General features: G+C 57.4%; 54 protein-coding genes, 1 tRNA gene and 2 pseudogenes (1 of these 57 running past the window's edge). 33 read left to right on the top strand and 24 right to left on the bottom strand.

What is annotated here, in order from left to right:
- From ASF29_RS08270 to ASF29_RS08250, 5 genes are all read right to left on the bottom strand, one after another.
- Nucleotides 1-1,334: the start of an FAD-dependent oxidoreductase gene (locus tag ASF29_RS08270; protein WP_062450215.1), read on the bottom strand. Its footprint begins 1,567 nt before the window's first position; the window shows 1,334 of its 2,901 coding nt (coding positions 1-1,334); the start codon lies at nt 1,332-1,334; its stop codon lies beyond the left edge, outside the window.
- A 16-nt stretch (nt 1,335-1,350) separates the two neighbouring features.
- Nucleotides 1,351-2,244, bottom strand: a complete 894-nt coding sequence (locus tag ASF29_RS08265) for a dihydrodipicolinate synthase family protein (RefSeq protein ID WP_062450214.1) — start codon at nt 2,242-2,244, stop codon at nt 1,351-1,353.
- 21 nt (nt 2,245-2,265) lie between these two features.
- Complete coding sequence (locus ASF29_RS08260; RefSeq protein WP_062450213.1) at nt 2,266-2,958, bottom strand: amino acid ABC transporter permease; 693 nt, start codon at nt 2,956-2,958, stop codon at nt 2,266-2,268.
- Nucleotides 2,959-3,026: 68 nt separating this feature from the next.
- The gene (locus ASF29_RS08255; RefSeq protein ID WP_062450212.1) at nt 3,027-3,851 is read right to left on the bottom strand and encodes an ABC transporter substrate-binding protein; all 825 of its coding nucleotides are present in this window, start codon (nt 3,849-3,851) and stop codon (nt 3,027-3,029) included.
- Between the two features lie 171 nt (nt 3,852-4,022).
- On the bottom strand, nt 4,023-4,664 hold the full coding sequence (locus ASF29_RS08250) for a GntR family transcriptional regulator (protein WP_062450211.1): 642 nt from the start codon (nt 4,662-4,664) through the stop codon (nt 4,023-4,025).
- Between the two features lie 121 nt (nt 4,665-4,785).
- Between ASF29_RS08250 and ASF29_RS08245 the strand changes: the two genes are divergently transcribed.
- The 8 genes from ASF29_RS08245 (at nt 4,786) to ASF29_RS08210 (ending at nt 13,360) form a co-directional block, all read left to right on the top strand.
- The gene (locus ASF29_RS08245; RefSeq protein WP_062450210.1) at nt 4,786-5,469 is read left to right on the top strand and encodes a GntR family transcriptional regulator; all 684 of its coding nucleotides are present in this window, start codon (nt 4,786-4,788) and stop codon (nt 5,467-5,469) included.
- 120 nt (nt 5,470-5,589) lie between these two features.
- Entirely contained in the window at nt 5,590-6,018 is a 429-nt protein-coding gene (locus ASF29_RS08240) for a heme-binding protein (protein ID WP_062450209.1), read from the top strand.
- Nucleotides 6,019-6,155: 137 nt separating this feature from the next.
- Nucleotides 6,156-7,142 (top strand): BMP family protein, encoded by a 987-nt coding sequence (locus ASF29_RS08235; protein WP_062450208.1) that lies wholly within the window; start codon nt 6,156-6,158, stop codon nt 7,140-7,142.
- Between the two features lie 8 nt (nt 7,143-7,150).
- Nucleotides 7,151-8,554 (top strand): amidase, encoded by a 1,404-nt coding sequence (locus ASF29_RS08230; RefSeq protein WP_062450207.1) that lies wholly within the window; start codon nt 7,151-7,153, stop codon nt 8,552-8,554.
- Entirely contained in the window at nt 8,551-10,071 is a 1,521-nt protein-coding gene (locus ASF29_RS08225; protein WP_062450206.1) for an ABC transporter ATP-binding protein, read from the top strand. The genes ASF29_RS08230 and ASF29_RS08225 overlap by 4 nt, the downstream gene beginning before the upstream one ends.
- Nucleotides 10,061-11,110, top strand: a complete 1,050-nt coding sequence (locus ASF29_RS08220; protein WP_062450205.1) for an ABC transporter permease — start codon at nt 10,061-10,063, stop codon at nt 11,108-11,110. Before ASF29_RS08225 ends, ASF29_RS08220 begins: the two co-directional genes overlap by 11 nt.
- Nucleotides 11,107-12,051: an ABC transporter permease gene (locus tag ASF29_RS08215; RefSeq protein WP_062450204.1), complete on the top strand. Its 945-nt coding sequence runs from the start codon at nt 11,107-11,109 to the stop codon at nt 12,049-12,051. The genes ASF29_RS08220 and ASF29_RS08215 overlap by 4 nt, the downstream gene beginning before the upstream one ends.
- Before the next feature lie 16 nt (nt 12,052-12,067).
- Entirely contained in the window at nt 12,068-13,360 is a 1,293-nt protein-coding gene (locus ASF29_RS08210; RefSeq protein ID WP_062450203.1) for an amidohydrolase family protein, read from the top strand.
- Between the two features lie 238 nt (nt 13,361-13,598).
- Here ASF29_RS08210 and ASF29_RS08205 read toward each other — a convergent pair whose 3' ends face one another.
- Entirely contained in the window at nt 13,599-14,525 is a 927-nt protein-coding gene (locus ASF29_RS08205) for a GNAT family N-acetyltransferase (protein WP_062450323.1), read from the bottom strand.
- Nucleotides 14,526-14,694: 169 nt separating this feature from the next.
- On the opposite strand from ASF29_RS08205, the gene argE reads away from it, so the two are divergent.
- From argE to ASF29_RS08175, 6 genes are all read left to right on the top strand, one after another.
- Nucleotides 14,695-15,819, top strand: a complete 1,125-nt coding sequence (gene argE / locus ASF29_RS08200; protein WP_062450202.1) for an acetylornithine deacetylase — start codon at nt 14,695-14,697, stop codon at nt 15,817-15,819.
- Between the two features lie 103 nt (nt 15,820-15,922).
- The gene (locus ASF29_RS08195; protein ID WP_062450201.1) at nt 15,923-16,846 is read left to right on the top strand and encodes a glyoxylate/hydroxypyruvate reductase A; all 924 of its coding nucleotides are present in this window, start codon (nt 15,923-15,925) and stop codon (nt 16,844-16,846) included.
- A 21-nt stretch (nt 16,847-16,867) separates the two neighbouring features.
- The gene (locus ASF29_RS08190) at nt 16,868-17,230 is read left to right on the top strand and encodes a cupin domain-containing protein (RefSeq protein WP_062450200.1); all 363 of its coding nucleotides are present in this window, start codon (nt 16,868-16,870) and stop codon (nt 17,228-17,230) included.
- 13 nt (nt 17,231-17,243) lie between these two features.
- Complete coding sequence (locus tag ASF29_RS08185; protein ID WP_062450199.1) at nt 17,244-18,707, top strand: aldehyde dehydrogenase family protein; 1,464 nt, start codon at nt 17,244-17,246, stop codon at nt 18,705-18,707.
- Nucleotides 18,708-18,721: 14 nt separating this feature from the next.
- A complete protein-coding gene (locus ASF29_RS08180) occupies nt 18,722-19,768 on the top strand; it encodes a tartrate dehydrogenase (protein ID WP_062450198.1) in 1,047 nt (348 codons plus the stop codon).
- A 13-nt stretch (nt 19,769-19,781) separates the two neighbouring features.
- The gene (locus ASF29_RS08175; RefSeq protein ID WP_062450197.1) at nt 19,782-21,239 is read left to right on the top strand and encodes an NAD-dependent succinate-semialdehyde dehydrogenase; all 1,458 of its coding nucleotides are present in this window, start codon (nt 19,782-19,784) and stop codon (nt 21,237-21,239) included.
- Nucleotides 21,240-21,273: 34 nt separating this feature from the next.
- Here ASF29_RS08175 and ASF29_RS08170 read toward each other — a convergent pair whose 3' ends face one another.
- Nucleotides 21,274-22,551: an FAD-binding oxidoreductase gene (locus ASF29_RS08170; RefSeq protein WP_062450196.1), complete on the bottom strand. Its 1,278-nt coding sequence runs from the start codon at nt 22,549-22,551 to the stop codon at nt 21,274-21,276.
- Between the two features lie 27 nt (nt 22,552-22,578).
- Entirely contained in the window at nt 22,579-23,247 is a 669-nt protein-coding gene (locus tag ASF29_RS08165) for a haloacid dehalogenase type II (protein WP_062450195.1), read from the bottom strand.
- Nucleotides 23,248-23,567: 320 nt separating this feature from the next.
- Between ASF29_RS08165 and ASF29_RS08160 the strand changes: the two genes are divergently transcribed.
- The 7 genes from ASF29_RS08160 (at nt 23,568) to ASF29_RS08130 (ending at nt 32,025) form a co-directional block, all read left to right on the top strand.
- Nucleotides 23,568-24,401 (top strand): GNAT family N-acetyltransferase, encoded by an 834-nt coding sequence (locus ASF29_RS08160; RefSeq protein WP_062450322.1) that lies wholly within the window; start codon nt 23,568-23,570, stop codon nt 24,399-24,401.
- 14 nt (nt 24,402-24,415) lie between these two features.
- On the top strand, nt 24,416-25,789 hold the full coding sequence (locus ASF29_RS08155; RefSeq protein ID WP_062450194.1) for an aspartate aminotransferase family protein: 1,374 nt from the start codon (nt 24,416-24,418) through the stop codon (nt 25,787-25,789).
- A gap of 242 nt (nt 25,790-26,031) precedes the next feature.
- The gene (locus ASF29_RS08150; RefSeq protein WP_062450321.1) at nt 26,032-26,748 is read left to right on the top strand and encodes an HAD-IA family hydrolase; all 717 of its coding nucleotides are present in this window, start codon (nt 26,032-26,034) and stop codon (nt 26,746-26,748) included.
- A gap of 74 nt (nt 26,749-26,822) precedes the next feature.
- Nucleotides 26,823-28,436 (top strand): ABC transporter substrate-binding protein, encoded by a 1,614-nt coding sequence (locus tag ASF29_RS08145; protein WP_062450320.1) that lies wholly within the window; start codon nt 26,823-26,825, stop codon nt 28,434-28,436.
- A gap of 129 nt (nt 28,437-28,565) precedes the next feature.
- Nucleotides 28,566-29,516 carry an ABC transporter permease gene (locus ASF29_RS08140; RefSeq protein ID WP_062450193.1) on the top strand — a complete coding sequence of 317 codons (951 nt, stop codon included), beginning with the start codon at nt 28,566-28,568 and terminating at the stop codon, nt 29,514-29,516.
- 2 nt (nt 29,517-29,518) lie between these two features.
- Complete coding sequence (locus ASF29_RS08135) at nt 29,519-30,361, top strand: ABC transporter permease (protein WP_062450192.1); 843 nt, start codon at nt 29,519-29,521, stop codon at nt 30,359-30,361.
- Nucleotides 30,361-32,025, top strand: a complete 1,665-nt coding sequence (locus tag ASF29_RS08130) for an ABC transporter ATP-binding protein (RefSeq protein ID WP_062450191.1) — start codon at nt 30,361-30,363, stop codon at nt 32,023-32,025. The genes ASF29_RS08135 and ASF29_RS08130 overlap by 1 nt, the downstream gene beginning before the upstream one ends.
- Nucleotides 32,026-32,037: 12 nt before the next feature.
- On the opposite strand, the gene ASF29_RS08125 is transcribed toward ASF29_RS08130, so the two are convergent.
- Nucleotides 32,038-32,514, bottom strand: a complete 477-nt coding sequence (locus tag ASF29_RS08125) for an Lrp/AsnC family transcriptional regulator (protein WP_062450190.1) — start codon at nt 32,512-32,514, stop codon at nt 32,038-32,040.
- A gap of 227 nt (nt 32,515-32,741) precedes the next feature.
- Between ASF29_RS08125 and ASF29_RS08120 the strand changes: the two genes are divergently transcribed.
- On the top strand, nt 32,742-34,067 hold the full coding sequence (locus tag ASF29_RS08120; RefSeq protein WP_062450189.1) for an FAD-binding oxidoreductase: 1,326 nt from the start codon (nt 32,742-32,744) through the stop codon (nt 34,065-34,067).
- A 68-nt stretch (nt 34,068-34,135) separates the two neighbouring features.
- On the opposite strand, the pseudogene ASF29_RS24875 reads toward ASF29_RS08120, so the two are convergent.
- Nucleotides 34,136-34,287: pseudogene (locus ASF29_RS24875) on the bottom strand (sugar ABC transporter permease); the annotation flags it as partial.
- On the opposite strand from ASF29_RS24875, the gene ASF29_RS08115 reads away from it, so the two are divergent.
- Both ASF29_RS08115 and ASF29_RS08110 read left to right on the top strand, forming a co-directional pair.
- Nucleotides 34,235-34,456: a hypothetical protein gene (locus ASF29_RS08115; protein ID WP_156462574.1), complete on the top strand. Its 222-nt coding sequence runs from the start codon at nt 34,235-34,237 to the stop codon at nt 34,454-34,456. The pseudogene ASF29_RS24875 and the gene ASF29_RS08115 overlap by 53 nt on opposite strands.
- Nucleotides 34,457-34,567: 111 nt before the next feature.
- Entirely contained in the window at nt 34,568-35,560 is a 993-nt protein-coding gene (locus tag ASF29_RS08110) for a type VI immunity family protein (RefSeq protein WP_082453422.1), read from the top strand.
- A gap of 223 nt (nt 35,561-35,783) precedes the next feature.
- Here the strand turns inward: ASF29_RS08110 and ASF29_RS08105 are convergent, their stop codons facing one another.
- The 4 genes from ASF29_RS08105 to ASF29_RS08090 all read right to left on the bottom strand — a co-directional run bounded on the left by ASF29_RS08105 (nt 35,784) and on the right by ASF29_RS08090 (nt 39,360).
- Nucleotides 35,784-37,049, bottom strand: coding sequence for a cysteine desulfurase-like protein (locus ASF29_RS08105; RefSeq protein WP_062450187.1), 1,266 nt, complete (start codon nt 37,047-37,049; stop codon nt 35,784-35,786).
- Nucleotides 37,050-37,077: 28 nt separating this feature from the next.
- Nucleotides 37,078-37,827 carry an amino acid ABC transporter ATP-binding protein gene (locus ASF29_RS08100; protein WP_062450186.1) on the bottom strand — a complete coding sequence of 250 codons (750 nt, stop codon included), beginning with the start codon at nt 37,825-37,827 and terminating at the stop codon, nt 37,078-37,080.
- A complete protein-coding gene (locus ASF29_RS08095; protein WP_062450185.1) occupies nt 37,827-38,498 on the bottom strand; it encodes an amino acid ABC transporter permease in 672 nt (223 codons plus the stop codon). Before ASF29_RS08095 ends, ASF29_RS08100 begins: the two co-directional genes overlap by 1 nt.
- Before the next feature lie 64 nt (nt 38,499-38,562).
- Entirely contained in the window at nt 38,563-39,360 is a 798-nt protein-coding gene (locus ASF29_RS08090) for an ABC transporter substrate-binding protein (RefSeq protein WP_062450184.1), read from the bottom strand.
- 156 nt (nt 39,361-39,516) lie between these two features.
- Between ASF29_RS08090 and ASF29_RS08085 the strand changes: the two genes are divergently transcribed.
- Complete coding sequence (locus tag ASF29_RS08085) at nt 39,517-40,209, top strand: FCD domain-containing protein (RefSeq protein WP_062450183.1); 693 nt, start codon at nt 39,517-39,519, stop codon at nt 40,207-40,209.
- Between the two features lie 109 nt (nt 40,210-40,318).
- On the opposite strand, the gene ASF29_RS08080 is transcribed toward ASF29_RS08085, so the two are convergent.
- Entirely contained in the window at nt 40,319-41,398 is a 1,080-nt protein-coding gene (locus ASF29_RS08080) for a LacI family DNA-binding transcriptional regulator (RefSeq protein WP_062450182.1), read from the bottom strand.
- 238 nt (nt 41,399-41,636) lie between these two features.
- On the opposite strand from ASF29_RS08080, the gene ASF29_RS08075 reads away from it, so the two are divergent.
- The 7 genes from ASF29_RS08075 (at nt 41,637) to ASF29_RS08045 (ending at nt 48,685) form a co-directional block, all read left to right on the top strand.
- Nucleotides 41,637-42,611 carry a substrate-binding domain-containing protein gene (locus ASF29_RS08075; protein ID WP_062450181.1) on the top strand — a complete coding sequence of 325 codons (975 nt, stop codon included), beginning with the start codon at nt 41,637-41,639 and terminating at the stop codon, nt 42,609-42,611.
- A gap of 119 nt (nt 42,612-42,730) precedes the next feature.
- Complete coding sequence (locus ASF29_RS08070) at nt 42,731-44,221, top strand: sugar ABC transporter ATP-binding protein (RefSeq protein ID WP_062450180.1); 1,491 nt, start codon at nt 42,731-42,733, stop codon at nt 44,219-44,221.
- Entirely contained in the window at nt 44,214-45,227 is a 1,014-nt protein-coding gene (locus ASF29_RS08065; RefSeq protein WP_062450179.1) for an ABC transporter permease, read from the top strand. The genes ASF29_RS08070 and ASF29_RS08065 overlap by 8 nt, the downstream gene beginning before the upstream one ends.
- The gene (locus ASF29_RS08060; protein WP_062450178.1) at nt 45,227-46,222 is read left to right on the top strand and encodes an ABC transporter permease; all 996 of its coding nucleotides are present in this window, start codon (nt 45,227-45,229) and stop codon (nt 46,220-46,222) included. The genes ASF29_RS08065 and ASF29_RS08060 overlap by 1 nt, the downstream gene beginning before the upstream one ends.
- A 1-nt stretch (nt 46,223) precedes the next feature.
- Nucleotides 46,224-47,072 (top strand): sugar phosphate isomerase/epimerase, encoded by an 849-nt coding sequence (locus ASF29_RS08055; RefSeq protein ID WP_062450177.1) that lies wholly within the window; start codon nt 46,224-46,226, stop codon nt 47,070-47,072.
- 51 nt (nt 47,073-47,123) lie between these two features.
- Nucleotides 47,124-47,807, top strand: a complete 684-nt coding sequence (locus ASF29_RS08050; protein WP_062450176.1) for a nucleoside triphosphate hydrolase — start codon at nt 47,124-47,126, stop codon at nt 47,805-47,807.
- A gap of 11 nt (nt 47,808-47,818) precedes the next feature.
- The gene (locus ASF29_RS08045; RefSeq protein ID WP_062450175.1) at nt 47,819-48,685 is read left to right on the top strand and encodes a sugar phosphate isomerase/epimerase family protein; all 867 of its coding nucleotides are present in this window, start codon (nt 47,819-47,821) and stop codon (nt 48,683-48,685) included.
- A 203-nt stretch (nt 48,686-48,888) separates the two neighbouring features.
- Here ASF29_RS08045 and ASF29_RS24870 read toward each other — a convergent pair.
- The 4 genes and pseudogenes from ASF29_RS24870 to ASF29_RS08025 all read right to left on the bottom strand — a co-directional run.
- Nucleotides 48,889-49,129 (bottom strand): annotated as a pseudogene (locus ASF29_RS24870) (arsenate reductase (glutaredoxin)); the annotation flags it as partial.
- Nucleotides 49,126-50,160 carry an ACR3 family arsenite efflux transporter gene (arsB, locus tag ASF29_RS08035; protein WP_062450173.1) on the bottom strand — a complete coding sequence of 345 codons (1,035 nt, stop codon included), beginning with the start codon at nt 50,158-50,160 and terminating at the stop codon, nt 49,126-49,128. The gene arsB and the pseudogene ASF29_RS24870, both read right to left, overlap by 4 nt.
- Before the next feature lie 2 nt (nt 50,161-50,162).
- A complete protein-coding gene (locus ASF29_RS08030) occupies nt 50,163-50,528 on the bottom strand; it encodes a metalloregulator ArsR/SmtB family transcription factor (protein ID WP_062450172.1) in 366 nt (121 codons plus the stop codon).
- Nucleotides 50,529-50,658: 130 nt separating this feature from the next.
- Nucleotides 50,659-51,594: a LysR family transcriptional regulator gene (locus ASF29_RS08025; RefSeq protein ID WP_082453421.1), complete on the bottom strand. Its 936-nt coding sequence runs from the start codon at nt 51,592-51,594 to the stop codon at nt 50,659-50,661.
- A gap of 379 nt (nt 51,595-51,973) precedes the next feature.
- Here ASF29_RS08025 and ASF29_RS08015 point away from each other — a divergent pair, with 379 nt between their 5' ends.
- Nucleotides 51,974-52,915, top strand: coding sequence for an alpha/beta hydrolase (locus tag ASF29_RS08015; RefSeq protein ID WP_200925523.1), 942 nt, complete (start codon nt 51,974-51,976; stop codon nt 52,913-52,915).
- Nucleotides 52,916-53,091: 176 nt separating this feature from the next.
- Here the strand turns inward: ASF29_RS08015 and ASF29_RS08010 are convergent, their stop codons facing one another.
- The 5 genes from ASF29_RS08010 to ASF29_RS07990 form a co-directional block, all read right to left on the bottom strand.
- The gene (locus ASF29_RS08010; RefSeq protein WP_062450168.1) at nt 53,092-54,405 is read right to left on the bottom strand and encodes an LLM class flavin-dependent oxidoreductase; all 1,314 of its coding nucleotides are present in this window, start codon (nt 54,403-54,405) and stop codon (nt 53,092-53,094) included.
- 10 nt (nt 54,406-54,415) lie between these two features.
- Nucleotides 54,416-55,138 (bottom strand): ABC transporter ATP-binding protein, encoded by a 723-nt coding sequence (locus tag ASF29_RS08005; protein WP_062450167.1) that lies wholly within the window; start codon nt 55,136-55,138, stop codon nt 54,416-54,418.
- Nucleotides 55,135-55,986, bottom strand: a complete 852-nt coding sequence (locus ASF29_RS08000; RefSeq protein ID WP_082453430.1) for an ABC transporter permease — start codon at nt 55,984-55,986, stop codon at nt 55,135-55,137. The genes ASF29_RS08005 and ASF29_RS08000 overlap by 4 nt, the downstream gene beginning before the upstream one ends.
- A gap of 11 nt (nt 55,987-55,997) precedes the next feature.
- Nucleotides 55,998-56,978, bottom strand: coding sequence for an ABC transporter substrate-binding protein (locus ASF29_RS07995; protein ID WP_244473515.1), 981 nt, complete (start codon nt 56,976-56,978; stop codon nt 55,998-56,000).
- Nucleotides 56,979-57,574: 596 nt separating this feature from the next.
- Nucleotides 57,575-57,651, bottom strand: a tRNA-Met gene (locus ASF29_RS07990).
- Nucleotides 57,652-57,671 lie beyond the last annotated feature (20 nt).

Here is a 57,671-nt window from a genome sequence, read left to right as displayed (position 1 = left end):
GGCATTGACTTCAGCCCGAGCTTTTCTGCAATCGCCAAACCGGCAAGCCTGCCTTCAGCCATCGCCAGGTGAGCACCACCGAAACGCACTGCTTCGCCGACGATGTGGATGTGATGAAGCGAACTTTCACCATCCTCAGCGCAGTTTGCTGTGAGCGTGCCATTTTCGGAAACACTGTGGGCGCAACCGAGCAGTCGCGACAACTCGTTGGAAGAGGCAAAATCGCCACCGAGCAGAACGGTATCGACCTTGATGCTCGTCTCGACACCAAAGCTCGAAAGCGTCACCGACTCTACTCGACCATTGCCGGTCATATCAGAGATTTGCGTATTCCAGGCGAGCTTGACACCCGCTCGTTCCAGCCTCGCGATTTCCTTCATGCCTTTCAGGGCAAGCACCGCATCATGCCGAAAAACGGCAAATGCTTCGGCTGGGCGGCTCCATGGTGCGCTGGCCTGTTCCGCGAGACACACGACCTCGCCGCCAGCCCTGACGATTTCGCTTGCGACTTGAAAATTGAGAGGACCGTTCCCGGCGACCAAAACGCGCTGGCCTGGAAGTGTGCCGTAGCTGCGCAGCAGAGTTTGCGCTGCACCCGCCGTCATGACACCCGGCAGTGTCCAGCCCTGAATGGCGGAAGGTCGCTCGAACGCACCCGTGCCGATGACCAGCATGGTGGGTCGGCAATAGAAAGCTCCTTCAGGGCCTAGACAGGAAATGATTGGTTTGCTGTCCTCACCGTGCGCTGCGCCCCAAACGGTCACACCCGAAAGGATGGTCACGCCGAGCGAACGTGCTTTTTCTATCAGCCTGGCACCATCTGAGGCCTGGCGATCCCCCTTCAGGGCCAGACTCGCGGACGCCGTGTTGGGCTGTTTGAAGAACTGGCCGCCGGATGTGTGTCGCTCATCAACGACAGTGACAGAGGCACCCGCTTCCGCCGCCGCAACCGCTGCGGCCAGACCACCCGGACCCGCTCCGACAACGAGCAGATCCATTTCCAACTCGGCAAGGCGAACAGGGATTGGTCTGAGGTCGGCAAGGTTATCAGAACAGATGTCCGGACGCATCTGCTGGCGATCGATGCGCATACCGTCCTTGACTGGCGTCATACAGGCCCGCTGGCTGGTGCGGTTATCAACCGTCACAAGGCAATCGTGGCAGACGCCCATACCGCAAAACAGGCCACGCTTCGCTCCGGCAGCATCCGTTGAGAAATCTGCGCGACCGAGCGCGGTGAGCGCAGCCGCGACCGAAAGGCCCGGATCGACGCGATGCGCAACGCCGTCGATATGGACGGTCAGTCTGACATCCTGAATGATCGATCCGGGCATATCTTTTGTCTCCGGTTCAGTTCTGGTGGAAACGCAGGCCGAAACGCTCGACCAAAGCCTTCATCGCGGCATCCTGTTCCACCGGCAATGGCAGGCGGGGCGGCAGTGGCGATCCTGCCGCAAATCCCATATGGTTTAGAAGCGCCTTGGAACCAGCAACATACGTCTGGCCCCCAACTGCCTGGATGATGGGAAGCCATTCGAGATAAAGCGCACGAGCTTCCTCGTATTTCTTCTCATCGGCCGCGAGCGTGAATATCCGCGACATCGCCGCTGGTGCTACGTTGGATGCAACGGCCACCCACCCCTGTGCGCCCATGACGAAAGATTCAAAGCCGAGAATGCCACCGAATGGGGTCATGTTGCTTCCAGCCAAACGAACAATGTCGCGAATGCGGGTAACTTCAAGCGTCGATTCCTTGACGTAATCGCACCCATCGATTTCGGCGATACGCGCCAAAAGCTCCGGTTTCATATCCACATTGGACGTTGCAGGGTTATTGTAGACCATGATTGGAATGGAAATCGAGCCTGCTATGGTTTGGTAATGCGTTACCAGCTCGTCATCGGTGGGTGTCGAATAGAAGGGGGGGATGATCATCACGCCATCCGCGCCCATTGCCTCGGCCTTGCAGCTCAAGCGAACGGCCTCGCGGGTATCTTCCGCGCCAGTCCCGATGAGCACCGGAACCCGTCCAGCGGCGGTTTGGATCACTGTGCGGGCAACATTGTCCCAATCCTCATCGGAGAGTGAAAGAAATTCACCTGTCGAACCGAGCGGGATCAACCCATGGACGCCCTCACGGATCTGCCAATCGGTAAAGGCGGCGAGCGCTGGCAAGTTGACCTTGCCGTCCGCATCGACGGGAGTAATCATCACGGTGAAGACACCACGAAACGTCTTTGGCATGCAGAAAGTCCTTTATGAGTATCAGCGTTTTTCCGTGAGCTGCATGGGTGCGGTAGACTGGCCGAAGCGTCTTTCGATGCGCCGCTGCACGAAGTCCCAGACAGTGGTCAGGAGAAGGTAGTAGATGGCGGCAACCGCAAAGAGTTCGAGTACCATGAACTTTTCCTGGATCAGCACCTGGGTGCGCCGCAGCAGCTCCTCCATTGAAATGACGGAAGTAACCGAGGTTGTCTTGAGCAGGCCGTTCACCGAGTTGCCAAGTGGTGGAATAATGACCTTGAAAGCCTGCGGCATAACGATGTAGCGCATGATTTGCCGGTCGGTCATGCCAAGGGCCTTTGCAGCACGCGCCTGCCCTTCAGGTACGGCTTCAATGCCGGAACGTATAATCTCCGCCAGATACGCCGCTTCATTCAAGGCGAGCCCGATCAATGCCGCCTCGACAACAGAAAACTTGATGCCGAGCTGGGGTAGTGCCGTGTAGATTACGATAAGCTGCACAAGTAGCGGCGTACCCCGGAACAGCCAGATGTAGAACCAGCCGATACATCTCATCAGCCTCAGCCTGGACCGACGCATTAGCGCGACGATAAAGCCGAGTAGCAGGCCGAACACGAGGGAGACGCATGTCAGCCAGATCGTGTTGACAACGCCTCCCAGAATAAATGGATTGACGAGGTAGTCGAAGAAGCCTGACCAGTTCCAGTACGACATCGTGGGACCTTTGTTGCTACGGAGATGCCGGACGAGCCGGCATCCATCAGAATGGTGACCCGTTCAGATCAGCGGTTGGGACCCTTTACCGAATAGTCGCCAGCAATCATCGGCAGGCCGTAGCTGTCGAAAAGCTTGCCGAGAGAGCCATCCGTCTTCATCTCTTTCAAGACGCTGGACACTGCGTCGGCAAGCGGTGCACTCTTGAAAGCAACGGCAACAGGTGCAGGATAGAGCCCACTGATGGCACGACGAAAATCGCCACGGCTATCGTATTCCTTCGCTACGCCATCGATTGAGACAACGCCCTCAACCTGACCAGCACGCAGCGCCTGAAATGCGAGGGCAAAATTGTCGAATGTCTGAATAATCAGACCCTTCTTACCAGCAGCCTTGAGTTCTGCATCAAGAGCCCGGGTCTTGGTTTCTTCAAAACCGCCGAGTTCAACACCGACCCGCAGACCATCAAGACTGTCCTTGTCCTTGACGGCAGTATTGCTTGTCGCGACTGAAACACTGATTGCCTGATCCTCATAGGGGATCATCTGCATGATGGCTGCACGTTCCTTGGTGAAGAAAATGCCTGTGTTGATCATATCCCATCGGCCAGCCTGAAGACCGGGAATCATCGCCGAAAATTCGATACGGACGTATTCCGGTTTGAGGCAAAGACGCTTGGCGATTTCCTTGCCAAGCTCGATGCGCATGCCCTTCAGCTCACCGGCGGAATCCACATACTGCAGCGGTGGCAAAGTCGGGTTGGTCGACATGGTTAGCGTCCCGGGCTTGACCAGCTCGGAATCGGCAATCTTAGGTGTGCAGTCCTGCGCGAACGCGGATGCTGCAGCGGACATCAACAATACGGATGCAATCGAGATGGTACGGAGTGACATGGGAACCCTCTGGTTTTTTCGATCTTCTTGCGGACCTGACCAATGATGCTTGCGATATCTGCATTCATCTGGTATACCAATTTCATACACAATCATTTGCCATATGCAACACCTTTCCGCTGAGGCTGCAAAAAATTGAAATGTCTGGATGATGGAATTGAACGGCGTGGATCAGTATGTCGAAAGCACGTTTTGACGCACGCGATCAAGATGCAGCACCATCGCCGCGCGAGCAGCTTCTGCGTCGCGATCAAGAAGCGCTTGCACGATTCCCTTATGATCGCTCAGGCCGGGTTTGCGTTGCGCAAGCTTACGCTGGCGCTCAAAGATCGTCGTATACCGTCGCATCTGCAACACCGTATCCGCCATGAAGGGATTGCCGCTGGCGTCTGCAATTCCCTGATGCAACGCATCATCGAAGGCCCAAACGAAATCAGGGTCTGGGTCGGGATCCGCCTCCATGGCGTCAAGCATCGCAACAAGTTCTGTGACGGTTTCAGCAGCTATACCCTTGCACGCCATTGCAGCAGCGCTTGGTTCAACGAGCATTCGCATGGCGACGCTGTTGAGGTAGTCGGCAAGGGTTACGATCCGCACAGTCAGGACGCCTTTGGCGTTGCGCACAAGAAGCCCCTGCCCCTCAAGCCGACCCAACGCATCGCGCATCGGCGAGCGCGAGACGCCGAGTCGCGCTGCGAGCCTTCGCTCCTGCACGACCGCGCCACCTGCCAGTTGCGCCGAAAGGATTTCCTTGAGCAACGCCTGATAGGTTTCATCAGCAAGACTTCTTTCGGCTGTGACCTTGGCATCCATCCTCTCGACTCCGCTGTATTTGACAACATCGCCCGGTATGAACCATGGCAGAACACAAGAAAAGCCTTTCTGGCCGTATCGCGCGAGAGTAGTGCAGTGGCGACTTGGAGACCGATACACATTGACACACGCAGACACTAATTCCGGTATCGGCAAAGCATCCAAGGAAGCTGGCCACAAGCTAGCTGCCTTGGCTTACAACGCCGTTTCAGACATGATCCGACACCGCCGTCTTGGGGGTGGACATGTCATCGTTGAAGCGCAGCTTGCGGAGATGCTTGGGGTGTCGCGCACGCCCCTGCGTGAAGCGCTACAGCGACTTGAGGGCGAAGGCCTGGTTCACAAGGGTGACGGGCGAAATTACGTGGTACGACACGTCGATATTGGCGAATACATCCAGAGCCTGAAACTGCGTCTTCTCATTGAACCACAGGCGGCAGTTCAGGCCATGTCCAGCATTCCCGGCCGCAAGCTCATAGAAGTCAGGCGTGAAATAGACGAACTGATGGGCGCCACGGCCTATCACACAGATGCACATTGGTTTTCAGATGACCACCTTCACAATCTTATCATCGACCACTGTGGCAATGAGGTAATGGCTGGCGTCTTGCGCAACCTGCGCGCTGCAACGCGGCTCTTCGAGATTGGCCAATTGAAAGACCGCCTGAAACCAGACTCTACCGAGCACCTCGTGATCATAGAAGCCTTGCAGCGAAATGATCCGGATGCCGTGTTTGAAGCAACAAAAGCGCACATTGAAAGTCTCATTGGATTTGCGCGAATGCATCTCATTACTAATGAGTGAGCCATCAACGGGCTCGCGCTCAATGCTGCATGATATCTTTTTGCGTTTGGTTCTTACGCGTGCCGACCGCCAGTCCGCGCTTCTCAAATCTAAAAACACTAAAATCAGGAATGACAGAACATGTTGACCATCAATCGACTTAGCATTGAAGATGCCCGCGTACTCATAGAAGGCGCTCGTGCCAAAGCTCACGAGATCGGCGTACCGATGTGCATCGCCATCACCGACGAGTCCGGACAGCTTATGGCATTTGAACGAATGGATGGCGGCAAGATCACAAGTACGATCATAGCGCAGGATAAAGCCTACATCGCCGCTGGAGCAAAACGGACCACAGAAAGCTATGGCGCGGCGAGCCAGCCAGGTAGCCCTGCATTTGGGATCAACTCAGCAATCGGCGGACGCTTGATGGTCGTCGGCGGCGGCTTGCCCGTGATCATCGGCGGTGAGGTCGTGGGCGCGATAGGCCTCAGCTCCGGAACGCCAGCACAAGATACTCAGTGCGCCCAAGCAGGGATTGAACACTTCATTTCGAGCGTTTCCAGCTGAAGGCGCCTGCTCAAATTTGGGGCTCTGCCGTGGAAGACCTCAGCGGTTAGCCTATTTTTTAATCTAAAATTATATTTGACTTTATTTTGTGCTAATCTTAAAAATTTCAACCAAATGGTAAAACCAGGGGAACGTTCATGAACAATAAAATCATCCTGAGCCGTCGCGGTGTGCTCGCGTCGGGACTGGCGCTCAGCGCCACCGCCTTCATACCTTCCGTGCGGGCAGCAGCGCCGATCAAAGTTGCGGGCATCCACGGATCACCTGTAGAAAATGCCTGGAATTCTGTCCTTCACAAAGCGTTGCAGGATGCGGCATCGGAAGGTGTCATTGAATATGTTTTCTCAGAAGGTGTCTCCGGGACGGACTACCCCCGGGCAATGCGCGAATATGCGGAACAGGGTGCCAAGCTGATTATCGGCGAGACGTTTCCGGTGGAAAAACAGGCGCGCGAAGTTGCAACGGATTATCCAGATACGGCCTTTGTCATGGGTTCCAGCGGCAAGGAAGCTGGCGACAATTTCGGCGTCTTCGGCACCTGGAATTTCGACGGAGCCTATCTTGCCGGAATGCTCGCCGGCAAAATGACGAAGTCGAATATCGTTGGCTCCGTGGGCGCAATGCCCATCCCGGAGGTCAACATGCTGATCAACGCCTTCGGCGAAGGCGTGAAGGCCGTCAACCCGGATGCGAAGCACATCGTTACTTTCATCGGCACTTTCTTTGATCCGCCGAAAGCCCGCGAGGCGGGGCTGGCTCAGATCGATTCCGGTGCAGACATTCTATTCGGAGAGCGGATCGGGACGGCGGATGCTGCGAAAGAACGCAAGATCAAGTCTGTCGGTTCGCTGATCGATTATACTCCGCGCTATCCGGACACGGTCTTCGCCAACGCGCTGTGGAACTTCCGTCCGATCCTCAATGCAGCCCTCGCAGACGTTGCTGCCGGAAAGGCGACCGGACGGGACTACACCGCTTACGGCCTGATGAAGGAAGGCGGCAGCGACATCGTTTATGTTAAGGGCACTGCACCGGCGGATGCGGAAGCTGCCATGGAAGCAAAGCGCGCAGAGATCAAATCCGGTGCGTTCATGGTTCCCAAAATCACGGACGAGCCAAAGTAAGCCTTGCCATGCAAGCCGATGCAACAGCGCTGTCCAAGGCAATTTCCTTTGGGCAGCTCACATCACTCGAGGCCATGCAGGCCTCGTTAGGTGCCGCCCGGACACACGAAAGTCTGGGCGCTATCGCCTACATGGACCCAGATAAAGGGCTCAAGGCTGCCGAGGCGATGGACGCGCTCCCAACCGACCAGCGTCTCGCCATGCCTTTTGCTGGCATACCCACGCTTGGCAAGGATCTTGGTGGACCCTTTGCCGGGTTCCCGATGGCGGCAGGTTCCCGTCTCATGAAGCGCCGTGGAGGATTGGTCGATTCCGATCTTGCCGAGCGCTTCCGGGCGGCGGGCTTTTGCCTTTTTGGTCTGTCCACCAGTCCAGAATTCGGCCTGTCTCTTGCCAGCGAGCCCGCCATCGGCCCGATCGCACGCAACCCCTTGGCACCGGATCTGTCTGCTGGCGGCTCTTCTGGCGGTGCTGCGGCGGCGGTCGCGGCAGGCATCGTCTCCATCGCTCACGCAACGGATGCAGGGGGCTCAATCCGCGTGCCAGCTGCCTGTTGCGGGCTTGTCGGGTTGAAACCAAGCCGTGGCGTCATGCCGGCAAGCCCACATTTTGACAATCATCTGGCCGGGATAGCAACCGAGCTTGCAGTTTGCCGGTCTGTCCGGGACACGGCTGCGGTGTTTTCAGCACTGGCTGGCGCGACACGCGGTCCGTTTCCACCCGTTTCCTTGCAGCCAAAGCACGGAACCAAGCTTCGTATCGGCGTGGTTTCCGACACCGGTTCGGACCTTCCGACCTCGGCAGAACGGTGTCTGGTGGTTGAAGACGCTGCCAAATACCTTGAAGCTGCCAGGCATGTGCTCGTCCCTGTTCCTTTTACGGCTATAGAAGCAATCGCCGCTACGAGCCGCCAATCCTTCATTGACATTGTCAGCATCAATCTTGCCGACACCATAACCCGTTTCGACCTCGATGTTTCGAAAACGGAACGCCTAACGCAAGCCGTCATCGAGCGCGGCCTGTCTCTCTCGGCGCGGGATGTCTGGCACAGCCTGAATGCCATGCTCATGGTTAGCCGTAATCTCTGGCGTCTGTTCGATGACATTGATTGCCTGCTCAGCCCCATATTGTCGTCTGCTCCCTTGCCAGTGGGCTCGTTCCCCAGCGACCATGGTGATACGGAGCTACATTTCCACCGGATGGCCGCTTTTGCGCCTTTGGCAGCGCTCGCCAACGCCTCCGGTTTTCCGGCCATAACCCTGCCGTTCGGATCGGACAGTGCCGGACTGCCGCTTCCCCTGCAGCTCATGGCGCCCATGGGCGCAGACCATGTGCTTTTGCAGCTTGCCGAACAACTGGAGCAGGATGGTCGCTGGCAGCACCATTTTCCCGTCGCAGGATTGCCCACATGACGACACCGGTTCTGGACATCATTGGCGTCAGCAAGACATTCGGCACGACACGTGCCAACGACAACATCTCGCTATCGCTCGCCAAGGGTGAGATCGTCGCCCTTCTAGGAGAAAATGGTGCGGGTAAAACGACGCTGATGAGCATTCTGTTCGGCCATTACGTGCCCGATAGTGGCCGGGTACTTGTGGATGGTCAGGAATTGCCGCAGGGCAAGCCGCGTGCTGCCATTCGTGCTGGCATCGGTATGGTGCATCAGCATTTTGCTCTGGCACCCAATCTCACCGTTCTGGAAAATGTGATGACTGGCACTGAAAGCCTTTGGTCATTGCGCTCGCGCCGAGCAGAGGCCCGGGCCAAACTACTGTCGATTTCCACCCGTTTCGGCCTCAAGGTGGACCCGGATGCACGGCTTGGCGATCTTTCAGTCGGTGAACAGCAACGCGTCGAAATTCTCAAAGCGCTGTACAATGACGCGCGTATCCTCGTTCTCGACGAGCCGACCGCCGTCTTAACACAGGCGGAGGCGCAAGGGCTTTTCACGACGCTGAAGGACATGGCCCGGCAAGGATTGTCACTGATATTCATCTCCCACAAACTGGATGAGGTCATGTCGACGGCAGATCGGATTGTGGTGCTGCGCGGCGGGCGGCATGTTGCCGAACGCAGGGTGTCTGAGACCAGCAAGGCCGAGCTTGCCGAATTGATGGTGGGACGCACCGTGACGCGACCGGTGCGTGATCCCTCCATGCCCGGAAACGTGGCGCTGGAGGCCGTGTCGATTACCGTTCGATCCGGCGGTGTAGACAGACTGAAATCAGTCGATTTCCGACTTCGCGCCGGTGAGGTGCTTGGCATTATTGGCGTCTCAGGCAATGGCCAGGCCACACTTGCTCGGTTGCTTTCCGGCACGCAAGCAAAAACCGGAGGCGATCTGCTGCTGTTCAACAAGGCGGTCGATAACCTATCGGTTGCCGATGTGGTGTCCTCGGGCATCGGTCGCATTCCGGAAGACCGGAACAAGGAAGGTGCCATTGGCGAAATGGCGATCTGGGAAAATACCATCCTGGAGAGATTGCCATCCTTTTCCAGAAGAGGAATGGTCCATCGGAAAAGCGCGATGGCCTTCGCACAAAGGATCATCGATCAGTTCGACGTTCGCGGCGGCTCTCCCGCAAGCCGTATCCGGCTTTTATCCGGCGGCAACATGCAAAAACTGATCCTCGGCCGAAACCTCATCGACAGACCACACATCCTGCTTGCAGCACAGCCCGCTCGTGGGCTGGATGAAGGTGCGGTCGCAGCTGTGCATGAACGCATTCTGGAAGCGAGACGCCGGGGCACTGCGATTTTGTTGATTTCGGAAGATCTGGACGAGGTCATGGCGCTGTCTGACCGTATTCAGGCCATCGTCGGCGGGCGCTTGTCGCCACCCATCGATGTGGAACAGGCGACGTCTGGCAAGCTTGGTCTCATGATGGCCGGAGAATGGGACAAGGAGGACGCTCATGCGATTTGAGCGCCGAGAACACAGACCGGCAGCGCTTGTGATTGCAACCCCGGTGATCGCTATCGTCGTTGCATTGGGGATTGCGGGCGTGCTGATCGCTCTTGCCGGAGCGCCTGTCCTCGAGGCCTATGGGCGCATCCTGAAAGGCGCCTTCGGCTCCAGGCTGTCAGCCACCGAAACCCTGACCCGGGCAACACCTCTCATCCTCACCGGTCTTGCCGCCGCCGTCGCATTCCGTGCCAAGCTTTGGAACATAGGGGCAGAGGGACAGCTCTATATCGGCGCGATCACTGTTGCCTGGCTCAGCTCCCATTTTGTCGGCTCAATGCCGTCCGTCGTTCAGATTCCGATTCTGCTTGTTGCAGGTGCCGTCGGCGGCATGATCCTGCTGCTCGTGCCGCTGTGGCTGAGATTGCGCTTTGCTGTGGATGAGGTGGTGACGACGCTGCTGCTCAACTTCGTCGCCGTGCTTTTCGTCTCCATGCTGATCGATACGGTGTTGAAAGATCCGATGGCATTCGGCTGGCCTCAGTCTGAATCGGTGACTGATGCCGCCATGCTTCCCAAGCTGCTTGCCCGTTCGCGTCTGCATCTGGGGCTGGTCATCTCCATCCTGCTCGCCTTGCTTCTCGCCTTCGTGCAGTCCCGCACGGTTTTTGGCATACAGTCGCGTGCAGCGGGGCTCAATCCGCAGGCTGCGGTCTTTGCCGGTGTACCGCTCGGTCGCACGCTCGTTATCGTCGCTTGCATATCCGGTGGACTGGCAGGCCTTGCAGGCGCGGTGGAGGTCATGGGCGTGAAGGGCTATGTCACGACCGACCTGTCTCCGGGCTATGGATATTCGGGAATCGTCGTTGCCATGCTGGCCAATCTCAATCCGCTTGGTGTTGTGTTGGCAGGCCTTTTCACCGCCACCATGTTTGTTGGTGCGGACGGCATGAGCCGTAGCCTTGGTATTCCAAGCTACATTGCTGATGTGATCGTGGCATTGTCGCTGCTGACGATGCTGGTTGCCGTCTTTTTCACCCAGTACAGGATCCGCCGATGAGCGCCATTGTGGACATCTTAGCTTCCGCCGGGATGTGGGCAGCGGTTCTCAGAATCGCGACGCCTTTGATCTTGGGAACGCTGGGCGCGGTTTTGAGCGAGCGCACAGGCGTGCTCAACCTCGGCATTGAAGGCATCATGACGTTCGGCGCGATGATCGGCTGGCTTTCGGTTTACAACGGTGCCCATCTCTGGACGGGCTTTCTCATGGCTGGGCTTGCCGGAGCAGCGTTCGGAATGTTGCACGCGCTGCTGACCGTTACTCTGGGCCTGTCGCAACACGTATCGGGACTGGGGGTGACGCTGTTCGCATCCAGTTTCAGCTACTACGTATTTCGCCTCATGGTTCCGGTTGGCGGCACGCCGCCGACGATCACGCCGTTCCAGCCGGTTTCCATTCCGGGTCTGAGCGATCTGCCGTTCATTGGCCCCGCCGTTTTCGCGCAGACGCCACCAACCTATGCTGCGGTCGTTATCGCGCTGCTGTTTGCCTATGTGATATTTCGCACACCGCTTGGATTGGCGATCCGAATGACCGGTGAAAACCCGCATGCAGCCGAAGCACAGGGTATCAACCCCATGGCGGTGCGCTACGGAGCCGTGATTGCAGGAAGTGCTCTGATGGGCATGGCGGGCGCCTTTCTGACCTTATCCGCATTCAACAGCTTTTTCCCTACCATGGTGCAGGGACGCGGCTGGATCTGCATTGCGCTGGTGGTCTTTGCATCCTGGCGGCCGCAACGGGCATTGATCGGTGCGCTGCTCTTTGCGTTTTTCGATGCCTTTCAGCTTCGTCTTCAGACGGTGCTTGGCGGTGCAGTTCCCTATCAGATTTTCCTGATGATCCCTTATGTTCTGTCGATCGTGGCGCTTGCAGTGATGGCACGAAGCGCCCGTGTTCCACAGGCACTCATGCAACCCTATCGGCGCGGCGAACGCTGATCAAGAAAGGCCCGTTATGTTCGATATTATCATCCGCAATGCCAATCTGCCCGATGGACGCAGCGGCTTCGACATCGGGGCAAGAGATGGCAAGATCGCAGCTATCGAAAAGCGGATAGACGCTCAAGCGGCTGAAGAGATCGATGCAAGCGGCCGACTGGTCTCTCCGCCCTTCTGCGACCCACACTTCCACATGGACGCGACGCTTTCGCTCGGCATGCCGCGCATGAATGTTTCCGGCACCTTACTGGAGGGTATTGCGCTGTGGGGTGAGTTGCGTCCGACCCTGACCAAGGAGGCCCTTGTCGAGCGCGCGTTGCGCTATTGCGATCTGGCCGTTAGTCAGGGGCTGCTATTCATCCGCAGTCATGTGGATACGTCCGATCCGCGGCTTGTGACCGCAGAGGCGCTGATCGAGGTGCGCGAGCGCGTAGCACCATATATCACATTACAGCTCGTCGCCTTTCCTCAGGATGGCTATTACCGTGCCAAAGATGGTGAGGCATCGCTGGAACGCGCACTCGACATGGGCATCGATATCGTCGGGGGAATTCCGCATTTCGAACGCACCATGGACGATGGGCGACGTTCGCTCGAAGCGCTCTGCCGCATCGCCGCCGAACGCGGCCTTCCGGTCGATATTCACTGCGACGAGACCGACGACCCGATGTCGCGACATATCGAGACGCTCGCCAGTGAGACTGTGCGATACGGCCTTCAGGGCCGTGTCGCTGGCTCCCATCTCACCTCGATGCATTCGATGGACAATTACTACGTTTCCAAGCTCATTCCACTGATGGCAGAAGCTGAGATCAATGTGATCCCCAACCCGCTGATCAACATCATGCTCCAAGGCCGCCATGATACCTACCCGAAACGCCGAGGCATGACGCGCGTGCGAGAATTGATGGCCGCCGGTCTCAACGTCTCCTTCGGTCAAGATTGCACGATGGACCCGTGGTATTCGATGGGCTCGGCAGATATGCTGGAAGTTGGGCACATGGCCATCCACGTTGCCCAGATGGGTGGCATTGAGGATAAAAAGAGAATTTTCGAAGGTCTGACCGTCAACTCCGCGAAGACCATGGGGCTTGAGGGCTATGGATTGGATGTCGGATGCCACGCTGATCTCATCATCCTGCAAGCTGCCGATGTTACGGAAGCCTTGCGCTTGAAACCGACCCGCTTGTTCGTGCTCAAAAATGGCAAGGTGATCTCCCGAAGCGCGCCGAGGATCGGAGAATTGTTTATCGACGGTCGACCATCGAGTATCGACCCTGGTCGCGATTACGTGCCGAGTAGGATATGACGCTTTGCAGCCTAAGTTGGCGTGTTTATCGCCTTGATGGGGTGCAAATCGTCGACCACTACGCGGCACACGATTTTCCAATGACATCAATTCATTGAACGCAACCCCTGCCTGTATAGCTATTGACTTGGCTAGTGATACAAAGCCCCAACACTATATTGGGCAGAACCACGTCAAAACTGACGTCCTGAAAAACGAAAGGCAACGTTGAGTGTTATTTGCAATCTAATGATTAGCTTTATCCGAAGGCTTGACTGGCAAGTGCCCAGGTCTTTGGTTTCAAATTTTTCAGATCTTCGTCCCCCTGCATCCAGCGCCCGCCCAATGACATGGTCGTGACAGTATCGAAAACGGCAAGTCCCGAGTTGGCGAGATATTCCGGAAATGCGCACCGTTCTTCTCTGGTATCGAGGCGCAGGAACTGTCCCGCATGTTCCAATACATGCGGATGCGTGACAGCAATCGCGTCCGCTTCATTGATTGCGACGACAGGGCCGATCAATGCGCCGCGTCCGAAACGACGGCAGAGCGAGAAGGCTTCGATGCGTTGCCCGCGCACCAGCACCACCCCTTTGGAAACCGGCAGCAGCGATTTGAACAGCACGTTGCGACTGGCACCGAAAGCGGTCGCATCGAGCGCAAGAATTGCTTCGACATCGCCAGGTGTCAGTGCGCGTAGCGCAGCGCCACCCGTGAGTGGGGGATTGGCGACCGGTGTCGCCTCCCCCTGGCACTGGAATACGGTCTCTTCGATTTCAAATCCCATGGACTGATAGAGCCGTTTCGCTGCGCGCGTGGCGTTCAGTCCGAACTGTCGTTTGCCCGCCTGCTGCATTACATGCAGCATCATCCAGCTTCCTGCCCCTCTCGCCTGAAGACGAGGAGGCGTGATGACCATACCAATCGTGGAAAATGTCGGCCCGAAATCGAACCACATGGCCGAGCCCGCAAGACGACCGATGGAGTCGACTGCGACGACACCATTGCCGTTTTTCAAAAGCATCTGCCAGTCTTTGGGGCGATGAGGCCAGCCAACGCCAACGGACAATGCGTGCAGCTTTTCTATATCTGCGCTGGCAATATCTTCCAGCGTCAGTTCAAAGGCCTCAAGCTGTATGGTGCCGTTATGATCCACCGCGTCCCCTGTGCAGGTTCCGTACGCCATGGGCATTCCCTGCATGTCATGAATTCGGCTTCCAGAAATACGGCATCGACGCCAAATATTTCAGTCGAATCCGCCCGACTTTCAGCAGTATCCACTAAAGCTGCGATGCTTTCGAGTTTTTCTGGCCAATAAAGTCTCTAGTTTGTCGCGAACAGAGCGCGAGGCTGGCATGAGTGAATTCGATATACTGGAACGACTGGTGTCATTTCCTTCCGTGGTGGGGCAGCCCAATGCGACGATCGTGCAATGGATTGCCGATTACGCTCGCAGCCACGGTGCACAGGTCACCACCGCCCTAGGACCAGAAGGCGATCGCTCGAACCTGTTCGCCACCATCGGCCCCCGCGATGTGCCGGGTGTCATACTGTCCGGCCATATGGATGTTGTTCCAGCGAGTGAAACGGATTGGTCGAGCGACCCGTTTTCCCTGCGTGCCGATGGCGACAGACTCTATGGGCGCGGCACCAGCGATATGAAGGGCTTCCTCGCCTGCGCACTTACCGCCCTGCCGGAATTTGCGAAAATGCCGTTAAAGCGGCCCATCCATCTTGCCTTTTCCTATGATGAAGAAGCCGGTTGCAAAGGTGTGCCGCATCTCATCAAGCTCATTCCGACGCTGTGCGCGCTTCCAGATATGTGCGTCGTGGGTGAGCCAAGCGGCTTGCGTGCCATCCGCGCCCACAAAGGCAAGGCGGCGGCACGGATCACTGTCCGGGGTCGCCCCGGCCATTCCTCAAGGCCCGATCTTGGTCTGAATGCCATCCATGCGATGAGCGAGATGCTGACAAGCGCCGTGAACGCCGCCAATGCGTTGACGCATGGCCCTTTCGATAGCAATTTCGAACCACCTTACTCTTCGCTTCAAGTCGGCACGATCAAGGGCGGGCAAGCCGTCAACATCATTCCCGATCTCTGCGTCGTTGATATCGAGGCAAGGGCAATTTCCGGTGTCTCGCCCGCTAGCTTGCTCGAACCGCTTCGCAACGCGACAGCGGCGCTGCAAGCGAAGGGTTTCGACGTCAGCTTCGATACACTAAGCGAATACCCGGCCCTGTCTCTTGCCGCAGGTGCACCCCTCACCGCCCTCATGCGAGACCTGACCGGCACCGAGCTACTGGCTGCCGTCAGTTACGGCACCGAAGCGGGGCTTTATCAGGCCGCCGGTATCGACAGCATTATCTGCGGTCCCGGTGATATCGCACGCGCACACAAGGCAAACGAGTTCATTACCCGCGAGGAACTCTCCTCCTGCCACCGCATGCTGCTTGAGCTTGGAACGCGATTGAGCGCCTGATGCGGCCAAATCGGTCAGATGTGCTGCGATCCATCGCTGCTTCAGTGCATCCTGCCGTTTGAAATACGCCAACTTTGCGTGACTGAAAGACGAGGGCTGGCGCATGACATTTCTGTTCAATTCCGACGCAGCGCGCGCGAAAATCTTCGCCGAGCACTTTGCGCAGGAGCTGCCAGATGTGCCGTTTTCCTCCGATCCGGCATCCGTCGATCCTGAAAACGTGCGCTATCTCATCACCTGGACGGCCCCCGCCGACCTTGCGCGCTATAAAAATATGGAAATCCTGTTTTCCATCGGTGCCGGTATCGATCAGTTCGATACATCGTCCCTGCCCGCCCATGTCAAACTGGTGCGCATGGTGGAAGACGGCATCATCAGAATGATGCAGGAATATGTGACGCTCGGCGTTCTGGCGCTACACCGTCGCCTGCCAGATTATCTGGCACAGCAGGCGAAAGCTGAATGGAAAGCATTGCCGGTAAAACAGGCGCACGAGCGGCGCGTTGGCGTACTGGGTCTCGGCCATCTCGGCAAGGCGGTGCTGGAGCGGCTGAAACCCTTCGGCTTTCCGCTCTCTGGCTGGAGCCGCAGCGCACATACTATCGATGGCGTCATCTGCCACCACGGCGCAGATCAGCTCGATGCCTTTCTGGCACATACGGAGATCCTCATCTGCCTGCTGCCGCTGACGCCTGAAACGCGCGGATTTCTGAATGCCGAGCTCTTCGCAAAGCTGCCCGCTGGTGCGGCCCTTATCCAAGCCGGGCGTGGGCAGCAACTCGATCAATTCGCTTTGATAGATGCGCTCAACAGCGGTCATTTGTCCGGTGCTGTGCTTGATGTGACCGACCCGGAACCGCTGCCTGCGGACCATCCGCTGTGGCAGCATCCCGGCGTCATCATCACTCCGCACATCGCCTCCGTCACGCAGCCGGAAACGGCAGCAATGGCCGTTATCGACAATATTCGCCGCCACACAAACGGCCTCGACCCCATCGGCCTCATCGACCGCAGCCGCGGCTACTGAACAGCACAGAAAGGACATTCCATGTCACTCATCACCCGTATCGACACCAACCCGCAGACCACGCCGAAAGAGGCGCTGCCGACTCCGGAGCGGCTCATTTCCGGCAATCCATCCTTCAAGACATGGGCGCTGGACGATTGCCGCGATGGCACCGTTCACACCGGCATCTGGGAAGCCACGCCCGGCGAAACACACTCCATCAAAGGCACGACCTACGAATTCTGCCACATCATCTCCGGGGTTATCGAGCTGGAAGAAAAAGATGGCGAAACCGTCACTTACCGCACCGGCGACAGCTTCATGATGAAGCCCGGTTTCGTTGGCATCTGGCGCACCATCGAGACGGTTCGCAAGATTTACGTGACCGTGACGGACCCGGCGTAAGGGCAACAAGGCGATGACGCTCAGCTTCGATCCAGACACGATTTCACTGCCGCATTACCACTTCATTGGCGGTGAGAAGGTGAATGCCAGCGAGGGCATAGCCATGCGCCGACCTTCGGATGGCATGGCATTTGGCGATTGTCCGGTCGCCAGCGCCGATCTTGTGGATCAGGCCGTTCAGACCTCCAAAACGGCACTCAAAGCCAGCAACTGGGGCGGCGTGCGCCCGCGAGACCGTGTCAGCGCCATGCAACGCTGGGCGGATTTGATCGAACAGGACGCGGAATATCTCGCAAAGCTGGAGGCCGTGTCCTCCACCCGTCCCGTTGGGCATCTGGTGGCAGGCGATATCGCTGTAACCGCCGAACAAATCCGCTTCTTTGCCGAATTTGCGGACAAGGAAGGCAGCGATCTCGTTCCCACCTCCGACGCCAGCCTTGGCATGGTCATGACCGAACCTTATGGTGTCGTCGGTGCCATCACGCCGTGGAATTTTCCGCTGTCGATGGCAGGTTGGAAGCTCGGCCCGGCTCTTGCCGCAGGCAATGCCGTGGTGCTGAAACCATCCGAAATGACGCCGTTTTCGACATTGCGCATTGCCGAGCTTTCGGTCGAGGCCGGCATTCCCGCCGGGCTCATCAATATCGTTCTGGGCAATGGTATGGTCACCGGCAATGCGATTACCGGTCATGCGGATATTTCCAAGGTCAGCTTTACCGGCTCCACCGCCGCCGGTGCCGCCATCATGCAGAATGTCGCGCGAACCGGCATCAAGCCGATGACGCTGGAGCTTGGCGGCAAGAGCCCGCAAGTGGTCTTTGCAGATGCCGATATCGAGCGCACCGCCAAGGCCGTGGCGCAGAGCATCATCTCCAATGCGGGCCAGGCCTGTGTGGCAGGCTCGCGCCTCATCGTCGCCAAGGAGATTGCGGAGGAACTGATTGCTGCGATCACCGCCATCATGCGCCGTGTCGAAACCGGGCCGACATGGGATGAGAAAACCCAATACAGCCCGATCATTTCGCAAAAACAGATCGAACGCATCGACGCCATCGTGCGTGCCGCCATTGGTGCGGGTGCAGAGTGCCTGACGGGTGGGCAGATCATGGATCGCGACGGCTATTTCTACGCCCCGACTTTGCTGGGCAACGTTACACAGGATTCGCCTGCCGTAACGGAGGAAATCTTCGGACCGGTTCTGACGCTGCAAACGTTTCAGGATGAGGACGAGGCGCTCGCCCTGGCCGACCATCCGACATACGGTCTGGCAGCAGGCGTCTTCACGTGTGATCTTTCGCGGGCGATACGTGTGACGAGACGGTTGCAGGCGGGCACGATCTGGGTCAATCGTTATGGCCGCTCTCGCGATCATATTCTGCCGACCGGCGGCTACAAAAGCTCCGGCATCGGCAAGGATTTGGGGCGCGAGGCCTATATGGCGAACCGGAAGTCCAAAAGCGTTCTGATCGATCTCTAAGGCGGATATTGCATATGAAAAACCATTCCATCGCACTCATTCCCGGAGACGGCATCGGCACAGCCGTCATCGACGCCGCCTGGGCCGTGTTGCAGGCAGCGGCGAAAAAGCAGGGCAGTTTTACGCTGAGCGAGACGACATTTCCGTGGTCCTGCGCCTTCTACAAGGAAACCGGCGCGATGATGCCCGCCAATGGAATAGAAACCCTGCGCGGTTTCGATGCCATTCTATTGGGTGCCGTTGGTTGGCCAGCTGAGGTGCCGGATTCCGTTTCGCTGCATGGGTTGTTGCTGCCAATCCGCAAGGCCTTCGTGCAATATGCCAACATCCGCCCCCATCGCCTGTTGCCGGGTGTCGAAGGGCCATTGAAGAAGGACGCTTTCGATATTCTGTGCATCCGAGAGAATACCGAGGGGGAATATTCCGGTGCTGGTGGCCGGGTCCATGTCGGCACGCCGGATGAAGTGGCCGTCGAAACCTCGATCTTTACCCGCACAGGCGTGGAGCGCATCCTGCGCTTCGGCTTCGAGCAGGCACGCTCCCGTCGCAAGAAACTGGCGTCTATCACCAAGTCCAATGCCCAGAAATATTCTATGGTCTTTTGGGATGAAATGACGGCTAAAATTGCGACCGAATATCCGGACGTGGAGGTGACCAACTACCATATCGACGCCATGGCAGCGCGGATGGTCATGGCACCGGAAACACTGGATGTCGTCGTGGCCTCCAACCTCTTCGGCGACATTCTGACCGATCTGGGTGCTGCCATTCAGGGTGGGCTTGGCTTCGCAGCATCAGCCAACATCAACCCTGACAGGTCGGCGCCTTCGATGTTCGAGCCCGTGCATGGCTCGGCACCCGATATCGCCCATCTCGGCATTGCCAATCCCATCGCAGCCATATGGTCGGGCGCGATGATGCTCGATCACCTCGGCGAAAAACAAGCCGCCGCCGATATTATCTCGGCCATCGAGGCGGCCACCGCCAAGGGTGTTGGAACCGTGCCTGGCAAGGACAAAACCGACGTGATTACCGCCGCCGTGCTGAGTGCATTGGCTTAGAGGAGAAAATGGAATGAATGCTCTAAAAGATCAGGGCCTGTTTCAGCAGCAAGGTTTCATTGGCGGTAAATGGCTGAATGCAGGCTCGGGCAAGACAGTCGATGTCATCGATCCCGCCACGCAAAAGGTGCTGGGTACCGTGCCGGATATGGGCGGCGATGAGAGCCGCGCGGCCATCGATGCGGCAGCCAAGGCCTTCACACCGTGGAAGGCCAGAACCCATGCCGAGCGCGCAGCCCTTCTGGAAAAGTGGTACGCGCTGATGATCGAGCACGAGGACGACCTCGGGCTGCTGCTGACCATGGAACAGGGAAAGCCACTCAGCGAAGGCAAGGGTGAAATCCGCTATGGCGCATCCTTCGTCAAATGGTTTGCCGAGGAAGCCCGCCGCATCAACGGCCACACCATTCCATCCCCCACCACAGATCGTCGTATCGTGGTGTTGAAGGAAGCGGTGGGTGTCTGCGGTATCATCACGCCGTGGAACTTTCCCAATGCGATGATCACCCGCAAGGTGGCACCAGCTCTTGCCGCCGGATGCACCGTCGTCATCAAGCCCTCCGAATTCACGCCCTATTCTGCGCTGGCTCTGGGGGTGCTGGCAGAGCGGGCGGGCATTCCGGCAGGCGTCATCAACATTGTCACCGGCATGCCAACGGAAATCGGCAACGAGTTGCTGTCCAACGAAACGGTGCGCAAGATTTCCTTTACCGGCTCCACGCGCGTCGGCTCGTTGCTGATGCGAGGTGCCGCAGACAGCATCAAGCGCCTGAGCCTCGAGCTTGGCGGCAATGCGCCCTTCATCGTGTTCGACGATGCCGACATTGATCTCGCCGTCGAAGGTGCGATTGCGTCCAAATTCCGCAATGGCGGCCAGACCTGCGTCTGCTCCAACCGCATTCTGGTTCAGTCCGGCGTTTACGATGCCTTTGCCGCCAAACTATCGGCAAAGGTTTCCGCCATGACGGTCGGACCGGGCACGGAAGCTGGCGTCACAATCGGTCCAATGATCAACGCAGCCGCCATCGACAAGATCAACCGCCATGTCGAAGACGCACTCTCCAAGGGTGCCGAAATCCTGTCCAAGCGACCGACATTGCCTGCGGGCGATCAATTCACGGCACCCATCGTGCTGGGTGGTGCCACGACGGACATGCTGTTGGCCGGCGAGGAAACCTTCGGGCCTGTCGCCCCGCTCTTCCGCTTCGAGACGGAAGAAGAGGCGATTGCCATTGCCAACGGCACGCCCTTTGGCCTTGCGGCCTATTTCTACACGGAAAGCCTAAAGCGGTCCTGGCGCGTGGGGGAAGCCTTGGAGTTCGGCATGGTCGGGCTCAACACCGGTTCCGTTTCCATGGAAGTCGCACCCTTCGGCGGCGTCAAGCAATCCGGCCTTGGCCGTGAGGGAGCGCAATGCGGTATCGAGGAATATCTGGAGACCAAGGCCTTCCATATCGGCGGCCTGAACTGAAACGAAAAGGCCCGCTACGGCGGGCCTTTTACTTTTACTGAAACTTGTCGAGCATCTTGTAATAGAACCCCACCACAGGCAGGAACCAGGGCTTGCCGGAATAGCCAGGCACGGCATTCCAATCCAGACCTCTCAGCGGATTGCGATCCGGCTTCTCGAGCAGCTTATCGGCAATCAGCGTTCCCATATGGATCGACATCTGTGCGCCGTGGCCGGAATAGCCCATGGCAAAGTTCAGGCCTTCGACTTCGCCTGCGCGCGGGAAGCGGTCGCTGGTCATGCCCACGAGACCACCCCAGCAATAGTCGATATCGACACCACGCAACTGCGGGAACATCTCGGCCAGGCCGCTCCTCAGAATTTCACCGCTCTTGGCATCCGACCGCGCATCCGATGTTGCGGAAAAACGAGCTCGCCCGCCAAAGATCAGCCGGTTATCCGGCGAGAGCCGGAAGTAATTGCCGATATTCATGGAGGTGACGCAGGTGCGGTTGCCGGGCATGACGGAAGCGACTTCGGAATCGCTGAGCGGTCGTGTCGCCACGATAAAGCTGCCGACCGGAATGATGCGGCGTTTGAAATAATCGAACGGGCCAGACGTGTAGGCATTGGTGGCCACGACGACATTGCGCGCCTCGACAAAGCCGCGCGGCGTCGTCAGCCGATGAATGTCACCCTGTTCGCTGCGATCCGTGACCGGAGCCTTTTCGAAAATGGTTACGCCGTGACGCACGCAGGCTTGCGCGATGCCATGCACGAAACGGCCCATATGCATCATGCCGCTTTTCTTCGACAGCATCGCGCCATGGAAATCATCCGAACCGATTTCCGTCTTGAGATCAGCCTTGGAAAGAAGCGCGGTATCGGGATCAATCTCGCGATGGACGACCTCGAAATTCTTCGCAATCGCATCCATGTGGGCGGGCTTCGATGCCAGTTTCAGCTTGCCGGCACGGCGAAAGCTGCAATCGATGCCCTCTTCAGCGACAATGGCCTCGATCGTATCGACTGACGCGTCATAGGCGCGGTAGAGCGCGCTGGCACGCTCCACGCCCAAATGGTCCTTCGCCGAGATGAAGCTGTGGGCGATGCCGTTGTTCAGATGCCCGCCATTGCGGCCGGAGCCGCCAAAGCCGACATGCTGCGCCTCCAGCACCACCACTTTCGCGCCGCCCTTGGCCAGACTGCGCGCTGCGGACAGGCCGGTAAAGCCGCCGCCGATAATGGCGACATCGAAAGTACCTTCCACCTGTCCCGTTGCCGCAGAGGTAAAGACGGGGGCCGTGTCGTGCCAGTAGGATTTGAACTGCATCGTCCTCATTCCCCTTTGTTTACTGCGTTAAAGCCCGACGACGCCAGCGAGACCGGAGATATCCTTGATTTCCGTATAGCCGTAATAGGGATTGGCCGGTTCATGGCCTCTGTTAACCCAGACCTTGTTCTTGATGCCCAGATCATGCGCAGACATCAGATCGTAGCGGAACGATGAGGAGACGTGGAGAATGTCTTCCGGGTTGCAGCCCAGCATGTCGAACATATATTCGAACGCCTTGAAGCGCGGCTTATAGGCATTGGCCTGCTGCGCTGTGTAAACCGCATGGAAAGGTGCGCCCAGCTTTTCCACATTGTGCATGATCTGCTCGTTCATGGCGTTGGAGAGAATGACCAGCGGAATTTCCTTGGCGACCTTGGACAGACCGGCAGGCACATCCGCATGCGGACCCCAGCTCGGCACCTGCTCGTAAACGAAGCGGCCATCTTCATCCTTGAACGTCACACCATTCTTGCGGCAGGCGCGCTCCACGGCGTTGTGAACGACTTCATTATAGGGCTTCCAGTCTCCCAGAATTTCATCCAGCCGGTAGGCCGCAAAGTTCTTGATGAACTGCGCCATCTGCTGTGCATCCAGCCGGTCGCCATAAAGCGCCTGTGCCGCTTCCGCCATCTGGAAGTTGGTCAGCGTACCGTAGCAATCGAAGGTGATGTACTTTGGGCGAAACTGGGTCATGTCGTTCTGTCCTCTGGATTGGCCTTAGGGCTGCGCTGTTTATGACATCATAATAGTTGCCGGAATTCGGCTGCGGTCACCGCAATCACCCTGAAGCGAAGCAGATTGTTGCGTAAAGATGCGGCGCTTTGGCAGAGAGTTGCGCCAACCCGTCTTGCCAGGGCGATCCTCGGGACCATCCGCCATCGCCGCAGCATAAGATGCGGCAGCCCCCGCCACAGACAGCGCAAACTGATCGAACCGACGCTGAGGTCAGGACGATCTTCTTTGCACCAAAGGCTATCAATGAAGAAAGCAAACATGCCGCGAGGGAATACGCCATGCTGGCGAACCAGATCGATCTCGTTGAATTCACGCCCGACCATCTGGAGGGTGCACTGGCGCTCTCGCAACAAGCGCAATGGCCGCACCGGATCGAAGACTGGGCCATGGGTCTTGCGCTCAGCAAAGGCGTCGCTGCCGTGCACCAGGGCCGTGTTCTCGGAACAGCCATGGCCACGCTCTATGGCGATGATGTCGCGACCATCAACATGGTCATTGTCGATGAAACCATGCGTGGGCTTGGCATCGGCAAGCGCCTGATGGATTTTGCGCTGAACGCAGCAAGTGGGCGCGAATGCAGGCTAGTTGCCACGCAGGACGGATTGCCGCTCTATGAAAAGCTTGGTTTTCGCGAGACCCACCGCATCGTCCAGCATCAGGGACAGGTCTCCTCCATTCAGCCAGGTGAAGGTGTGGAGTGGGCTGGCACGCAGGATATGACGGAATGCCTGAGCCTTGATCGCGCGGCCTGCGGCATGGATCGCCGCAATCTGCTTGGCTACCTTGCCGAACATGGCCGTCTTGCCGTCATTCGTCGTGATGGCCGAATTTTCGGCTTCGGTGCTATTCGCCACTTCGGGCGGGGTGAGGTCGCCGGGCCTGTCGTGGCAGAAAATGCTGACGATGCGAAAATGCTGCTTTCCTTTCTGTTTGCCGGAAAGGACGGGCGTTTTCTCCGTGTCGATACAAGCGAACAAACCGGCCTTGCGCCGTGGTTGACGGGCCTTGGTCTGTCCCATGTCGGCGGCGGTATTGCCATGGTGCGGGATGCTAAGCCGCGCGAAAACACCAAGTTTCAAACATTTGCATTGGCCAGTCAGGCCCTCGGTTGATCACGGAGATCGTTATGCTCAGCAATTCCCTTATCGAACTCGACCGCGCCCATCTGGTCCACCCCGTTGCCTCCTACAGAGGCCATGAAAAGCTCGGCGTCCGGGTGCTGAAATCCGCCAAAGGGGCCACCGTGACCGACATGAGCGGCCATCAGATGATCGACGGCTTCGCCGGTCTGTGGTGCGTGAATGCTGGCTACGGCCATGAAAGCATCGTTGAAGCCGCCGCAAAACAGATGCGCGAGCTGCCCTATGCGACGGGCTATTTCAGCCTCGGTTCGGAAGCCGCGATCCGTCTGGCATCGGAACTGGCCGATCGTTCGCCGGGCGATCTCAACCACATCTATTTCACGCTGGGCGGTTCTGATGCCGTCGATAGCACCGTGCGCTTCATCCGCTATTACTACCACTCTCTCGGAACACCGCAGAAGGACCAGTTCATCTCGCTGGAGCAGGGCTATCACGGTTCCAGCACGGTCGGTGCTGGCCTGACGGCGCTTCCGATATTTCATGCGGGCTTTGGCCTGCCGTTCGATTGGCAGCACAAAATTCCGTCGCACTATGCCTATCGCAACCCCGTCGGCACTGACCCGCAGGCCATTATCGCCTCTTCCATTGCAGCGTTACGGGCAAAGATCGAAGAGATTGGGGCTGAGCGTGTCGCCGCATTCTATGTCGAGCCGATTCAAGGCTCGGGCGGCGTGCTGGTGCCACCGCAGGGCTGGCTGAAGGCCATGCACGAGGTCTGCAAAGAGTATGATGTGCTGTTGGTTGCCGATGAGGTCATCACCGGCTTTGGCCGAACCGGCCCGCTGTTTGCCTGTTCGGAAGATGATGTGATACCGGATTTCATGACCACGGCCAAAGGCCTGACCTCCGGTTACGTGCCGATGGGTGCTGTGTTCATGTCCGACAGGGTGTATAATGTCATTGCCGATGGTGCCGGTGCTGCTGCTATCGGCCACGGCTACACCTATTCGGCCCATCCCGTCAGTGCTGCTGTGGGGTTGGAGGTGCTCAGACTGTATGAAAACGGGCTATTTGAAAACGGCGTCAAGGCGGGTGCGCGGTTGATGGCCGGACTTCATAGCCTTGCGGACCATCCATTGGTCGGCGATGTGCGCGGTCGCGGCATGCTGGCGGCCATCGAGCTGGTGACGGACAAGCAGAAGAAGACGCCTTTGCCCGCTGCTGCCGACCCATCGCGCCGCATTTTCGACCGCGCCTGGGACAATGGCCTCGTCATTCGCGCCTTCGGAAACGGTGTTCTTGGCTACGCGCCGCCACTGTGCTGCACAGAAAGCGAGATCGACGCCATCATAGAGCGTACGCGCATGACGCTGGATCAGACGCTGGAAGACCCGGATGTGCGCGCCGCCATGGCTTGATGGGGCTGCGCTGGAAATACCGCTTTGACGGCATATTCAGAATATTGTGCCGCAGGGGTCCGGTCTTTCAGCGAATCCCGCGATCAATTGTTGCGATGATAAACGGAAAGAAGGCGGGAATAGCGCAAAAAGCCACCGCCCAAGCCGGGAACAGAGCGATTACGGATCCAAACTGACAGCATAGAATTCTGCGACGATATCAAGACCCATCCGCGATCCGCTTGCAAAACAGGAGCATGACATTGCCGAAGAGTTTAGCAGACTTCAAATATCTGAGCTTCGACGTGGTCGGAACGCTGATCGATTTTGAAAGCGGCCTAACGACATGCCTGAAGCAGATTGGTGAAGAACACGGCGTCACTGTTGATACCGAGACTGCTCTGACGCTCTACCGCAAAGCCCGGTACCTACCGGATGTCGGCCTGTTCCCGGTTGATCTCGTTCGGGTTTACCTGGTGATCGCGCCCGACCTTGGTCTGCCTGCCGAGCGCGCTCTGGGTGAACGGCTTCGCGATTCCGCAAAAAGCTGGAAGGCTTTTCCCGATAGCGCTCACGCACTCGCGCGACTTGCCAAGCGCTACAAGCTGATTGCCATGACGAATGCCCAGCGCTGGGCTTTCGAATGTTTTTCTGAAGAGCTCGGAAATCCGTTCTACCAGGGCTTCACGGCTGACGACACCGGCACGGAAAAGCCCGACCCTGCCTTTTTCGACTATGTCTTTGAGTTCGTTCAATCCGAAGGCCACAGCAAGGACGATATTCTGCACGTTGCCCAGAGCCAGTACCACGACATCGGGATTTCCCGAAAGCTGGGCATGACGAATTGCTGGATCGAAAGACGCCACGCGCAGAAGGGCTACGGCGGAACCATCGAGCCGGAAAACTTTACCAAACCGGATTTCCATTTCACCTCCATGGCAGCACTCGCCGATGCCGTCGAGGAGAAAGCCAACGCCTGACACTGCCCTCCATGGGTAAAAGCGGCGCGCATAAGCCGTTCGACCCGCATGAATTTAACAAAAGGGGAATGAACATGACCGATAAAACACTCATCAACTGGACTTCCGCTGACGATGCGATGGTTGAAAATGCCATTCGCCGTGGCGCGAGCCGTCGCGATCTTCTCAAGATGCTGATGGCGGGTGGCGTTGCCATGACCGCTGGCTCCGCCATTCTCGGACGCGCGGGACAGGCCTTGGCTGCTGCTCCTGTTTCCGGCGGCGCGCTGAAGGCGGCTGGCTGGTCGTCGTCAACCGCAGACACGCTCGATCCGGCCAAGGCATCGCTTTCCACCGACTACGTTCGCTGCTGCGCCTTCTACAACCGCCTGTCGACTATCGATCAGGCCGGTATGACGCAGATGGAACTGGCCGAAAGCATCGACAGCAAGGACGCCAAGGTCTGGACCGTCAAACTGCGCAAGGGCGTGTCCTTCCACAACGGTAAGTCGCTGACCTCGGCAGACGTCGTCTATTCTCTCAAGCGCCACCTTGACCCTGCCGTCGGCTCCAAGGTCAACTCCATTGCCAAGCAGATGACCGGCTTCAAGGCCGTCGATGATCTGACCGTCGAAATCACGCTTGAAAATCCCAACGCCGATTTGCCAACGATCCTTGCGCTGCATCACTTCATGATCGTAGCCGACGGCACCACGGATTTCGCGAAGGCCAACGGCACCGGCGCGTTCGTCTGCGAAGTGTTCGAACCCGGCGTCCGCTCCGTAGCCACGAAGAACAAAAACTACTGGAAATCCGAGGGACCATATCTCGATTCCTTCGAGTTCTTCGCGATCTCTGATGACACGGCTCGCGTCAACGCCCTTCTGTCAGGCGACATCCAGCTCGCGGCAGCCGTCAACCCCCGTGCCATTCGTCTGATGGAAGGTCAGTCGAACGTCGTCATTTCCAAGACGACGTCCGGCAACTACACCAATCTGAACATGCGTCTCGATATGGCACCAGGCAACAAGGCCGATTTCGTGCAGGGCATGAAATATCTGGTCAACCGCGAACAGATCCAGAAGTCCGTGCTGCGTGGCTTGGCCGAGATCGGCAACGACCAGCCGGTTTCGCCCGCCAATATGTATCACAACAAGGATTTGAAGCCGAAAGCCTTCGATCCTGACAAGGCTAAGTTCCATTTCGAGAAGTCCGGCCTTATGGGTCAGTCAATTCCGATCGTCGCTTCGGAGGCCGCAGCATCCTCCATCGACATGGCCATGGTGGTTCAGGCGGCAGGTGCACAGCTTGGCATGAAATTCGATGTCCAGCGCGTTCCTTCTGATGGCTACTGGTCGAATTACTGGCTGAAAGCGCCCATGCATTTTGGCAATATCAACCCGCGCCCCACACCGGATATTCTTTTCTCCCTCCTCTACGCCTCCAACGCGCCATGGAACGAAAGCCAGTACAAGTCGGAGAAGTTCGACAAGATGCTGGTCGAAGCGCGCGGCTTGCTCGACATCGAAAAGCGCAAGGCGATCTACAACGACATGCAGGTGATGATCGCGGAAGAAGCAGGCACGATCATCCCGGTCTATATTTCCAATGTCGACGGCATATCGTCCAAGCTTAAAGGCCTCAAACCCAGCCCGCTTGGCGGCATGATGGGTTATGCCTTTGCGGAACATGTCTGGCTGGAGGCCTGATCCGGGCGCGTTGCCTGCCGCAGAGTGCGGTGGGCAGATGTCCCGTTTCTCCCACGCATTGCTATCCACGGCCTTTGGCTGGACAATGCGATGTGTGGGAGCAGTGATCCTGTCCGAAAGAGAGGGCGCATGAACAAACATGTCCTTGCACTTGTGGTGAATCGGCTTTTCATCGCAATTATCACATTGTTGATCGTCTCCTTTACGGTGTTTTTCGCAACCGAGATGTTGCCTGGCGATGTCGCGCAGATATTGCTGGGGCAATCCGCAACGCCCGAGGCTGTCGCTGGTCTTCGCACGGCCATGCATCTGGATGACCCTGCTATCCTGCGGTTCCTGCGCTGGCTGGGCGGTCTTGCCATGGGTGATCTCGGCAAGTCCTATGCGAACAACATGGCCATTGCCGATCTCATCGGTGGGCGTCTGGCAAACACCTTGAAACTGGCCACCGTCACCGCGCTGTTTTCCATCCCCATTGCGCTGACGCTGGGCATCACCGCCGCTATCATGCGCGGTACCGTCTATGACCGCATCGTAACGACCGTCACCATCGCCGTGATTTCGGTGCCCGAATTCATGGTCGCCACCTCTGCCGTGCTGATCTTTGCGGTCTACCTGAAGTGGCTACCCGCCCTTGCCTTTGCCAACGAGGTCCATTCCCTTGGAGAGTTGCTAAGGGTCTTTGCGATGCCGGTGATCACTTTGAGCTTTGTCATCTCAGCGCAGATGATCCGCATGACACGCGCCGCCGTGATTGAAACGCTCGATACGCCCTATGTGGAAATGGCACTGCTGAAAGGCGCTTCGCGTTCGCGCATGGTGCTGCGGCACGCATTGCCCAACGCACTTGGCCCTATAGTCAATGCTGTCGCGCTCTCTGTGTCCTACCTGCTCGGCGGCGTCATCATTGTCGAGACCATCTTCAACTATCCCGGCATTGCCAAATTGATGGTGGACGCCGTTTCTACCCGCGACCTGCCCCTCATCCAGACATGCTCGATGGTTTTCTGCGTCGGTTATCTCGTATTGATCACCATTGCCGATATCATTGCCATCGTCGCCAATCCGAGGCTTCGTTGATCATGGCCCGTATCGCTCTTTCTCCCAGACGCTTCGGTTATCGTTTCAATGCCATCGGCATCGCAGCACTGACGGTTATTCTTCTCTGGGCGCTGATTGCAATCTTCGCGCCACTGCTCATTCCCTATCCAGTCGGTGATATCGTTGATTTCGATTATTTCGGCCCGATGTCTGAAAAGTTCATCATGGGTACGGACTATCTCGGCCGGGATGTCTTCTCGCGTATCCTGATGGGCGCGCGTTACACGGTTGGAATTTCGCTCGCTTCCGTGGCCATCGCCTGCTTTGCCGGTGTGACGCTCGGCATGTGCGCGGCGGTTGCGGGTGGATGGTTCGACCAGTGCCTATCGCGCTTCCTCGATGCGCTGATTTCCATTCCCAGCAAGCTGTTCGGTCTCGTCATCGTCGCGGCACTCGGACCATCCATCCCAATCCTCATCATGACGATGGCGATCATCTACATGCCGGGCTCTTATCGTTTCGCTCGCGCTCTTGCTGTCAATATCAACACAATGGATTTCGTCACCGTCGCGCGGGCGCGGGGCGAAGGTGTGTTTTACATCATCCGTGCTGAAATCCTGCCCAACATATTGGGCCCGGTGTTGGCCGATTTCGGTTTGCGCTTCGTGTTTATCGTGCTGCTTCTGTCGGGTCTTTCGTTCCTTGGCCTTGGCGTGCAACCGCCCAATGCGGACTGGGGCGCGCTGGTGCGGGAAAACATTGGCGGCCTGTCCTTCGGCTCACCGGCGGTGATGTTCCCCTCAGTCGCCATCGCCACCCTCACCATCAGCGTCAACATGCTGATCGACAATCTGCCGCAGAAAATTCGAGACCGGAGTGCGTGATGGCCAACCTCATTGAAGTCCGTGACCTGAAGGTCGAGGCCAAAACCGATACGGGCCGCATCGTGGAAATCATTCGCGGTGTGAGTTTCGACATTGCCGAGGGCGAAATCGTAGCACTCATCGGCGAGAGCGGTTCCGGCAAGACCACGATCGCGCTGACGATGATGGGGCACACGCGCCCGGGCTGTAAAATCGTCGGTGGCTCTGTCCGGCTAGGCGCAACGGATATGGCAGCAACATCGCAAAAAGCCTTGTCGAAACTGCGTGGCACCGATGTCGCCTATGTTCCGCAAAGTGCCGCCGCCGCCTTCAACCCAGCCCAGCGGATTATGGATCAGGTCATCGAAGTCGTGCGCATTCACGGACTGATGAACGATTCAGAGGCAAAAAAGAAGGCGGTCGAGCTGTTTCGTGCGCTGGCCTTGCCCAATGCCGAAACGATTGGCGAGCGTTATCCGCACCAGGTCTCCGGCGGGCAATTGCAGCGGCTCTCGGCTGCTATGGCGCTGATCGGCAATCCGCGGCTGGTGATTTTCGATGAGCCGACGACCGCACTTGACGTCACAACTCAGATCGAAGTGCTGCGCGCCTTCAAGTCCGTCATGAAGGAAGGCAATCTGGCTGGCGTTTACGTCTCGCATGATCTCGCGGTCGTCGCTCAAATCGCAGACCGTATCGTTGTTTTGAAAGGTGGCGAAGTCCAGGAAATCGGCACCACGAACCAAATTCTCAACCAGCCGAAGCACCCCTACACACAAGAACTACTCGCAGCCTTCAAACCCCGCATTCACGCCAGTGCCGTCGATGCAGATACGGCAGCGGCCCAAACGCCCTTGCTGGAGGCCAAAGGTATCGTCGCAGGTTACGGCCCCATCCAACCAAACGGACTGCTACTGGCTGTCGCCCTGAAATCGGTCGATATATCCCTGGAAGAAGGCCGTAATCTCGGAATAATCGGCGAGTCCGGTTGCGGAAAGTCTACCCTTGCCCGCGCCATCGCAGGCATCCTGCCGCCGGTTTCAGGCCACGTGATTTTTGATGGCCGCGAACTGGCCCCGAATGCACGGGATCGACAACGCGAAGAACTTCGCAAATTGCAGATCGTTTTCCAGTTTGCCGACACCGCGCTCAACCCGTCAAAGTCTATATCCGATATTCTCGAGCGTCCGCTTGCTTTCTATTACGGCATGGACCGGCGCGGACGCGAAGCGCGGGTCGACCAACTGCTCGACATGGTACAACTGCCTCGCGCGATGAAGTTCCGACGTCCCGCAGAGTTGTCGGGCGGGCAGAAGCAACGCGTCAATCTGGCCCGCGCGCTTGCGGCCGATCCAAAAATCATTCTCTGCGATGAGATAACATCTGCACTCGATACGGTCGTGGCCGCTGCCATCATCGATCTGCTGAAGGAATTGCAGCGAGAGTTGAAACTTTCCTACATCTTCATCAGCCATGATTTGTCTGTGGTTCAGGCAATTTGCGATGAGATCGCCGTCATGTATGCAGGCGAAAAGGTCGAGCAGATGCCGCCCTCGGCCATTGGCAACGCCAATGCTCACCCCTATTCGAAACTTCTGTTTTCATCCGTTCCCAAACTTGACACCGGATGGTTGGATGGGTTGGAGCGCGACCCGGAGCTGGTGCGCGCGTTCTCCAAACGTTGAGCGCAGAACGCGCTACATCGGGAACAGGCTGGTCAGCGGCATGTGTGGCTTGACGATGGGGGATTTCAGCACGACGAAGCTGAAATATTTGTCGATACCAATATCCATGTCGATCAAACGCTCCATGATCGTCTGATACTCACCGATGCTTCCCGTGACGAATTTGAGCAGATAATCGTAGCCACCGGACACCAGATGGCACTCGATCACGGAATCCAGCTTTTCGACAGCTGCGAGAAACCGGGCAAAATCAATCTGCCGATGGTTTTTCAGGGTCACTTCGGTAAAGACGGTCAGCGTCTGGCCAAGCTTGCCGATATTGATCTGCGCTGAGTAGCTTGTGATGAACCCTTCCGACTGCAATTTCTTGACGCGCATCAGGCACGGGCTGGGAGATAGATTGACGAGGTCCGCCAATTCCACATTTGTGATGCGGCCGTTTTTTTGAAGTTCGTGGAGAATCTTGATATCGATCCGGTCAAGCTTCATGGCGCCACACATCCTGTTGGGTCATCGTCCCGCAGCATAATATGCGGCACACTGACCAGCGCAAGCGAAACTGCCGTTACCCCGACGTTACAAGGGCTTCAGATGCAAATTTAGCAGATAGATGCGGAGGAGCGACGCGCTGCAGAATAAAATTCTGTAGAGGCCTCATCTTGCGGCAGGTGCGAAACAGCCTTTCCGCTAGTATGAAGCGTCCATAGGAGAACGCAATGCCCGCACCGCTTTATCGCATCGAAAGTACATCGCAATTGCCGAGGGAAGCCGATGTCGTCGTCATCGGAGGAGGTGTGGCGGGCGTTTTTTCTGCCTACTACATGGCTCAGCGCGGGTTGAGGGTTGCGCTGGTTGAAAAGGGTCTGATAGGGGCTGAACAGAGCAGTCGAAATTGGGGCTGGTGCCGACAGCAGAACCGGGATGCCCGAGAGCTTCCCATGTCGACGCACAGCTTGGCGCTGTGGGAGCGTTTCGCGCAGGAAACGGGCGAAGAGACCGGATTTCGTCGTTGTGGACTTCTCTATCTCAGTAACAACGAAGCCGAACTTGAAGGCTGGGCACGCTGGCGCGATTTTGCCCGCACGGTTGGCGTTACCACCCATATGCTGAGCGCAGACGAGGCAAAAGAGCGGGGCAGAGCCACCAATAGGGATTGGAAGGGCGGCGTGTTTTCGCCGACAGACGGCATCGCCGATCCATCGCGAGCCGCACCCGTTGTTGCGCGTGCGGTGATGAAGCTTGGCGGAACGGTACACCAGATGTGCGCTGCCCGCGGTCTGGAATTGCAGGCGGGAAAAGTGTGCGGTGTTGTCACTGAAAACGGAACGATCGCGACCAAAACAGTGGTGTTTGCGGGCGGCGCATGGGCATCGTCCTTCTGTCACCAGCTTGGCGTCCGCTTTCCACAGGCAGCCGTTCGTTCATCTATCTTATCTGTGACCCCAGGTGCGCGAGGCCTGCCGGATGCCTTACACACGGCAGATGTGTCCATCACCAGGCGCAGCGATGATGGTTACACGCTGGCAATCAGCGGCAGGGCGCGTGTCGATCCCACACCGCAACAGCTCCGCTTTTCCCGCGAATTCGTACCGATGTTTCTAAAACGTCGCAAAAGCCTGGCACTCGGCGGGTTGGAGGGCTGGAAGGCTGGCCATGAGACGCTGAAGAAATGGTCCATGCACGAGATCACTCCCATGGAGAAAAACCGTATCCTTGAACCCAAGATAGATCAGACCCAGATCAACGAAACCTTTCGCCGGGCAAAGGATTTGCTGCCCGAGCTACGCAAGACGACCATCGCCAACGCCTGGGCCGGTTTCATCGACAGCACGCCAGACGGCGTGCCGGCGATTGGCGAGATCGATACTGTTCCCGGACTTGTCTTGGCCGCCGGTTTCAGCGGCCACGGCTTTGGTATTGGCCCCGGTGCGGGACATCTGGTCGCCGATATCGTGGCCGGGGCAACGCCAATTGTCGACCCCGTTTCCTATCGTCCCGCCCGTCTGAACACATCGGTCTGGGGCAAGGTCGCAGATTTCTGATCCTTGGGGTCGAAGCGAGAGAAGTGCAAAAACCGGGAGCGAAGCGCGAACGGAATAAGGAATTATGCGACCCGCCAGAACTGCTGCCAGCGGGTGGCACTATCGATGCGCGAGCGCTTCCTCATAGCCCAAGGTTGATGGCAGCAAAGCCAGCGATGGAAATCAGCGTGGCCAGACCGCCCGCTTTCCAGAGATCGACAAGTGCAACGGAAAACAATGCCGGTAACAAGTTTCCGAATGAAACCGCAAAGGATGATGCCAATCGCGCTATCGCACGGCGGCATAGAGCTCGCTACAAGGAATTCGTGGTTCTGGATGAATGCGACAATTGCGAAGTTTCGGTAAGGCAGCGTGAGCAGGAGCGTCAACTGGAAGCAGAAGAGCGATAGCACCAGCTGAAAAAGTGGCTTTAGAATGCTCCGTCGATCTGGCTTCCCTTGCCCGGGCCTCGGATTCCGGGCGGGCGTCGCCCGCCCGTGCCAAGCTGGTAGGATGATGTCATGAATCTACACGAACTGATCGCTGCCATGGCAAGTTTTGAAGACCGTGGGGAACTAGCGAAGCTTGACGAAATTGGCCTGCCACCCGGCAATGCGGTCCAATGGTTGTTTGGGCTGACGGCGGGATTGTATTTTGGTGATGGCGAAACTCTGCGTACACGCCAAGCGATGCTGGACCTGACCATACGTTACTACGACCTCGCTAAAGGCAACACGAATTTGCTGTCCTTTAACGAGCGAGTGCGTCGGATCTCGTCGCGGGAAGAGGTTGCACAAAGTCTGTCACAAGATGAGTATTTTGACGAGAGGAAGACCGCAAGCTTCTATATCAGGCACATGCCAAAACAGGCGTTGCGTTCGACAGATCCGGTTCGCGACTACTTCACTGCCCTTCTTCCGGGTATCGGCTACCGCGGCGGTAATGGGCGGCTGATGTATCAGACGCGCCTATCGGAATTATCAAGCAATTCAACCGGCGTCGTCCGCCTCTTCGTTGACGCCTGCCGTTATCTTCGGGTTTTTTATGCTGTTTCGGGCATGTCGCTGTTTTTCTATTCCTATGCCACGGGTGCGACTGAAAAGGCATATCCTCTGTTCCGTCGGTTTCCTGGCCTGCTCTACGAAGATGGGAGCAATTTTACGCTGGAAATATTACACCGCACCGATGTGATCCGTGACGTGAACTGGCTTACCACCGTCAACGATGACCTGCTCAAGCGCGTCGGTGGCCTTGAGAAGGCGAAAGAAGCACTCGGAAGCGAAGTCGTTCTCCATCCCTACGAGGGTGGCGTGGTTTTCCAAGCCGGGGAACTGCCTATGCTCGGTGACTTGAATAAGGGGCGGGTGCCCTCGGCGTACCGAGCGGTCAACGATTTCCTCAAACCCTTGCGCTACGAGAACTGGGATTATCCCTATCTGCGAGCGCCCTACGATATCGACGAGATGGAGTATACGCGATGGTGGACACGTCGATTTGACGATGGTGAACGTTAAGCTCGGCCAGCCTCGTGAATTTAAACGAACACATTGCCACGATGGCCATCCTCGGCGCGCATGCCGCAAAGATCGTGAAAGCGAGTTATAGATTGGCTGTGGGTGCGGTGGCCGACATTGTCATTCTCGACGCAATCGATCACCGCTCCGCCATCCGGTCAGGAGCGCTGACCCGGGCTGGTTGGAAAGCAGGACGCAAAACATCCTTCCTGTCGTTCACGGCTCAGCTTGCTTTCGCAAATCCCGCATCGCCAGCCAGAATACGGTCAAGCGCAGCTGTAAAGCGATCGACCTCTTCCAGCGTGTTGTAATGCACCATGGAAACCCGCAGCATGCCGCCATGGTCGGTGAGTTCGAGATATTCGGCAAGCCGTCTCGAATGGAAATCCCCGAAACGCATGGCGATGTTCTCGCCATCCATTGCCTTGCAGAGATCGCCAGCTTCACGGCCATCGAAGCGGAAGGCAATCGTCGGCACGCGCGTTTCATCATGGTTGGTGGTCTGCCCAACGATCCGGCAGTCGTTGCGGGAGCGCAGGTAGCTTAGCAGGCGTTCGGTCAGGAGGTTCTCCTGTGCCGTGATGGCTGCAAAGGCCGCCTCGATTTTCTGGCGAACCGTCCCCGTCTCGCCCGCCTGCTCGCCGAGTGCGGTCAGATAATCGACGATACCGCAGGTGGAATAGGCCAGCTCATAGTTCGGGTTGCCCGGCTCCAGCTTACCCGGCACTTTGTCCTTGCCGTAGAAATAATGGTAGAGCGTGTCGAGCTCGAGCAACAGATCGTATTTGCCATACATCAGTGCATAATGCGGGCCATAGGTCTTGTAGAGGCTGAAGACGTAATAATCGACGTCAAACGCCTGCACATCGACGGCGCGGTGCGGGGCATAGGCTACGGCATCGACACAAATCTTCGCGCCGCGCGCATGCACGAAGTCGGCGATCTCTCTGATAGGGTTGATCGAGCCGAGAATGTTGGAGACATGGGTGACGCAGACCATCTTGGTGCGTTCGCTCATCAGTGGTGCGAGATCGGCCAGATCGAGCGTCAGTGTTTCCTTGTTCAGTGGCCAGAATTTGAGCGTGACGCCCGCATCCTGCAAACGGTCCCAAGGACCGATGTTGGATTCGTGGTCGCTGACGGTGACAATGATTTCATCGCCCGCAGACAATTGACTCTGCATGGCGCGGGCAAGGTTTTGCAAGAGGGCCGTGGTGGAGTTACCGAAAACGATTTCTTCCGGTCTCGACGCGTTGACGAGATGCATGGCCGCAGTGCGCGCCTCATAAAGCGCATTGGCTGCACTTTGGGAAACCGCGTAGGAGCCGCCGATCTGCACGTTTTTTTCGATCAGAAACGTATTGATGCGCTCCAGCGCGCCTTTCAGAATTTGCGAGCCGCCAGCATTGTCGAAGAAAGTCCAGCCGCGGGACAGGCCTGGGAACTGGCTGCGCACATAATCGAGGTTAAGCGGTGAAGGGGTGGTCATTCCTGGTGTCTCCCGAATGGTCTTTTATTCAATGGTTGAGGACGGCGCGAAGGAAGCTGCGTGTCCTTGCCTCTTGTGGATTGTCGAAAATGTCTGAAGGCGTGCCGGATTCGACCAATCTGCCGCCGTCCATGAAGATGACGCGGTCCGCGACCTGACGGGCAAAGCCCATCTCGTGCGTGACGATCACCATGGTCACGCCGGTGCCAGCCAGCTTGCGCATCACATCTAGCACTTCGCCGACCATTTCAGGATCGAGCGCCGATGTCGGCTCATCGAACAGCAGAACACGCGGCTCCATGGCAAGCGCTCGGGCAATGGCCACACGCTGCTGCTGGCCGCCTGAGAGCTGGCCGGGAAATTTTTCCGCCTGCTCGGAAATGCCGACACGGGCCAGAAGCTCGCGCGCCTTACGTTCGGCTTCCGCTTCCGGCGTCTTTCGCACCCGCATTGGGGCAATCATCACGTTTCTGAGAACGGTCATGTGCGGAAACAGATTAAACGACTGAAACACCATGCCCACTTCGGCGCGCACCTTGGCAAGCGCCGGACCGGGGGCAACGCGAATGCCATCCACGGTTATGGTACTGTCAGGCGAAAAGGCTTCCAGATGGTTGATGCAGCGGATGAGCGTCGATTTGCCCGACCCGGAAGGACCGATGACGCAGACGACCTCACCTTCGGCCACATCGAGATCGATTGCATGCAGCACGGTGAAGGTGCCATAGGCCTTGGTCAGCCCACGAATGGAAATCAGAGGGGATGCGGTCTTTTCCATCAACGTTTCCCCCGACTGAAGTGTTTTTCAAGGCGTGCGACGACAGCAACCATTGGCCAGAGCAGCGCGATATAGATGAGCGCAGCACCGATTAGCGGCGTGGGGTTTGCGTTCAGCGCCTGCGCTTGCGTCGCCTGTTTCAACAGGTCCGGCATGGCAACGACCGAAGCGAGAGCGGTGTCCTTCATGACGTTGATGCAATTGTTGGTGAGCGGCGGAATGACGATGCGGATGGCCTGCGGTAGGATGATATCGACCATCGTGTTCCGGTTGGAGAGACCAAGCGCAGCGGATGCCTCGAACTGCCCATGCGGCACGGCTTCGATGCCCGCACGAAAGATTTCGGCGGTATAGGCGGCGGAGACCAACGAGAGTGCGGTAACGGCAGACAGAAAGGGCGACAATCGGATGCCGACGAAGGGCAGCGCGTAGTAGACGACGATCAACAGCACGAGCAGCGGGATCGACCGGAAAATGTCGATGTAACCACGGATCAACAGCTTGAAGAAAGCCGGGGCATAAAGGCGTGCCACCGCCAGAAAAAGACCGCCAATCAGGCCGCAAAGTATGCTGGTGATGCCGATCTGGATGGTGACGACCAGACCCCATAACAGCTGCGGCAGGCTGTTGAGAAACACGGGAACATTGAAGAAGGTATTGATGAGGTTCATGCCGGAGTGGCTCCCTTGGCAGTCTGGCGGGACACGATTGGTCCCGCCAGATGCGGTTCAAGCCTTACTTGGCCTTCGGCATGTCGAGCACGGCAACCGTAGAGGTCGTGTCCTCGGCTTTTGCGCCGAACCATGTCTCATGCAGCTTGGCGATGAAGCCTTCGCCCTTCAGCGTGGTGATAACCTTGTTCACCTCGGTTGCGAGTGGATCGCCCTTGTTGAACATGATCGAGTATTTCTCACCCGTCGGAATGCGCTCGACCACCTTGAGCTCCGGCTTGTCCTTGGCGTAATACAGAAGGGCCGGAATGTCCGAGATATAACCATCGATGCGACCGGCCACGAGATCGAGCATGGCGGGCTGCAAGCCTTCGAACTTTCGGATTTCGCCGAGCTTGTATTCGCCCTTATGGGCTTCGGCCCACATATCGCCGGTCGATCCCGTATCGACGCCGACGACCTTGTCGCTCATGCCCTTCAGACCTGTGATGCCGGAAGCGGCCGTGACCGTCAAAGACTGGTCGCTATCGTAATAGGGCTGCGCGAAGGTGACAGACGCCAGGCGCTTTTCGGTGATGGTGATCGAGGAAATGGCCATGTTGATGCGGCCAGACTGCACGGCGGGGAACAGGCCGTTGAACGGCGTGTTGACGAATTCCACCGACTTGCCGAGGCGCTTGGCGATTTCGTTGACGAGGTCGACTTCGAAGCCGGTGACCTTGCCGCTGGCATCTTCGAACTCCCATGGAACGTTGCCGATATTGGCGCCGACCGTCAGATCGGCGGCCTGAACGTTGAACACGCCGAGTGCTGAGACCAGCCCGGCAAGAAATGTGCTTTTGATGCGCGAAACGTGAAGCATGCGAGAACCCCTTGTTTTATGTTTTAAGCCAATCTACGTTGGTCTAACTGGTCAGACCAGTCCGACCAAACAAGCACGCGCTTTTATGCTTTGCAAGATGTTACTTAAAAAATATATCGGAACAGCCGGGGGCGGCTTTCAGGGAACAGGGATCGAATGCTCAACAAAACGCTTGTGCCACAATCGGTTGCCCGCGAAATCCAGGCCATGATCCAGGCCGGGCAATTGAAGGCCGGCGAGAAAATCCCGTCGCAGCGCGAGTTCTCCCAAAAATTCGGCATCAGCCGCGCATCACTACGCGAAGCTTTGCTGACGCTCGAGACATTGGGTCTGCTGAAAACGGAAGCCGGGCGCGGGACATTCGTGGCCGCTGGTGAGGCGGCGGCTGGCCAATCGGGCATGGCGCCGTGGCGCTACTCCGAAAGCTATTCCGTCTTCGATGTTTTCCAGACCCGCATCCTTTTGGAGGGCGAAATTGCAAGGCTTTCCGCTGGACGGCTGTCTCAGACACAGCTGGAAAAGATGGAAAAGGCGACCAAGACGATGGAGGATTGCTGGGCCAATCAGGACCTGCTCGCCAATGTCGATGCTGATTTGGAATTTCATGGCACCATCGTGTCTGCCTGCTCCAACACCATGCTGAAAGCGCTTTACCAGACAGTTCGGGATCAGGTCACCGAGACCCAACGCCAGCCCATTCCCATCACCGACCCGGAACGGATGCGGCAATCTATTGCAGAGCACCGCCGCATCATAGCTGCGCTGAGAGCAAACGATGGCGCTTTGGCCCGCAGCGAAATGGAAGCGCATATTCGCAACACGGCACGGTGCGCAGGTTTGCAGCCATAGGCGAGAGATAAAGATCGATAAGATGGTTCACGACTACGCCATTACTCTCGTGCGGTAGCGTTATACGGATTCCGGACCGACCTTGGCGACCGAGAAGCGCACGATTCAATTACCGCGCACCGCCAATCAAGGGCGCGGGATCTTTGATGTCGTCGAGAGGCCCTTCCAATGCTGTGCGCGGAGGAATGAGCTGTGGTTCGATAATCGTAACCGTGGGACGCGCTGGCGGTTCTTCCAACAGGTCAAATCCGCGCTCCAGCATTTGGGAGATATCCGGCTTGATCATGTAGACCGGAAACGGAAGAAACGAGGCGAAGGGATCGTAATCGAAACAGCCGACGACGATATCGCCGAAGGTTTCCCCGTCATGCCGTCCCATGAAGCGAAGTAGGCCTTCGAAATTGATGGAAGAGTTGACGAAGAAGCAGCGCGGCAGGCGGCCTTTACGGTCAAAGAAACGCTCGAAGGCGAGTTCCGTCATGCGCGGCGAATAGCCCGTGATTTCGATATCGTCGCTGCTTTCAATCCCAAAATAACTGTTTTTCACAGCGTGGAAACCGGCAATGCGGTCACGGCTGGCATGGTCGTCATGACCGCCGAAAAGAATGACGTCTTCCGGGCTGAGAGCCCCGTTTCGGGCGGCGTGCGCAAGAATTGCGGACGTCAGGACCTCTGCACCGTGCCTGTTATCCGAAATGACCGACGATGCCAGCTTGCCGGGCAGGTCGATGTTGACATGCGGTAACGCAGCCCGGGCACAGACCTGATGAACGCCATCGGGGTCGGTCACGCCTGCTATAAACAGGGCGTCGATGGAATAGGCGATCAGCGTCTCGACGGTTCGACGTTCCTCTTCGGGATCGCGCCGACCGGAAACGACCATGGGGGAAAGCCCGCGCAGACGCGCCTGCGCCTCGAACGTCTGCGCCATGGACGAAAAGAACCTGTTGTCATAGACCGGCACCAGCAACCCGACGAGGCCGGATTTCGAGCTTCTCAGGCCACGCGCCTGAAGATTGGTCGTATAGCGCTGTGCCTTGGCCAGCGACAGGATCTTGTCCGCTGTTTCCTCTGAAATCCGCCGTTTGCGCCACGAACCGTTCAACACGGCACTCACGGTCGATGCCGATGCGCCTGACAGAACGGACAGGTCATAGATGGTGGCTTTCTTGGCGTTCGGCTCCGTCATTTTTGTCTCCCCTACTGATTCCCACTATAGGAGCAGTTGGCCTCTTGACGAAAGAGTGCGTCATGTTATGTTCATTGCACCATCGATTGTGCAAATAAGCAATATCGATTGTGCGATGATGGTTGCTATGGGAGTGGCAAGGAAGCGTCTCGAATGGGCGAGATGAGAGATTTTGCGCGCGGAGCACGAAAAGACCGCTGACAAAACCAATTGCCGAGTGTCTGGAGGAGGAACATCCATGAAGAAAATAATCGCAGCCCTTGGTCTGTCGCTTGCGCTGCTGTCATCCACGGCCTTCGCCGAGGGTCCGAAGGTGGGCGTCGTCGTCAAGATCGGCGGCATTCCCTGGTTCAATGCCATGGAAGCTGGCATCAAGGAGCAGAGCACCAAGCTTGGCGTCAACGGCTTCATGGTCGGCCCGACCAGCGCCGATCCTGCCTTGCAGGTCCGCGCCATCGAAGACCTGATCGCACAGAAAGTCGATTTCATCGGTGTCGTGCCGAACGACGCCAAAGTGCTGGAGCCGGTTCTGAAAAAGGCGCAGGCCGCTGGCATCAAGGTCATCACCCATGAATCGCCCAAGCAGCTTGGCGCCGACTGGGATTTCGAACTGGCATCCGCAAAAGGTTTCGGTGAAGCCCACGGTAAGCTTCTGGCCGAAAAGATGGGCGGCAAGGGCTCCTATGCCGTGTTCGTCGGCTCTCTGACCGTTCCGCTTCACAACGCCTGGGCCGATGCGGCCATTGCCTATATCAAGGCGAATTACCCGGATATGAAACTCGTCGGTGACCGCTACGGCGTTGCCGAAGACCTCGACAAGAGCCGCTCCACAGCGCTCGATCTCATGTCGGCAAACCCTGATCTGCACGGCTTCCTGGCCTTCGGTTCGCAAGGCCCCATCGGTGCTGGCCGCGCCGTCGAAGAGCGCCGCAAGGACGGCAAGGTCTTCGTCATCGGGCCATTCTCCCCGGGACAGGGTGCCAAGCTGATCAAGTCAAGTGCGCTGACCGGCGGCTTCATGTGGAACCCGAAGCTGGCGGGTGAGGTCTTCATCACGCTTGCAGACCGCATTGCCAAGGGTCAGGTTCCGAAAGCCGGTGACAATATCGAAGGTCTCGGCACCATCACCCCCGAAGGCAACACGATTATCGTCGACCAGCTCCTGAAAATCGATAAGGACAGTATCGACAAACTCGTTTCCATGGGCCTCTAATCCTCCCCAAGGCCAAGGCGTCGCGTGAACGCAAATGTCACGCGACGCCGGTTCCTAACTGAAATGCTGGTTTTATGGCGTCCGCAACATATGCGTGGCGACCGGAGAGATATGCGATTATGAGCGAAGAACCGCTCCTGTCCCTCAAGAACATCAAAGTCACTTTCGGCGGCGTGCGCGCCCTGAAGAGCGTGTCCTTCGAGGTCAATCCTGGAGAAGTCCATTGCCTTGCCGGAGAAAACGGATGTGGCAAGAGCACCCTGATCAAGGTGATCACCGGTGTCTACAAGCCCGAAGACGGTGCCGAGCTGTCCTTTGCAGGTGAGCCGATTGCCGCCATGACACCGGCGCTCGCCCAGTCGCTTGGCATTCAGGTGATCTGGCAGGATCTGGCTCTATTCGACGAGATGAGTGTTGCCGAAAACATCGGCTTTCAGCACGCCGTGAAGGGCAGATACGGACTGGTCGACAAGCGCGCTATCGAGAAATCCGCCGAGGCAGCACTGGCGCGGCTCGGTGTCGAGATCGACATTCACAGACCCCTCAAGGAACTGCCCATCGCCCAACGCCAGATCGTTGCCATTGCGCGTGCTCTGGTCGGCGATGCGCGCATCGTTTTCATGGATGAGCCTACCGCCTCGCTGACGCAATCGGAAGCAGATTACCTGATCGACATCGTTCGCAACCTCTCGGCATCCGGTATCGCCGTGGTGTTCGTTTCTTACCGCCTGGCCGAAGTGCTGGAAATTTCGCACCGGATTACCGTGCTGCGCGATGGCGCGCTAGTCGGTGTCTTCCCCGTTGAAGGCATGACCCAGTCTCGCGTGACCGAACTGATGACCGGTCGTAATTTCGATAACGCCGTCATTGCGGGCGATCATGACGATCAGCCTGTCGTGCTGTCCGTGCGTGGACTGACCCGCGAAGGTGAGTTTCAGGATGTCTCATTCGATCTGCGCCGAGGCGAGACGCTCGGCATAACAGGACTTCTGGGGGCTGGCCGCACCGAGCTTGCCCTGACGCTGTTCGGCATGCTCCAGCCGCAGTCCGGTGAAATTATCATTGAAGGTGAAAAGACGCATTTCCGCTCGAACCGCGATGCGATCCGCGCTGGCGTTGCCTATCTTTCCGAAGACCGGCTGTCGCTCGGATTGAACCAGCCGCAATCCATTGCCGATAATCTGGTCATGGCATCGCTCGACCGATTGCTGAACCACGGTCTCATCTCGCCGTCGAAAAAGGAAAGCGTCGTTTCGAACTGGATTTCCGCGCTCGGCGTCAAGATCGGCCTGCCGGACGATCCCATTCGAACGCTATCAGGCGGAAACCAGCAGCGCATCGCCATTGCCAAATGGCTCGCGATTGGACCGAAAATCCTCATCCTCGATGCTCCGACAGTGGGGGTCGATGTCGGTGCCCGCGCCGGTATCTTCGAGATCGTTCGGAAACTGGCAGCGGATGGCCTCTCCATCATCGTGATTTCCGATGAGCCGCCGGAAGTCTATTTCAACACCGACCGCGTGATCCACATGGTGGAGGGTCGGTTCCACGCGACCTACGATCCGCGTGAGGTGTCGCTGACCAGACTGGAGTCTGCCATCTATGCGTAGGCTAATTCTTGGAAATACCACCGAGTTCACCCTTTTCATGGTGATGATCCTTCTGTGCGCCGGGCTTTCGTTTGGCACGGACCGGTTCCTGACCATATCGAACGCGTTCGACGTGCTGAACGTCTCTGCCGTCAACATTATATTTGCCGTCGGGCTGCTGGTCGTGCTCATATCCGGCGGTATCGACATCTCCTTTGCGGTCGCGGCGTCCGTCGTGCAGTATGTCACGGTTCTGGCGCTCACGGCGCTCGGCGGCGGCAACTGGGCGGAAGGGTTCATCATTGCCGGTGCCGTTGGCATCGGGTTGGGACTGATCAACGCGCTTCTGGTCTGGCGCTTCCGCATCATCTCGATTGTCGCCACTATCTCGACCTTCAACATCTTCTTCGGCCTGTTGATGTTTTTCACCAAGGGCGTGTCGATCTACAATCTGCCGGATTGGCTTTCCAACCGTGTCGTCTTTTACGAACGCGAGATGCCGGATGGCTCCTGGGTGGAACTGACCTTACCTGTCGTGGTGATGATCCTCTGCTGCGTGGCCACATGGTTCATGATTTCGCGCACCACTATCGGACGGCAACTCTACGCCTTCGGCGATAATCCCGAGGGTGCGCGCCGCTTCGGTATCAACATTGGCGCCATGCACTACATCTCCTTTGGCTGGCTGGGGCTTATGGCCGGAATTGCCGGGCTGATGCAGGCGCATTATGCGCAGGAAGTGGTGCCCAACGCTCTCTATGGACGTGAACTCGATGTCCTCGCAGCAACCGTGCTTGGCGGCGCGCGACTGGGTGGCGGCAAGGGCTCTGTCCTTGGCTGTGTTCTTGGTGTGCTGATGGTCTCGATTACGCAAAACGGCCTCAACCTGATGGGCGTCTCGCCCTTCGCCTTCAAGATGATCGTCGGCGCGATCATCCTCGTTGCAATCACGCTCTCTTCAACAAGGTTGGACAAGCTTTTACCAGCCAGCTTGAAGGGCTCTTCCAGAAAAGGGAGCAAGCGTTGATGAAGTCCTTCGTTCAAAAATTCAATGCAACCTTCGGCGCCGATATGGCAGGCCCTTGCATCGCCTTCGTTGCGGTCATGCTCGTCTTCGGATTGCTGGCAGATAACTTCCTCTCGCTAGGAACGTTCGGTTCGGTTGCCTTCCAGTTGCCAGAGCTTGGCCTTCTGACACTGGCTATGCTGTTGCCGCTCTTGACCGGCGGGATCAACCTCTCCGCCACCTTTGCTGCCAACCTTTCCGGGCTCGCTGCCGCATGGGTGTTGCAGGCCTATGGTGGCGTCGATGCTCCGCCAGCAACGTTCTATCTGTCCTGCGTGGCAGCTCTTGCAACGGGTGGTGCCGCCGGTGCCCTGACCGGTGCGGCGATTGCCTACACACGTGCCCATCCCATTCTGATCACGCTATCGATGATGATTTTTCTGCGCGGTCTCGGCGAATTTCTAACGCGCGGCGGCGATGTCTCCGGCTTTCCCGCCTATGTCGCACCGATCGGCCATGGCTCGGTTCTCGGCCTGCCGATCCCGCTTCTGATCTTCATCGTCTGCGTTGCTCTCTGGCACGTGCTGCTGACACGCACCAAGCTTGGTTTCGGCCTGCTGATGATCGGTTCGAACATGGAATCGGCCCGCTATTCCGGCCTCAACACCCGCAGGATCGTCGTCCTCGTCTACACGCTGTCCGGCCTCATGTGCGCAGTCGCCGGTATCATCATGCTGGCGCGCTTTAACTCAGTGCGTGTCGGCCACGGCGAATCCTATCTGTTGATCACAGTGCTGGCGGCGTTTCTGGGCGGCATCAACCCGTTCGGCGGTTTTGGCCGGGTCCTGCCGGTGTTTGTCGCGCTGATCGTGTTGCAGCTTCTGTCATCCGGGCTGAACCTCATGGGTGCCAACCAGCATCTGGCGACGGCGCTCTGGGGTGTGCTGATGATTGTCGTCATGGCGGCACGCACACTGGTTTCCAACTATTTCGCATCGCGCAGAAAGAAGGCATGACGTGCAAGGTTTTGGTGTTCACGCAATGATGTGGTCGACGGTGTGGGACCACGCCGGTGCAGAGCGGGCCATTGCTGGCGCTGCGCGCTACGGCCAAGATTTCATCGAGATACCGCTGATCGACATTGCCTCGGTCGATACGAAACACAGCCGTGCCTTGCTGGAAAAGCATGGTCTGCGGGCGACCTGCTCGCTGGTGCTGCCGGAACCTGCATGGGCATCGGTTCGCCCCGATGCAGCGATAGAGCATCTCAAATCGGCGCTCGACAAGGCATCCGAAATGGGTGCCGAGGCGCTGACCGGCGTGACCTTCGGCGGTACGAACGAACGCACCGGTGTCCTGCCGACGCAAGGCGAATACGATAACCTCACCCGCGCGCTGGGTGGCGCTGCAAAACACGCCAAAGAGCTTGGCCTGCAATTCGGTATCGAAGCGGTGAACCGCTATGAAAACCATCTGATCAATTCCGCAGAGCAGGCGGTCGCGTTGGTCGAGCGCATCGGTATGGACAATGTCTTCGTTCATCTCGACACGTTTCACATGAACATGGAAGAAAAGGGCATGGGCAACGGCATCATCGCTGCCCGCGATCACCTCAAATACATGCACATGTCGGAAAGCGACCGAGGTACGCCGGGCTTTGGCAATGTGGCCTGGAATGAAGTCTTTGCAGCGCTGTCTGCCATCGGCTTCAAAGGTCTGCTGGTGCTTGAAAGCTTTGCAGGCATGCCGGTCGAAATGGCAGGTGCAATCTCGACATGGCGACCCGTTGCCCGCAGCGCCGAAGAGGTGCTGGAAAAGGGACTGCCATTCCTGCGAGACAAGGCAGACCAGTACCGGCTTTTCTGACCCTCCATTTGCCCGGACGTCCACATCTCCATTCATCTAACGAGAAGCAACTTGAGTACAATCGACGACAATGCGCACCAGATTGCCGCACTGACCCTAAAGCGTTTCAAGCAGGAAAACGGGCGGCGGGTCATGATCGCCATTGCCGGTGCGCCCGGCTCCGGCAAATCGACCATCGCCGAGCGTGTGGTTGCGATGCTCAATGACGGGGCCGGTCTGCGCGCCGCACTGTTCCCCATGGATGGCTACCATTATGACGACGCGGTGCTGGACGAGATGCATCGCCGAAAATTCAAAGGCGCCATCGATACGTTCGACGTCCATGGCCTGCGACACATGCTGGAGCGGCTGAAACGTAACGAGGACGATGTCGTTGCCGTGCCGGTGTTTGACCGCGCCATCGAAATTGCGCGCGCAGGCGGGCGTCTGATCCCGCAATCCGTCGATATCATCGTATGCGAAGGAAATTATCTCCTCGCAAGCCAGTCGCCCTGGAACCGTTTGAAGCCGATCTTCGATCTCAGCGTTTTCGTTGATGTCGATGAAGACGATCTGCGCCAGCGTCTTCGGGAACGCTGGCAGAATTTCGATCTGGATGACGCCGAAATTACCCGCAAGGTCGAGGAAAACGACCTTCCGAACGGGCTTCTGGTCGCGTCAACGAGCCTGGAGCCCGATCTTCGGGTCAAAAATCCGGGCACATCCGCAACATTTGCCAATACACACATCGATTGAGAGAGGCACAGATGAAACACGGTATTTATTACTCCTACTGGGAACATGAGTGGAGCGCCAAATTCGGCCCCTACATCGAAAAGGTCGCCAAGCTTGGTTTCGATGTCATCGAGGTCGCGGCCCACCACATCAACGACTATAGCGACGCGGACCTCGCCACGATCAAGCAGAGCGCAAGGGACAATGGCATCATCCTGACAGCCGGGATTGGTCCGTCCAAGGCAAAGAACCTGTCATCGCCTGATGCCGCCGTACGCGAAGCAGGCAAGGCATTCTTCGAGAAGACGCTGACGAATGTCGCAAAGCTCGACATCAAAACCATCGGCGGTGCGCTTCACTCCTACTGGCCGGTCGATTATTCGCAGCCGGTGGACAAGGAAGGCGACCGCGCGCGCGGCGTGGAAGGCATTCACGGCATCGCCGATTTTGCCAATAATCTCGGCATCAATCTGTGCATCGAAGTTCTCAACCGCTTTGAAAACCACGTGCTCAACACGGCAGCCGAAGGCGTGGCCTTCGTGACCGAGGTTGGCAAGCCGAATGTGAAGGTGATGCTCGACACGTTCCACATGAACATCGAGGAAGACAGCTTCGGCGATGCGATCCGCACCGCAGGCCCGCTGCTTGGCCATTTCCACACCGGCGAAAGCAATCGCCGCGTGCCGGGAAAAGGCCGGATGCCCTGGCATGAGATCGGCGCAGCACTGCGCGAAATCAACTATGACGGTGTGGTCGTCATGGAGCCCTTCGTGAAAACAGGCGGAACCATCGGCTCTGATATCAGGGTCTGGAGAGACCTGAGCGAAGGCGCGGACGTGGCGAAGATGGATGAGGATGCGCGAAACTCCCTCGCATTTTCCCGCTTCATTCTGGGTTGAAAGCACACCCTATGTCGCAGCTCGCAACTTATGAAGTTGCGAGCTGCGAGTCAGCAAAAATATCTGGCATTGCTCCTGTTCACAGACAGACAAACGCCGTTCAGATTTTCCGCATCCTCATTACGTTCACTGTAGCGATCGGTCAGGTAGGCCGAGGCATCGCGGGTGAGCATCGTGAACTTGATCAGCTCCTCGCACACATCAACGACGCGGTCCTTTATCACGGCTTCAAGCAGATGGTCGTTGGTCAGGTCGGGTTATCGTGTCCAAGATCCGCATAGAGCGTATCCTTGTCGCGGAGCGCCTCGCGCACGGTCAAACCCCCATCGGCGATTGCAGATACTCGATGACCTTCGGCTCGGCACCGGCATTGCGGATGAGCGCGAGGGTATCGTGCGAGGTGCCTCAGGCAAGATTACGGTAGATCGTGACATCCGTGGTCAGACTTTCTTGGTGGTGAGATTTTGCACGGCGGTGCCGCGCTCGTACCAGCCACGGCTGCGATTGACGATCCAGACGACAGACAGCATTACCGGGACCTCGATAAGAACACCAACCACGGTGGCCAGTGCTGCACCCGACTTGAAGCCGAACAGGCTGATGGCGGCTGCCACGGCGAGTTCGAAGAAGTTCGAGGCACCAATCAGAGCCGATGGCCCTGCCACGCAGTGCTGTTCGCCGGTCGCGCGGTTGAGCACGTACGCAAGGCCCGAGTTGAAATAGACCTGGATCAGAATCGGCACCGCCAGCAGCGCAATTACACCGGGCTGCGCTATGATCTGATCACCTTGAAATCCGAACAGCAGCACGAGGGTTGCAAGTAAGGCCAGCAGCGAGATCGGCTGCAGCCTGGCGGAAAGCCAGTTAACGTTGGCAAGGCGGCGCAGTATCTGCGCGGCTATGACGGGCAGGATGATGTAAAGTACGACGGACAGGATCAGCGTGTCCCATGGCACCGCGATTGCGGACAGACCCAGCAGAAGACCAACAATCGGCGCAAACGCCACAACCATGATGGCATCATTCAGCGCGACCTGGGACAGCGTGAAGTTCGGCTCACCCTTGGTCAGGTTCGACCAGACAAACACCATCGCGGTGCAGGGTGCGGCGGCGAGGATGATTAAACCAGCGATGTACGAGTCAATCTGGTCATCCGGCAGATAACCACGAAACAGCCAACCAATGAACACCCAGCCAAGCAGCGCCATCGAGAAGGGTTTGATCGCCCAGTTGATGAACAGCGTCACACCGATGCCTCGCCAATGGCGGCCGACCTGATTAAGGGCAGCAAAATCCACCTTCAGCAACATTGGGATGATCATTAACCAGATCAGCACCGCCATCGGCAGGTTGACGTTCGCGACTTCGGTCGAACCGATGGTGTGAAACAGACCAGGGATCATGTGCCCGAGGGCAATCCCCACAATGATGCAGAGAAAAACCCAGAGGGTCAGATAGCGTTCGAAGATCGACATAGTCAGACGACCTCCCGCGTGATGGCTGCACGCTCCGGCGGACAGCACGCCGCCGCTTCCGCGGCTGGCGCGCAGATCTCAGGATGGCCGGCGCAGCAGTCTTCCATCAGGAAGCGCACCAGGCTTGCGAGACCCTCGTAATCGGCGGTGTAGATGATGGAACGGGACTCCCGCTTCTGGGCAATAAGCCCGGCGCGATCGAGTTCCTTAAGGTGAAAGGAAAGATTGGAAGGTGATACTTCCAGCTTCTCCGCAACCGCGCCAGCCGACAACCCATCCAGGCCAGCAACAACGAGCATGCGCACGATCTGCAGGCGAGTTTTCTGAGACAGCGCCCCAAAGGACGCGAGGGCTTGGCGTTCGTTCATATTTCAATAATCCTTTAATTATCGAAATAATTACGTCACGGGACTGGCTTTGGCAAGTGTTCCGTAGATGTGAGTACCGCCGATCCGTGCCCATATAGGATGACTTGACGTCAGCGTTGCCCGGCGGATGTTATGAGTACACCCAATTTTTCGCCCGCAGAGCCATCAAATTAACCAGATCGCGGGTTCTCTGCGGTACCTGCTTGCGATCCAGTTGTACGGCATAGGCAGGCGTTTCCTGCATACGCCAGTCTTTCAAAACCTCGACTGCGCGACCCGAATGGACCTCTTTAGCGCTACACCAAGCCGGCAACCAGCTCATACCAAGCCCTCTCAGCGTCATAGCCCAGGCGACCGTCATGTCCTCGACCACGATCCGGTTTCGCGGAACCATCCTTGTTACAGCGCCCGTTCCCGAATTGTCGCAAAACAGCCATGGTAAGAGTTGCCCGTTTGCCGCATCCCGATACCCGATCTGGTGATGACTTTCGAGATCGGCAGGCGATTTTGGCGTACCCATGAACTCGAGATATTTTGGTGTTGCTGCAAGAACATATGGAAACGTCCCCAGGCGCCTTGCGATCAGCCCCGGCTGTCCAGAGAGGTCTCCGAAGCGGATGGCAACATCTATCCCCTCGGCGGCAAGGTCCAGCCCGGTATCATCAACCTTGATCTCAAGTTCCAGGCTCGGGTTCGCCTTCAGTATAGCTGGAAGCATGGGTGCGATGCAGGCTCTTAAAAATGGTCCGGGAGCGGCAAGGCGGACCCGTCCTGCAGAGCTGCTTGCCGCGGCTTCTCCGATGTCGGCCTCAAGTCGTTCGGCCTGCCGTAACAAGTTGCGCGCGCCATCGAGTAGCTTTTCGCCGTCGTGCGTCAGCGAGATGGCACGGGTCGTCCGGTGAAGCAGCTTCACACCGTGAAGCGCCTCAAACCTGCTTACGGCTTTCGACATTGCGGACGTCGATGTCCCGGCACGCCTTGCGGCTTCCGCGAACGATCCTGCATCTACAATTCTGACGAACTGCAAAAGGTTCAGAAGACTATTGTGAGCGCTTGGTATTGGCATGGTGGCATTATAGCAATGACTTTCGGGTTACTACAACGCCTCGCTTCGTCACGATATCTCAAAGGCCAATGAGCACCAGTGTGCTGTCGCACGTAGTAATCGTCATGACTGCGGCCAACAATCTGCAAGCGATGCTGGACAGGGTCGGAAAGCCAGCTGTCGGCAACCGAGCCATTCTTCATCGGCTCGCAGCACTAGCGGAATGGAGATTTGATTGCATCGAGGCGGATGCCCAACTCGCACTGACCGGCAACTCTTGCTGACATGCCGATGATCTGGAGATTAACCAATGCTGGACCCGAACAGATTCCGAACAAGCTCTCATATAACCGGACGACATCGTACCGCCTGGATCGAATCAGGTCCGGTCGATGGCCCATTGATCTTCTTTCTTCACGGCTGGCCAGAACTTGGGATAGTTTGGCATCGGCAGCTTGAACATTTTGCGCGCCTTGGCTGGCGCGCAGTCGCGCCCGACATGCGTGGCTATGGCGGCTCGTCCGTGCCGACAAATATCTGCAGCTACACGATACGAGAGATCGTTACCGACATGGTCGAGCTTCACGATAATCTCGGAGGAGCGCCAGCGGTATGGGTAGGACACGATTGGGGCGCGCCGATTGCGTGGAGCATGGCAAGTCATCACGAGTACCGCTGCCGCGGCGTCGTCGGTCTCTCGGTCCCTTACATGGCGCGAGGTCATGCATTTGCCAATCTTCTCGGTCTCGTCGATCGTGAGATCTATCCGCAGGCTCGTTATCCCGTCGGGCAATGGGACTATTGGCTGTTCTACCGTGAACAATTCGGCACAGCTGTTGCGCAAATGGAGGCAGATGTCGCCCGGACCCTTTCAGCACTGTATAAACCATCACGACAGGAGGCTTTCGGAAAACCCGCAATCACGAGCGATGTCCGCGCCAGGGGCGGCTGGTTCGGAACCGAACCGCTTCCACCTGCCGATCCGTCGTCGTCGGTCCTGACAGATTACGAATTTTCGGCTCTTGTTTCCGCATTCATTCACACAGGGTTCTCCGGCGCAAATGCCTGGTACATGAATGACACAGCAAATATGATGTTCGCCGACGAGGCCCCACACTTCGGACGAATTTCACGACCGGCGCTATTCCTCCACGGTGAGTGGGATGCCGTCTGTCAGACCGTAAGGGGCCGTCTTGCGGATCCTATGAGAGCCGACTGCGCTGACCTGACAGAGGAAGTCATCAAAGCAGGACACATGCTGATGGTCGAACAGCCAGAAGCCGTGAGTGTCGCCATCGAACGCTGGTTATCAGCGAACCATCTCCTTCACCAATGTTCTTGATACCGAGGTGCCATCCTACCTCCCGAGAGGCTCTCCAGGAGTGGCGTACCCCCGAGTAGCACCGTCATCCACGCCCTATGCTCTTCCGTCTTGCTAACGTGTTCCGGTGTCCGAAGCTCGTAGGCGTGCTGCAAGGTGCGGCTCTTATCATCTTGACAGCCAAAGCGATCATATCGCTAGCCGTCAGCTTCTCCCAGGCCGAAATGCGATCGAAGGGTGTTGCCTTCATATTCCGTGCGGAAAAGTCCTCGCTTTTGCAGGATTGGAACGGCTTCTTCGGCAAAGAGTGACAGCTGGCTGTTGATGATCGGGGGCATCACGTTGAAGCCATCGGCTGCACCGCTTCTGAACCAGTCCTCTATAATGTCGGCAATCTGTTCTGGAGTACCAGTTGCGACGAAGTGACCGCGTGCGCCAGCCAGCTTGCGCAACAACTGACGAAGAGTGAGATTTTCCTTTAGCGTCAAATCCACATAACCGACCACGCGGCTCTTCGAAGCCTCTACCGTTTCGGGGTCCGGGAAGTCGTTCCTTGTGAGTGGCCTGTCGAGTGGAATGTGGCTGAAGTCGTGGCCACCAAACCTCGCCGAAAGGCGTGTCAGACCCACGTCGGTACTGGTGAGAGCATCCAGTTCCTCCCAGATATGTTCAGCCTCTTTCGTGGTGGAGCCAATCGCAGCGCTTATACCCGGCAAGACGACAATGTCATCTGCACTGCGGCCGTAGCCAGCAGCGCGGGTTTTGACGTCGGTGTAAAATGCCTTAGCCGACTCTTTTGTCATATGGGCAGTGAAGATTGCTTCTGCCCATCTTGCTGCAAAGCCACGACCCGCATCGGACTGGCCTGCCTGAATGTAGACCGGACGCGATTGCGGGCTTTCCGGCACGTTTAGCGGCCCTGCTGTTCTGTAATGATTGCCAGTGTAGTTTACCGGCACGATCCGGTTGCGGTCGAGATAGCGCCCGCTTTCCCGGTCGTCGAGAACCGCATCTGCGGGAAAGCTCTTCCAGAGCGCGTCGACGGCTTCGACGAATTCTTCCGCCAGTTTGTAGCGGTCTCCATGATCGAGATTTTGCTGGAGACCATAATTGGCACCGGCTTCCGGTGCCCAGGAAGTGACGATGTTCCAGCCAGCGCGACCGTTTGAGAGATGGTCCAGTGTGGCGAACTGTCGGGCAAGCGTGTAGGGAAGACTGTAGGTCGTTGACGCCGTGCCGATGAGTCCGATTTTTTTCGTATGGGCCGCGAGCAGCGAAAGAAGGACGATAGGTTCCAGCGATCCCGATGACGCCAAGCCGCTACTATTACCCGCGGCCAGCGTATCGGCCAGAAACACGGCATCGAACTTCGCCCTCTCGGCAATTGTAGCAGCTTCGACATAGAGATTCAGGTCGGTCAAAGCCTTGTGGTTCGACTTCGGATGTCTCCATGCTCCCTCGTGGTGGCCACGGGACATGAGAAAGAGGTTGAGATGCAACTGTCGCGACATTGTACGCCCTTCAAATGGTATCGGCTTCGACGCCAAGGCTTCTGAGCAGCTTTGTTCTTAGCAAAGAGAGTTCGCCGTGATGCTCGTGGCGCGGATGAGGAAGCGAGATGGCGTGGTCTTCGGCGATGCTGCCGTCTTTCAACACAAGGATACGATCGGACAGAAGCAAGGCCTCGTCCACATCGTGCGTGACGAGGATGATGGTCGGTTTTTGGTGCTGGACGAGACGCATCAGCAGCGCCTGCATTTTTAACCGGGTCAGCGCATCCAGTGCCCCGAAGGGTTCATCGGCCAGCAACAGCTCTGGCGCCCTAAGCAATGATCGCGCCAGAGAAGCCCGTTGTTTTTGTCCGCCCGATAGCGTCGATGGCCAGACGTCTGCCTTGTCACCGATGCCAACGTCCTGCAGCATTTGTTCAGCTGCGGTTCGCGCATCTGGCCGACGAAGGCCAAGAGTGACATTATCGATCACGGTCTTCCAGGGCAGAAGTCGTGAATCCTGAAAAAGCACGGATACGTTTTCCGGGGTGTTGTAATGGCCCTTCGTTTCTGCGTCATCGTCCAGCCCAGCAAGTGCTCGCAGAAGAGTTGTTTTGCCAGAACCGGATTCCCCGAGAAGGGTTACGAACTGCCCAGCAGGGATGTCCAGAGAAATGCGGTCCAGAACTGTCTTGGTCTCAAAACTCCGCGAAAGGTCGCGCAGAACGACGGCATTCTTCACATGCAGGTTCATGATCCCAAGGCCCGTCTGTAGGAAAGCGCACGCGTCTCTATCGCCCTTACGACCGCGTCCGAGGCAAGACCCAAGACGGCGTAGATCATGATGCCGACAACGATGATATCGGTCTGGCCCCAGTCACGCGCCCGATTCATCAAATAGCCTATGCCCGTCTGCGTGTTGACGAGCTCCAGGACCACAAGTGCCGTCCAACAGAGAGCGACCGCAAGACGCAACGACACGAAGAAGCCGGGTAAGGCCCCGGGAAGCGCGACGTGCCTGATAAACTCAAGCCGGCTTAGCCCCAGAGTCCGTGCGAGCTCGACATGACCTATATCGATGCCCCGCAACGCCGCGTGGGTGTTGATGTAAACCGGAACGAGTACGGCGGTGAAGATCAGAAAAACCTTCATGGGCTCGCCAATGCCAAGCCAGATGATGACGAGTGGTATGAGCGCAAGCGTCGGTATAGCCCGTTTGATTTGAACAAGACCATCTATCAAAGCTTCGCCAGTCCGTGTTAGCCCCGACAGCAGCGCCAAAACGACGCCAGCGAAGACGCCCAAAAACAGCCCTGAATAGGCACGGATCGCCGACGCTGCCAAATGAGGCAGGAGAGTGCCGTCGGCAAGCATGTCATAGCCCGTGTGAACGGCAGTCGATGGTGCGGCCAGCGTGCTTGGAGACAAAAGGCCAAACCGGGACGCCGCTTCCCAAGTTGCAAGGAGAATGATCGGCCCGAGTAGCCGCATGCCAACCGGCAGCTTTTCCGGTGTGAGGCGGGCAGCTTTGCGCAGGCCATGAGGCTGCGTGTCTCGTTTGGTGACGCCGGTTGAAAACCGTCCTGAGGTGATGTCTGCCATGAAATCTCCGATCAACGCGACTGCTCAATGGTCTTGTCAAACGTGTCGACAAAGGAGCCCTTGGCATCGAGATGCTCCTTGATCGATCCAGCCTTGTAGAGCGTGTCGATCAGCTTTTGATGGTGAGGAATGGCCTCTACCGAGGTCTGAAATACCAAAGGCGACTGGCCCTTTAGGATCGCTGTAGCGTCTTCAGCGGAAACGCGTTGAAAGTCGGTGTAATAGAATTTTGCCCATTCTGTCTCGTTCTCGTTGCTCCACTCTCCGGCCTTGACGAAGGCTGAAATGAACTGGCGGACAGCTTCCACCTTGTCTGGATCTGCCAGAACTTCCGGGCGCGCATAAAAATAGGACGTGCTCGGCAATAACTTCCGCTCTTCCGGGTCAAGCACCGGGCTCGCGCCGGCTTGCTTCACCAACCGGGTCACGAAAGGCTCTTGGAGAACCGCGACATCGACCGCGCCTGAACGCAAAGCATCTGGCAGATCTGCCACGCGTAAGTTGACCAGTGTGACATCGGTCAGTTTCAAACCAGCCCTATTCAAAGCCTCGATTAGGAATACCTGCCGGCCGGAGCCCTCTACATAGCTGAGTTTTTTACCTTTAAGCTCAGCCAGATTGTTAATCTTAAGGTCCGGACGGCTGGTAAGTCGATACTGCGGAATCTCACGCGTGAAAGTCGCAACGATTGGCAACAGAGTGCCTGAGGCACGTGCCTGAATTGGTGGCGTGTCACCGACATAAGCAATATCAACAGCGCCCGCTCGTATCGCTTCCAAAATGGCGGGGCCACCGGCGAAATTAGGAAACTCGACCTCGAAAGACAGGCTCTTGATTTGTCCGCTGGCGTCCAACAGGTTGTGAACCAGTTCGGCCTGATCGGCGACGATCAGCTTCGAACTTGGACTGGCCGCGTGTGCCGACTGGTAACCGAGTGAAATCGCGGCAATAAGCATCAACATAGATGCTTGCAAGAAAACTCTGTAAAACAAGGAATACTCTCCGCAACTAGCCCGAGACAAAGGGCCGCTAAAATGACGACGTCCCCTCAGTCTAGGCAAAACAGAGTAAAACAATAGAGATAGTTTATGCGGACGAGGCAGAGCGTGAGCATTTCATCCCATGGATTAAAGCATTATTAGATGATTTTTTGCTGGTGGATTTGAATTGAGCCGTGAGCGCTCCAGCAATACGGTGCCAGCCTCACGGAGCGGGCATAGAAGCGAGTTCTCCCGCCGGGTAAGGGCGGGTGAGTTCAATAATAAGTCTGATTAAGCCAGTCGTGAATAGCAAGACACTTGACCACCAGTCAGCATCGCTCATGTCCATATCGATATCGCCAGCATCACAAGACGAAAATCGAAGGCGTTTCATCTTTGGAGACGTCGGTGTTCACGGCCTGTCTTGGTCGAGATACGCGGTGTTTTATAACGGCGCGGGCAAAATTTCGGATGATGGCCTTTAGCCTGCGGATTGGCGCAAACCCATATGACGAGCATCGAGTAACAAGACACGTGCCTCGCTCTGTGCCCGAAACACAAAAGCCGTCCAAAAGGGCGGCATAATTGGAGTAAATTGTTAGAATATTTGGTTGCGGGGGCAGGATTTGAACCTGCGGCCTTCAGGTTATGAGCCTGACGAGCTACCGGGCTGCTCCACCCCGCGTTACCAGCGCAAGTTCTTGG

Origin of the sequence: Rhizobium sp. Leaf262, from assembly GCF_001422245.1 — a bacterium.
Taxonomy (GTDB): Bacteria; Pseudomonadota; Alphaproteobacteria; order Rhizobiales; family Rhizobiaceae; genus Agrobacterium.
This window is presented reverse-complemented; position numbering and strand designations above follow the sequence as displayed.

Coding starts and splice junctions, on each gene's coding strand:
- ASF29_RS08265 (WP_062450214.1), bottom strand. CDS start 2,244: ATGCCAAAGACGTTTCGTGGTGTCTTCACCGTGATGATTACTCCCGTC.
- ASF29_RS08260 (WP_062450213.1), bottom strand. CDS start 2,958: ATGTCGTACTGGAACTGGTCAGGCTTCTTCGACTACCTCGTCAATCCA.
- ASF29_RS08255 (WP_062450212.1), bottom strand. CDS start 3,851: ATGTCACTCCGTACCATCTCGATTGCATCCGTATTGTTGATGTCCGCT.
- ASF29_RS08250 (WP_062450211.1), bottom strand. CDS start 4,664: ATGGATGCCAAGGTCACAGCCGAAAGAAGTCTTGCTGATGAAACCTAT.
- ASF29_RS08240 (WP_062450209.1), top strand. CDS start 5,590: ATGTTGACCATCAATCGACTTAGCATTGAAGATGCCCGCGTACTCATA.
- ASF29_RS08235 (WP_062450208.1), top strand. CDS start 6,156: ATGAACAATAAAATCATCCTGAGCCGTCGCGGTGTGCTCGCGTCGGGA.
- ASF29_RS08230 (WP_062450207.1), top strand. CDS start 7,151: ATGCAAGCCGATGCAACAGCGCTGTCCAAGGCAATTTCCTTTGGGCAG.
- ASF29_RS08225 (WP_062450206.1), top strand. CDS start 8,551: ATGACGACACCGGTTCTGGACATCATTGGCGTCAGCAAGACATTCGGC.
- ASF29_RS08220 (WP_062450205.1), top strand. CDS start 10,061: ATGCGATTTGAGCGCCGAGAACACAGACCGGCAGCGCTTGTGATTGCA.
- ASF29_RS08215 (WP_062450204.1), top strand. CDS start 11,107: ATGAGCGCCATTGTGGACATCTTAGCTTCCGCCGGGATGTGGGCAGCG.
- ASF29_RS08210 (WP_062450203.1), top strand. CDS start 12,068: ATGTTCGATATTATCATCCGCAATGCCAATCTGCCCGATGGACGCAGC.
- ASF29_RS08205 (WP_062450323.1), bottom strand. CDS start 14,525: ATGGCGTACGGAACCTGCACAGGGGACGCGGTGGATCATAACGGCACC.
- argE (WP_062450202.1), top strand. CDS start 14,695: ATGAGTGAATTCGATATACTGGAACGACTGGTGTCATTTCCTTCCGTG.
- ASF29_RS08195 (WP_062450201.1), top strand. CDS start 15,923: ATGACATTTCTGTTCAATTCCGACGCAGCGCGCGCGAAAATCTTCGCC.
- ASF29_RS08190 (WP_062450200.1), top strand. CDS start 16,868: ATGTCACTCATCACCCGTATCGACACCAACCCGCAGACCACGCCGAAA.
- ASF29_RS08185 (WP_062450199.1), top strand. CDS start 17,244: ATGACGCTCAGCTTCGATCCAGACACGATTTCACTGCCGCATTACCAC.
- ASF29_RS08180 (WP_062450198.1), top strand. CDS start 18,722: ATGAAAAACCATTCCATCGCACTCATTCCCGGAGACGGCATCGGCACA.
- ASF29_RS08175 (WP_062450197.1), top strand. CDS start 19,782: ATGAATGCTCTAAAAGATCAGGGCCTGTTTCAGCAGCAAGGTTTCATT.
- ASF29_RS08170 (WP_062450196.1), bottom strand. CDS start 22,551: ATGCAGTTCAAATCCTACTGGCACGACACGGCCCCCGTCTTTACCTCT.
- ASF29_RS08165 (WP_062450195.1), bottom strand. CDS start 23,247: ATGACCCAGTTTCGCCCAAAGTACATCACCTTCGATTGCTACGGTACG.
- ASF29_RS08160 (WP_062450322.1), top strand. CDS start 23,568: ATGCTGGCGAACCAGATCGATCTCGTTGAATTCACGCCCGACCATCTG.
- ASF29_RS08155 (WP_062450194.1), top strand. CDS start 24,416: ATGCTCAGCAATTCCCTTATCGAACTCGACCGCGCCCATCTGGTCCAC.
- ASF29_RS08145 (WP_062450320.1), top strand. CDS start 26,823: ATGACCGATAAAACACTCATCAACTGGACTTCCGCTGACGATGCGATG.
- ASF29_RS08140 (WP_062450193.1), top strand. CDS start 28,566: ATGAACAAACATGTCCTTGCACTTGTGGTGAATCGGCTTTTCATCGCA.
- ASF29_RS08135 (WP_062450192.1), top strand. CDS start 29,519: ATGGCCCGTATCGCTCTTTCTCCCAGACGCTTCGGTTATCGTTTCAAT.
- ASF29_RS08130 (WP_062450191.1), top strand. CDS start 30,361: ATGGCCAACCTCATTGAAGTCCGTGACCTGAAGGTCGAGGCCAAAACC.
- ASF29_RS08125 (WP_062450190.1), bottom strand. CDS start 32,514: ATGAAGCTTGACCGGATCGATATCAAGATTCTCCACGAACTTCAAAAA.
- ASF29_RS08120 (WP_062450189.1), top strand. CDS start 32,742: ATGCCCGCACCGCTTTATCGCATCGAAAGTACATCGCAATTGCCGAGG.
- ASF29_RS08110 (WP_082453422.1), top strand. CDS start 34,568: ATGAATCTACACGAACTGATCGCTGCCATGGCAAGTTTTGAAGACCGT.
- ASF29_RS08105 (WP_062450187.1), bottom strand. CDS start 37,049: ATGACCACCCCTTCACCGCTTAACCTCGATTATGTGCGCAGCCAGTTC.
- ASF29_RS08100 (WP_062450186.1), bottom strand. CDS start 37,827: ATGGAAAAGACCGCATCCCCTCTGATTTCCATTCGTGGGCTGACCAAG.
- ASF29_RS08095 (WP_062450185.1), bottom strand. CDS start 38,498: ATGAACCTCATCAATACCTTCTTCAATGTTCCCGTGTTTCTCAACAGC.
- ASF29_RS08090 (WP_062450184.1), bottom strand. CDS start 39,360: ATGCTTCACGTTTCGCGCATCAAAAGCACATTTCTTGCCGGGCTGGTC.
- ASF29_RS08085 (WP_062450183.1), top strand. CDS start 39,517: ATGCTCAACAAAACGCTTGTGCCACAATCGGTTGCCCGCGAAATCCAG.
- ASF29_RS08080 (WP_062450182.1), bottom strand. CDS start 41,398: ATGACGGAGCCGAACGCCAAGAAAGCCACCATCTATGACCTGTCCGTT.
- ASF29_RS08075 (WP_062450181.1), top strand. CDS start 41,637: ATGAAGAAAATAATCGCAGCCCTTGGTCTGTCGCTTGCGCTGCTGTCA.
- ASF29_RS08070 (WP_062450180.1), top strand. CDS start 42,731: ATGAGCGAAGAACCGCTCCTGTCCCTCAAGAACATCAAAGTCACTTTC.
- ASF29_RS08065 (WP_062450179.1), top strand. CDS start 44,214: ATGCGTAGGCTAATTCTTGGAAATACCACCGAGTTCACCCTTTTCATG.
- ASF29_RS08060 (WP_062450178.1), top strand. CDS start 45,227: ATGAAGTCCTTCGTTCAAAAATTCAATGCAACCTTCGGCGCCGATATG.
- ASF29_RS08045 (WP_062450175.1), top strand. CDS start 47,819: ATGAAACACGGTATTTATTACTCCTACTGGGAACATGAGTGGAGCGCC.
- arsB (WP_062450173.1), bottom strand. CDS start 50,160: ATGTCGATCTTCGAACGCTATCTGACCCTCTGGGTTTTTCTCTGCATC.
- ASF29_RS08030 (WP_062450172.1), bottom strand. CDS start 50,528: ATGAACGAACGCCAAGCCCTCGCGTCCTTTGGGGCGCTGTCTCAGAAA.
- ASF29_RS08025 (WP_082453421.1), bottom strand. CDS start 51,594: ATGCCAATACCAAGCGCTCACAATAGTCTTCTGAACCTTTTGCAGTTC.
- ASF29_RS08010 (WP_062450168.1), bottom strand. CDS start 54,405: ATGTCGCGACAGTTGCATCTCAACCTCTTTCTCATGTCCCGTGGCCAC.
- ASF29_RS08005 (WP_062450167.1), bottom strand. CDS start 55,138: ATGAACCTGCATGTGAAGAATGCCGTCGTTCTGCGCGACCTTTCGCGG.
- ASF29_RS08000 (WP_082453430.1), bottom strand. CDS start 55,986: ATGGCAGACATCACCTCAGGACGGTTTTCAACCGGCGTCACCAAACGA.